Source organism: Stenotrophomonas sp. PD6 (genome assembly GCF_049199305.1).
In the GTDB taxonomy this organism is placed as follows: Bacteria; Pseudomonadota; Gammaproteobacteria; order Xanthomonadales; family Xanthomonadaceae; genus Stenotrophomonas.
The window spans coordinates 328-56,545 of the sequence record NZ_JBLZQD010000019.1 but is presented as its reverse complement, the minus strand read 5'-3'; the positions used below and the strand labels follow the sequence as shown (position 1 = coordinate 56,545).

Sequence of the window (56,218 nt, the reverse complement as noted above, 5' to 3'; positions counted from 1 at the left end):
GGCCTCGAGGCAGAAGCCCAACCGCATCTATCTTTATCGCGCTGCCGAAGACGGCCCCGCGCCGGCGCATTGGCTGGTGCTGTCGCTGGACTCGTCCACCATTTCCGGCGTGGTCAACAGCAAGGGCGTAGGCGATTTCGTGCTGCTGGACGGACAGGGCCGACGCGCGCTCTCGAACCGGGTCGGCGCAGGCGTGCCCGACGCCTGGCTGCGCGAGCGACCGGACGACGTGTTCGCCTTTGTGTGGTCGCACGGCGTGCCCCGGGGCCTGGCGCTGGTCAAGGGCATTGGCCAGGACGGCTGGCGGCTGGTCTACCACCTGCCGCTGGTGCTGCTGCTGGGCGACCTGGCGCTGCACATCGGTGTCACCGTGCTGCTGTGCGTCGGTGCGGTCGCGGCATTGCGGGTGCTGACGCGGCGCATCGACCGACAGCTGATCCAGCCCGCGCGCCACCAGCACCGCCAGATGCTGGAGAGCTTCGACTTTGGCAGCACCGTGATCGAGATGGCGCCGGTAGGCGTGTGCGTGCTGCGCCGTCATGGCGGCCAGGTGATGCTCGAGAATCAGCTGGCACGCGACTGGCTGGGCGCCGACACCACCGCCGGCGACTGGGTCGGCAGCTGGCGCCACGCCGCCGACATGGCCACCCGTCCGGCGCGGCTGCATCGCGGTACCGATTTCACCACGCATGAGGGACGCCAGCTGCATGTGCTGTACACGGCTACCCGTTACCACGACGCGGACGTACTGCTGTGCGTGTTCAGCGACATCAGCCGGCACCGTCAGATCCAGGCGGCGCTGTCGGCAGCCAAGCAGTCGGCCGACGAGGCCAGCCAGGCCAAGAGCGCTTTCGTGGCCACCATGAGCCACGAGATCCGCACGCCGCTGTACGGGGTGCTGGGTACCCTCGAACTGCTGGGCAACACGCCGCTGGATGGCCGCCAGGCGCGCTATCTGAAGACGATCCAGCAGTCCTCGTCGGTGCTGCTGCAACTGATCAGCGACATCCTGGATGTGTCCAAGATCGAATCCGGCCGGCTCAACCTGGCCACCGCACCGTTCTCGCCGCAGGCACTGGCCGAGGACACCCTGCGCACCTACGCCGCGGCGGCAAGCCGCAAGGGTCTGCAGGTGCTGGTCAGCACCGACCCGCGCCTGCCTGCCCAGGTCATCGGCGATGCCGACCGCATCCGCCAGGTGCTGGGCAACCTGCTCAGCAATGCGATCAAGTTCACCGACAGCGGACGCATCTTCCTGCGCGTGCGCCAGGTATCCCGCGAGGGCGGCACCGCCTCGATCAGCTGGCAGGTCACCGATACCGGCATCGGTATCGCGGCCGTGGAGCAGGCACGGTTGTTCGAGCCCTTCCGCCAGGTCACGGGGCAGAACCGCCAGGACGGTACCGGGCTGGGGCTGTCGATCAGCGACCACCTGGTGCGGCTGATGAACGGCGAGCTGCGCCTGGTCAGCGAAAAAGGGCTGGGCAGCAGCTTCACCATGACGCTGCCGTTGAACGTGGCCGGCAATGACGATGCCCTGGTCGGCGAGCCGCGGCTGCTGGCCTACCCCCCGATCCATGTGCGCACGCCGCTGCCCGAACTCACGGACAACGCGTGCAAGTGGCTGCAGCGCTGGGGGGCCACTGCGCAGCGCTACAACCCCGACGATCCGGGCGTGGAGGCCGGGGCGATCCTGGTCGACGGCGACCCGAAGTCCGGCATCGACGTGCACTGGACGGGCCCGCGCGTGGTCACCTGCCCGGACGCCGACGACCACCCCGAAGTCGACCCGCTGCATCCGGACCGGCTGATCGTGTCGTTGTTCAGTATCCGCGCCATTGGCCATGCCGCCGCCCGGCTGCAGCAGGGCAACCCGTCCCCGTTGGCGATGCCCGCCGCCCCGCCGCGCGATGCGCTCGGACTGCATGTACTGGTAGCCGAGGACAACCCGATCAACCGTCTCATCCTGAAGGAACAGCTGGAGGCGTTGGGGTGCACGGTGATCACCGCCAGCGATGGCCATGAAGCGTTGGCCCGCGCCAATGCCGCCGCGTTCGACGTGTTGCTGACCGACATCAACATGCCTGGCATGGGCGGTCATGCGCTGATCCGGCAGTTGCGCCAGCAGGGGAGCAGTCTCACGGTCATCGGCGCCACCGCGAATGCGACCCCGGAGGAGCGCGAGCGCTGCCTGGCCGGCGGCATGGACGGTTACCTGGTCAAACCCATCAACATCAGCACCTTGCGTCATGCGCTTGCCGGACTGACCAGAGGAGTCACACCATGACCATCCACCGCGTGCTGATACTCGAAGACCAGCCGTTCCAACGCGGCTTCCTGGCCAACATGTTCAGCGCGGTGCCGGGCGTTGCAGTGGACACGTCCGGCGACGCCGCGCATGCCGTGGCGATGTGCCAGCTGACGCCCTACGACCTGGTGGTCAGCGACCTGATGATGCCGGGCATCGATGGCATCCAGTTCATCCAGAGCCTGGCCAGCCATGAACACCGCCCGATGCTGGCATTGGTCAGCTCGGCCTCGCAGCGGATGATGGCCTCCGCCCGGCTGATGGCCGAGTCGCTGGGCCTGACCGTGCTTGGCATCCTGGCCAAGCCGATCTCACCGGGCGACGTCACCGGGCTCATCGAACTGCTTCGGCAGGCGCGCCGTGACAGTGCCGCCGGGCCTCGCCGGGTTGAACCGCCGCTTTCGGCAGGACGCGAGCGCCTGCTCCAGGCCATCGACAACGACGAGATCACGGCCTGGTTCCAGCCCAAGAAATCGCTGGATTCGGGTCTGGTGGTGGCCGCCGAAGCACTGGTGCGCTGGCGCCATCCCGAACTGGGCACGCAGGAGGCCGCACGCTTCCTCCCGCTGGTCGAACGGCACGGGCTGGAAGCGGCCCTGCTGCGCCATATCCTGAAAGCCAGTGTGCAGGCGCAGGCCCGATGGCGCGACCTCGGCTTCCGCATTCCGATTTCGATCAACCTGCCACCGCACCTGCTGGAGCAGCGCGACCTGCCGGACGAACTGCTTGAGATCACCCTCGACCAGGGCGGCACCGCGGCGGATCTGTGCTTCGAGCTGATGGAAACCAGCACCACCGATCACGTCAGCGACTACTACGCCGGTGCGTGCCGACTGCGCATGAAGGGCTTCGGCCTGGCCCAGGATGACTTCGGGCAGGGGCTGAGCTCGGTCCACAACCTGGTCAATACGCCTTTTACCGAGGTGAAGATCGACCGCGCCCTGGTGCGCGGATGCGCGCGCGACCCGGCCCTGCGCAACGCGCTGGCGACGGTGGTCGCGCTGGGCAGCAAGCTCGGCCTGAACATCGTGGCCGAAGGGGTGGAGACCGAAGCGGAACTGGCCACCCTGCGCAAACTGGGCTGCAACCAGGTCCAGGGGTTCCTTATTTCGCGCGCGGTACCGGCAGACAGCTTTGCGGCACTGCTGGATCGGGAGAAGGCGGCGCATGATCGCGCAGGCCTGGGCCAGCCGGGCGCCCACGCCCCGCATTGAACTCGCCGCCGCAGCCTCGGTAATTCACGCACTCTTTACGCGCCCGCCCCCAAGGATGATGGTATTCCCGCCACCACCTTCACGGCCGGGCGGTTTGGCTGTCCCCCACTCTCAGAAGGGAATCGCATGCCGGCCGACGCCGACCCCATCCGCCAACTGGCGAGCCGTTCCCTGCGGGTGCATGGCCTGCTGATCGGCGTCGTGGTGCTGGCTACCCTGCAATGTGGCCTGGTGCTGTCGGCCGCGCTGGAGATGCTGGGCCAGGACCAGGACAGGATCGAGTTCCACTTCCGGCGCCTGACCGGCGCGGTGGAGGAACAGCAGCAGTTCATGCGTGGCTGGCGGGCGCAGCAACACACCTTGATGCCGGCCGTGGGCGAGGTGGCCGTGACTCCACGGCCGTTGCCTGGGTTGGCACCCGCGCCGGGCTCCATCGGTGGCAAGACGCCGGGGTACATTCCGTTCGCGCTGTTGCACGATGACGCGGTACCCCCTGCCAGCGCGTGGACGCTCGGCGCGCGGCTCGCCAATTTCTATGGCGCCTTCTGGGCCGACTCCCGCTATCCCTCGCCGCGTTGCATGCTGGTCAATGGGGCGGGAACGATTGGACTGCTGGTGCCCTGGAGCGTGGACGAAGCCGATGCGGCCAACGCCTCGGCCATTCCCCTGCAGCCGGTGGTCGGCTATGTCCACGGCATCGCAACGAGTGCATCGCTGCAACGCGGCGACATCGGCTGGTTCCCGAGAAAGCTGCGCTCAGGAGACCGGCGCATGCTCTCGATCGCGCAGTCGCCGCACGATGCCGTCGCGTGGAAAGACCCGCAGGACGCGGCCGAACCGGCGATCGCCTGCCTGCTGGACGTGGATCGCCTCGATGACCATCGACAAGTCCTCGGCGAGCCGATCTACGACACCTTGTCGATCATCAATCCGCAGGGCCGGCTGATGTACGGCCCTGCGGTGTCCGACACCGAGACCCGGCCACGCCGCTTCGCGCGCGACGGGCTGGTGTACCGCATGCGGACGCCTTCAGGCTGGCAGGCCGAATACCGGGTTGCATGGTCGCGCGTGTTGAGCCAGCCACGTGGCCCCCTGATCAGCAGCGTGATCGCGGCGCTGCTGCTTGCCCTCGGGGGCATCCTGCTGCTGCGCAACTACCGGCGCGCAGTGATGCAGCCGCTGCGTGAGCAGCATGAGCGCCTCCTCGAAAGCGAGGCGTTCAGCCGCACCGTGCTCGACGCAGCACCGATCGGCCTCTGCCTGCTGCGCAGGCGCGATGGCGCCGTGATCCTGGAAAATACATTGGTCCGCAGCTGGTTGGGCGAGCATCCGGACAGTCCGGGCTGGCACGGACCCTGGCGCGACGCGGCGTTGGCCGACGCCGACGGACCGCGTACCGGGGGGCTGTCCTACACCACGCCCGATCGCCGCCATCTGCTGGTCACGGCGACACCGGCGCGGTATCGCAGCGAGTCCGTCATGCTGTGCCTGTTCATCGACCTCACCAAGCAATACGAGGCCGAGCAGGTGCTGCAGCAGGCCCACACCGCCGCCGACCAGGCCAACCGCGCCAAGAGCCTGTTCCTGGCCACCATGAGCCACGAAATCCGCACGCCCCTCTACGGTGTGCTCGGCACGCTGGAGCTGCTCGGGCTCACCCCGCTCGACGGCCGCCAGCAGGAGTACGTGGGCGCCATCCAGCGATCGTCGTCCACCCTCATGCAATTGATCAGCGACATCCTGGACGTCTCCAAGGCGGAGGCGGGGCAGCTGACCCTGGAACCGGTCGCGTTCAATCCCGTCGAGCTCACCGAGGAGGTCATGCGCTCCTACGCAGGCGCGGCGTCGCGCAAGCGGCTGCAGTTATACGCGTGCGTGGAAGACGATGTCCCGACACAGGTGATTGGCGATGCCAGCCGGATCCGCCAGGTGCTCAACAACCTGGTCAGCAACGCCATCAAATTCACCGACGGCGGGCGCATCGTGGTCCGCCTGCGGATGCAGACGCCCGAGGGCGGGCGGCCGCATGTGGCCTGGCAGGTCGCCGACACGGGTATCGGCATCGCCCAGGAGCATCGGGCGCGGCTGTTTGAACCGTTCTACCAGGCCAACCCAGGCGCGGATGCAATGCGGGGCACCGGCCTTGGTCTGGCAATCAGCGCCCACCTCGCGCATCTGATGGGCGGCGCGCTGCAGGTGGTGAGCGAGGCCGGCCTGGGCAGCAGCTTCACGGTCGAGGTACCGCTGGAAACCACACCGCACCCACCAGAGGCGGCGCCGCGCTTCGCCACGGCGCTGTCCCTGTTCGTGCGGTCTCCCTCGCGCGAACTCGCCGACAATCTGTGCGATCGGCTGCGTCTGCGCGGCGCCACCGCCCAGACCTTCACCGATGAACTGGCCAGCCACTATCCGGACGACACGCCGATGCTGGACGTCATGCCGGACGGCCCCACCCGGTCCTGGAAAGGACCCCACGTGGAGGCGCGCACCGACGCGGGCGACCACCCCGAGCAGATCGAAGGCAGATGGGTGGTGTCGATGTACAACCTGGGCGCGATCGTGGAAGCGCTGCTGCTGGCCACCGGGTCTCCGGCGACGGTGCAGGAACGGGCATCGCTCCCCTTCCAGCGCGGCCTCGGCCTGCAGGTCCTGGTGGCCGAGGACAACCCGATCAACCAGATGATCCTGCGCGAACAACTCGAGCAGCTGGGCTGCCAGGCAGTGGTCGCCAGTGATGGCGACGAGGCGCTGGGCTACTGGGCACAGCGGCACTTCGATGTGGTATTGACCGACATCAACATGCCGCATATCGATGGCTACGTGCTGACGCGCCGCCTGCGCGACCAGGGTGTGAAGGCACCCATCATCGGCGCGACCGCCAGTGCGTCTCCCGAGGAACGCGATCGTTGCCTTGCCGCCGGCATGGACAGCTGCCTGGTCAAGCCGATCTCGCTGCAGGCACTCTCCGCAGCGCTCAGCGACGCGACCGGCAACACCGTCGCGGAGCCCGTTCCTGCATCGCACGCTGCCGACGCGTTGGCGGGCACCGACGGCATCACGGTGCCCCCCCATCTACGGTCGCTGTTCCTGGGTACGATGCGAACGGACCTGCTCGGTCTGGTCGCAGCCATCGACGCCGATCAGTCCGACCAGGTCCGGCAGATGCTGCACCGCATTCGCGGCGCCTTGGTGATGGTCTCGGCACAGCGGCTGGTAGACGACGCCCAACGGATCGAGGATAGAATCGCCGCCGGGGCCGCCCTCGATGACTGCAGGGACGCCACCCAGACCTTCATCACCCAACTGGAGCGCGCACTGGTACGGATCGAGCGCGCGCCCGCGGAGACGCCCGATGTCCACTGAACACTGCCACCGGTTTTGGGATACTCCATGAAGACAAGGATCGTCATTGCCGATGACCACCCGATCGTCCTGGCGGGCATACGCGAGGTGATCGACCGCGATTCACGCTTCGAGCTGGTCGGGCAGGCGCAGAGCCCGGAATCGCTGGTCGAGCTCCTGCTCGCACACGCGCCGGACATCGTCATCACCGACTACAACATGCCCGGCGACGACGCATTGGGCGACGGCATCAAGCTGATCTCCTACCTTCAGCGCAATTTCCCCGACAGCAAGGTGCTCATGCTGACCATGGTGTCCAACCCGTCGATCATCGCTGCGATGTATCGGGCGGGCGCCAGCGGCGTGGTGCGCAAAAGCGGCGACCTGAAGGAGCTCAGCGTGGCACTCGGCGCGCTGCTGGCGCAACGCATCTACCGCTCGCCGGAACTGCCGCGCGACGAGGCCCTGCCGGAGGCCGGCGATATCCCGGCCGCAGCGCAGCTCTCTCCACGCGAATTCGAGGTGATCCGCCTGTTCGCCAGTGGCCTGAGCGTGGGCGACATCGCCAAGCGGCTGAACCGCAGCAGCAAGACCGTCAGCACGCAGAAGATCAGCGCGATGCGCAAGCTTGGCACCAAGACCGATCAGGACCTGATCACATTCTGCGTGGAGTCAGAGCTGTTCCAGTAGTGGAACGTGCCCGGCATGCGCATCGAGCAGGCGTGCCGTCGACGGTCCGACGATGACACTGGACACGAGGGAGCGCCAGAAAGGCGCGGGATCATCGTCCCCCTGCTCACCCACAATGATGGGGATCGGCAGCCCTGCGTTCGTCATGGCGTCATGCAAGGCCTCGCGCTCTTGCCGAAGGACACGCCCGAACATGATCAGCTGCGGCTGTATGCTTTGAAGCGCACACGTGGTGGCGTAGTCGGCTGCGAGCCCTGCATGATAGAAGGCTCCGAGCAGTTCGTAGCTGCGCCATTCAAGCAGTCCCAGCGCAGTGTCGAAGCTCGGCGTCAGCTCCACCCTGACCGGCCCGCGCCGCCCTATGGCCCGCGCAATGCGCAGACACCGGTCATCGTCGCAGCCCGCCACAAGCATCCTGATCATCCAGGCTCCCGCATGACGTTCAACATCTGAATTCGTTCGTGCCACGCCGGCTGCTGTGCTCTGCAAGGTCGCGAATGCGATGGCGCACAACGTTGAGAGCTTGAATGGACGGCGTCATACCTTGTTTCTCGAGTCAGCGTTGATGATCGACACCCAGATAAGCGAACGTCCTGCGCCGCATATCCGGCAAATCTATTGGAGACCCACCGGCGCAACAATCAGACGGATCCCAATTTCCCTCCGCCATCACCCGACGCTGCCTACCTCGCCGGGAGCTTCCCACCAAGCAGCTCGACCTCAACCCGCTCCTCCAGTTGGGCAGGTATCCACACTATCGCGGGCTCAACCCCTTCCAGTTCAGATGCCTTCACCACCCGGCTCTTTCCACGTTGCCAGAGCTGCGGAGGATGCCCCTTGTTGTAGGCAATCTTCACGCTGTTGTAGCCCGCATCCTGCTTGCTGAAGTTGTGCTGCCTGAGGACAATCCTCCAGCATGGGTGCGTTCCGAAGAAGATGAATGACGCGAGGACGGGATCGAACAGTCGCCGCTGCCTGATCGCGTTCTGCGCGTCATCCCTGCGTTTGGAAACGTGGTTGAACACTTCCACCAGGAACGCCCCACCCATGCTCGGCTCGCGACTGATGACCCTGCAATAGGCGAATCCCGCAACGCGACGCACCATCACGGGAAGGGCGAGTGTGCACCCCGCGGTCACAGTCAGCGTTCTGGTGAGTTCCACACCGTCTCCTTTGCCGAAACACCTGCGGGGCATCGCCGATCGGATGGCATCGATGGATGCGTCGCAACGAGACGTGCACGGCACGCAGCTGAAACACGTCGCCCCCTGAAACCATGAAGGCAGGCAATCTCGAAAGGAGAACGGCGGGCCCGAAGGCCCGCCGCTTCCTGCCGGCCCGCTCCCCGCGGACGAGCCCCCCTGGTGACCTCGTTACCAGACACGCCTGACGCCGATCTGGGCACCCTGCCCCACCGCCGTTTCCGTCACTGCATCGCGCCGTACCGTCCAGAAAATTCCACCCGCGCGTGGCGGAACAATGCCGACACGACCGGTCGCTCCGTATCAGCCAGGAAACTCGGGATCTGGTCACGCGGCACCAGCAGGCGAAGAACGTTATCTTTCGACTGGGCGCCTGCGCTGCCGGATGGATTCGCCGGGTGCGGCAACGTCATTACGAACGTCACCTGCGTTTGGTCCGGGAGCAGGCTCGACTTCACTGCCCCGGAAAGAATCTCGCGGATGCTCATGGCGTAGGCATGCAGGCGATCCGCCTCATCCCAGCCATCGCGCTCCAGCACGATGACCATGTGCTGCGACGCCGGATGGTCGACGTGGCTGACTGCCTCGATATTAAGCATGATCACGCCAGCGAGCACGAGTATCCCCAAAGCATTCTTTGCCTTCATGGCAACGTGACCTGTGAAGTGGTGCATGGCGCCGCGGTGGATGGCGCCAGGGAAGTGCGCCTTCCAACCAGCAGCCGAGGACGGTTCTTGGGGGGGGGTCGCGAGGCTGCTGGCTGGTCGGCGCTGGAGAGAGGCGTTGAACCGACGGCGATCATGTTCCGCCTGCTGAATCTGCCCGCAATGTTACGAGGCAACCTGCAGGTTGAACATCAGCTGCGTCCGATCTGCATTGCCACTGGAAGCCGGATGCTGAGTCGCGACAGCTGACCGCCCGCTCGCACGTCGGCAATCAGCGAATACGCCAACGCGTCCCACTTGAGCGTGCGTACCGATGTACCCGCGACGCCGGCACGATCGTCATTGCCGCGGGTTGCATTTCGCGGCGCGCCGAACGCTCTTATCAGATCTTCCTGTCTCGATCGCAGCGTGATGTCATCCACAACGCTGCCCGCGTAGGCGGAAACACCAAGATGTCCTGCATCATAGAAGCGAATACCCCAAAGAAGCGGAGCATCAGAGGGACGCTGCTTGCGAAAAACCAGCTCGATGCCCATTGCATGACTGCAGCAACGAACCTCCACTTCCTCATCCATCACGAGGGGTGGATGCTGCAACGAGAGCCTGGAGAAAAGAACGTTGAGCATCGGGTCTGGAGGCGTCCTACCCAGATAGCGGACAAGATCGATGACATTTTCCAAGAGCAGTACCGCATGTGTTGTGGGGAGAAGGTGCGTTGCCCGGACTAAGCGGGAATCTCGCCGTAGTAGACGAAGCAGGTTTTGTTCCCGTCAGGGTCCCGCACATACGCACCCTAAAAGTTCGGGCCGTACTGTGGACGAGGCCCCGGACTACCCTCGTTGATGCCGCCGTTGGCAAGCGCTGTTGCATGGGCCAGTTGCACTTCGGCTTCCCTGCTGCAGAGCAGGCCCACTGTACTTCCGTTGCCTGGCGTCGCGGTCCAGCCGTCGTAGGGCCTCGTGACTCCGATGCGACCGCCGTCGCGCAGGGCATACATGAAACCCTGCGGCATGAAGTCCCTGGCAAGGACAGCTCCCAGAAGTGGCAACACGGCGTGGTAGTAAGCACGTGCCTGGGCGGTGTCATTTGAACCGATGATGACGTATGCAAGAGACATGGGGCACTGGATACCGGGTAGGCAGTAGATCGACAGGCTACGACCCACAGGGCAGCGTTGGAATCAGACGCAACCTACTTGTTAGCCCGCGCCCTTTGCTGCCAGTACGCAGCCCGTCGACCATCTCGCACCGCTGCAAGGGGTTGTACGTTTCGCTCGCATGGAGAAGAGCGAGTCGAACGAACACCATTTCATGAACATGAACCCAAACCATCATGACCGCGGAGCCATTTCTGGTTTTAGGGTGTACCTGATGTTCGCTTGCCGGTGCTGTTTCTAGGATCTTTCCCTTCATCACGCTTCTTCCCCCGCAGCGTCATCTACGCCGCAGAAGCATCCGCGGGGCGGCTACCGACCGCCCTCAATGTTCCAATGAAATGCGCACTCGAGCAGGGTGACAATCATGAAGACCACGATCGCAATTGCCGACGACCATCCCATTGTGTTGGCCGGCATCCGCAAGATGATTGATCGGGACTCCCGCTTCCGCGTGGTGGGACAGGCGCAGAGCCCGGAAGGACTGATCGGATTGGTTCAGGCCCATGCGCCGGACATCGTCGTCACCGACTACAGCATGCCCGGCGACGGCACCGTGGGCGATGGACTGAAGCTGATCTCGTATCTCAGTCAGAATTTTCGAGCCTGCCGGATGCTGGTACTGACGATGGTATCCAACCCGTCCATCATCGCGGCCATGTACCGCAAAGGCGCCAGCGGCGTGGTGCTCAAGAGCGGTGATCCCGGCGAATTCCACGCCGCACTGTCTGCCATGCTTGAACAATGCGTGTACCACTCGCCAGCGCTGTCTGAGGGCCGCGCAACGACGCTCTCGCCGCGCGAGTTTGAAGTGATTCGCCTGTTCGCCGCCGGCCTCAGCGTGAGCAGCATTGCCAGGAGTCTGAGCCGCAGCAGCAAGACGGTGAGCACGCAGAAGGTCAGCGCCATGCGCAAACTTGGCACCGGTTCCGACCAGGAGCTCATCGCGTACTGCCTGCAATCAGAGCTTTTTCTGTAACGCGGATCAGCATCTACACGTAGGACTACCGCAGCTGAATGCGGCACCGAGGGTCGCGGCGCTTTAAGACGCGCCTGATTCTTCGAAGGGGCCCTGCTCCCTAGCCTGTGCGCACTGGCTTCGTCCTGTACGTGGCCGCCCCGTGAGCAGAGCTGAACCGTATGAACAACATCTACCGAGTGGTGCGCGACCCTGTGAATGGCGGTTGCAGAGTGACCTCCGAACTGGCCAAGCGCCGTGGCCGTAGTGGGGGCGCTTCGCGCGCGATACTGCCCGCCTGCATCGGCTTGAGCGTTGCGTTGCTTTCCGCCTCTCCGGCCGGAGCGACCGACTACACCGCGCCCATCCTTGCCGGCGCCGGTCAGTCCGTGCAGCTGGTGAGCGGCGACACCGTACGCCACACCGGGAGCAGCTATGCGCTGACCGCGCAGGGCCAGGATGCGTCGCTGGTTGCCGCTGACCTGGATCTGGTGGTGACCGGCGCCAGCGGCAGCGGCATCGCCGCACAGGCCGGCGGCAGCGTCCAGATCGACGGCGGCCGCCTGAAGCTGGGCGACGGCACCGCCATCGTGGTGTACGCCCTGAACGCCAACGGCGCGGGCAGCGTCATCCGCACCAACAACCTGGTCATCGATGCCTATCGCAATGCGTCCGGCTTCGGCTCGATCAACGCCACCTCCGGTGGCGCGATCTGGATGACCGGCGGCAGCGTCAGCAGTGCCGGCTCGGTGCTCACCGCGTCCGGCGCCGACAGCGCGTTGCACCTCAATGGCACCACCGTCAACGCCGCCGTCAACAGTTCCGTGCAGGTCAGCGCGGGCGCACTGATGTCGCTCGAATCGCTGGCGATGAACTTCGCGCCGAACGGCTCGGGCGTGACCAACGGCCGGCTGTCCGCCAGCGGCGCTGGCACGGTGCTCGCCCTGAAGGACGTGGACGTATCGGGCGCCTACTACGACGTCGGTGCCAGCGCGCTGGTCACGATCGACGGTGGCAGCTCCACCGCCAACGGCGACGCCATACGCCTGCTGGGCAGCACCAATCAGTACGCGGCGGCGGAGATCACCGACACCCGGCTGTCGTCCACCGGTGGGTACGCCGTCAACGTCAACAGTTGGGGCCAGTTCAGAGCCACCAATTCCGACATCACGGTACGCGACGGTCAGTCAGGCGTGTGGCTGAGCAGCGACGCGTCCTCCGCCTACCTGATCGACACCCGCCTCAGCACTTACGGCACCAACGGCTACGGCCATGGCGTGGACGTATGGGGCGGCACGGCACAGATCTCGGGCGGTAGCATCGACACGTATGGCGCGGGCGTCTACGGGCTGCGCGCGACGGGCAGCACGCCGCCGACCCAGTCCTCGCGCATCATGGCCCAGAACGTGGACGTGACCGCGCACGGCGACGGCGGCGGCGGCGTGTTCGTGGGCGGCGGCACCGCCGATGCCTGGCTGTCCCACAGCACCATCACCACGCTGGGCGGGGCGTCGTACGGCATCGTGCAGATGAACACCGCCACGCTCACGGCCGACAACCTGACCGTGAGCGCCGAAGGTGCCAACGCCGGCGCGTACCGGTCCTACATCACCGTGTTCGGCCCCTACTGGGACCGGGTGACCTTCAGCAACAGCCAACTGCAGACGCAGGACGGGCCCGCACTGTGGCTGCAGGGCAGCAACCAGAGCGTCACGCTCACGAATACCGACGTGGTGGCGCGCAAGGCAGGTGCGCTGGAGGGTGGCCGCCTGCTGCGGGTCAGCGACACGGTGTTCACCGATGGCAGCTCGGTCGCCACCTCGGACATTGTGTTCAACGCCGACAACAGCCAGCTGACGGGCGACGTGGTGGTGGACAGTGCCACCGCCAACGTGCAGATGGCACTGACCAACGCGAGCGTGCTGACCGGCGCGCTGCGCGCGGACAGTGGTTACCACGTCGCGTCGCTGGCGATGAATGACGGGACCCAGTGGAATGTGCGCGGCGATTCCACGGTGGGCACGCTGTCGCATGCCGGCAGCATCGCGTTTGTTGCGCCCACCGCCAATGACTTCAAGACGCTGACCATCACCGGTGATTACGCCGGCAACGGCGGCAGCTGGCTGTTCAACCGCCAGCTGGGCGATGACAGTTCGCCGGGCGACCAGCTGGTGATCCACGGCAACAGCACCGGCATGGCGAACGTAAGCGTGAACAACGCTGGCGGCATCGGCGCGCCGACGAGCGAGGGCATCCGTCTGATCCAGGTGGACGGTCAGTCCGATGCGCAGTTCGTGTTGCAGGGCCGCGCCGTGGCCGGCGCGTACGACTACTTCCTGCACAAGGGCGGCGTGACCACGCCCGATGACGGCAACTGGTACCTGCGCTCGGAGTACGTTGCGCCGATCGATCCTGTGGATCCGGTCGATCCTGTGGACCCAGTCGATCCGGTCGATCCGGTCCATCCCGTCGATCCCGTCGATCCCGTCGACCCCGTGGACCCGACCGCGCCTGTCGATCCGACCATTCCGGTGGATCCAACCGACCCACTGGACCCGCCGACCCCGATTACCCCGGTGCCGCCGGCCCCCAAGGTGGAACGTCCCGAACCGGCAGCGTACCTGGCCAACCAATCCACCGCGCTGCGCATGTTCCAGCAAGGCCTGCACGACCGTGCCGGCGATCCCGGCACGCGCCTGCGGTCGCAGGATGCCACCGGTGCGATGGGCTGGGCGATGGTGCGTAGTGGCAACCTGGACAACCACCCCGCGGGTGGCCAGGTGGACGTGGACAGCCGTACCAGCAGCGTATTGATGGGCGCAGGCCGTGATCTCGACACGGGCACGGACGGGCTGCTGCAGCTGGGCGTGATGGGCGGCTATGGCCACGCCAGCAGCGACGCCGTTTCGAAGGTCACCGGCTACCGCGCACGCGGTGAAGTCACCGGCAGCAGCGTGGGCGTGTATGGCACCTGGCTGCAGAACGCGGACATGCAGCGCGGCGCGTATGTGGACAGCTGGCTGCAGTACGCCCGCTTCCGCAACAGCGTGCACGGTGACGGCCTGGCGAAGGAACGCTACCGCTCCGAGAACTGGAGCGGTTCGGTGGAAGCCGGCTACGTGTTGCCGCTGCAGCAGAACGCGGAGCGTGCGCTGTATCTGGAACCGCAGGTGCAGGTGATCCACAACCACTTCGACGCCGATACGGTCGTGGAGGCCAATGGCACCGCGGTGGAGAGCCTGCGCGCCGGCGGCACCACAACGCGGGTGGGTGCGCGCCTCTACTCCCGTGCACTGACCCCCAAGCAGGGCGACGTGCATCCGTTCGTGGCGATCAACTGGTGGTCCGGTGGCGCCGCGTCCGAGATCGCGGTGGACGGTGAAGCGATGCGGCGCGACCTGCCGGGCGACATCTACGAAGCCAAGGCCGGTGTGCAGGTGAACCTGTCCCGCGGTTGGCGGGGGTGGGGCCAGATGGGCTACCAGACCGGCAGTGACGGGTTCCGCGATACCAGCGCGCAGTTGGGGGTTTCCTTCAGCTGGTGATGTACAGACGCCCACCGCAAGGTGGGCGTCTTGTTTATGGGGTGCGCCGGGGAATGCAGCCACGCATAGCGTGGCTGGCGCGGGACATGGCGACGCCAACGTTCTCCACAACACGTGTGGAGAGAAGCGGGAGAATCATGTGGATAAGCCGGGCTGACGCTGGCCCGACAACGCTTTCCAACGCATGGTGAAATAATCACCAGCGCAGGCTGGCGTCTGCATCCCGTTTTCCACAGCGTGCGTGGAAAGCCATGGGGGTTTGCTGTGGACAACTCCGCTGGACGTTGCGCCGCAATGGTTTCGGGGCGTGGTGAATTATTGTCCAAACAAAAACGCCCCGCACGGGGCGGGGCGTTGGGTCAGACGTTGAAGCGGAAGTGCAGGATGTCGCCTTCCTGGACGCGGTACTCCTTGCCTTCCAGGCGCAGGCGACCGGCTTCCTTGGCACCCGCTTCGCCCTTGTACTTGATGAAGTCGTCATACGCGATGGTTTCGGCGCGGATGAAGCCCTTCTCGAAGTCGGTATGGATCACGGCGGCGGCCTGCGGCGCGGTGGCGCCCTTGCGCACGGTCCACGCACGGACTTCCTTCACACCGGCGGTGAAGTAGGTCTGCAGGCCCAGCAGGCTGTACGCCGCGTTGATCACGCGGTTGAGGCCCGGCTCGCTCAGGCCGAGGTCGGCCAGGAAGGTATCGCGGTCTGCGTCGTCCAGCTGCGACAGCTCTTCTTCGATCGCGGCCGACACCGGCACGACCTGCGCGCCTTCCTCGGCGGCACGGGCGCGCACGGCGTCCAGGTGCGGGTTGTTCTCGAAGCCGTCTTCCAGCACGTTGGCGATGTACATCACCGGCTTGAGGGTGAGCAGGAACAGGTCGCGGACCAGCGCCTTCTCTTCCTCGTCCAGCCCGGCGCTACGCCCGGCCTTGCCGTCGGCCAGCGCGGCCTGCAGCTTGGCCAGCACCGGCTTGCGTGCGGCCGCTTCCTTGTCGCCGCCCTTGGCGGCACGCTCGGCGCGGTTCAGCGCCTTCTCGACGCTGTCCAGGTCGGCCAGGGCGAGCTCGGTGTCGATGGTGTCGATGTCCGACAGCGGGTCGACCTTGTTGTTGACGTGGATGACGTCGGCGTTCTCGAAGCAGCGCACCACGTGGGTGATCGCATCCACTTCGCGGATGTGGGCCAGGAACTTGTTCCCCAGGCCTTCGCCGCTGGCGGCACCGGCGACCAGGCCGGCGATGTCGACGAACTCCACGGCGGTCGGAATGACCTTCTGCGGGTTGATGATCGCCGCCAGCTCATTCAGGCGCGGATCCGGCACCGGCACGATGCCGACGTTCGGCTCGATGGTGCAGAACGGGAAGTTGGCCGCGGCGATGCCCGCCTTGGTCAGCGCGTTGAACAGGGTCGACTTGCCGACGTTGGGCAGGCCGACGATGCCGCATTTGATACCCATCTTTGACAACCTCTGGGGTGAAAGTGATTGGTAAACCGACGCGGTGTGTTCGCCGTTTTACCAATCAGTTCCGATCAATCCGTACCCACCCACGGTGGGCACCTACCGGGTGGGTACCGACCGTTGGTCGGTACGCAATTGCTACTTCGGGGTGTGCAGGCGCTTCATCGCCTCGCTGAAATCGCCTTTCACTGCCAGCGGCAACACATCGATCGCATCGTCCACCGCATGGCCGATCAGCACATCATCGTCCTTGCTGGCACGACCGAGCACCCACGGCACCACGCGGTCCTTGTGACCGGGATGGCCGATGCCAATGCGCAGGCGATGGAACTTGCCGTGGCCGAGCAGGCGGATGGTGTCGCGCAGGCCGTTCTGGCCGCCATGGCCGCCATCGAACTTGAGCCGTGCCACGCCAGGCGGCAGATCCAGCTCATCGTGCGCGAGCAGGGTCTCTTCCGGCTCGATCTTCCAGAAACGCTGTGCGGCGGTGACCGACTTGCCACTGAGATTCATGAAGGTGGCGGGCTTGAGCAGCCACACCGGTTGACCGGCGATGTCGACCTTGGCGGTCTCGCCGAACAGCTTGCTGTCCACGCTCCAGCGCGCGCCAGCCTGGTCGGCCAGGGCGTCAATGAAACGAAACCCGGCATTGTGCCGGGTCTGGGCGTGCTCGGATCCGGGGTTGCCCAGACCAACGATCAATCGCAATCCTGTCATCACTCTTCTTCGTCGGTACCGGCCCTGTGCCGGCACATACAGAAACGGCGCCCGCCCCGAAGGACAGGCGCCGCACTACTTACTCTGCAGCCGGTGCTTCTTCGTCGGCGGCGTCGACCTTGCCGTGCTTGGCAGTGACGATCGCATCGTCGTGGTCCTTGCCCTGGGCCAGGGCCGGGATCTCGACGCCCTTCGGCAGCTTGATGTCCGACAGGTAGACCACATCGCCTGCCTTCAGCTCAGCCAGGTCGACGTCGATCGATTCCGGCAGGTCCTTCGGCAGGCAGCTGACGGTCACTTCCTTCAGTTCGTGGGTGACCACGATGTCGGCAGCCTTGCCGGCCGGCGAGCTGTCTTCATTGATGAAGTGCAGCGGCACGTTGGCGGTCAGCACGGCATTGGCGTCCACGCGCAGGAAATCCAGGTGCATGATCAGCTGCTTGTGCGGGTGGCGCTGCATGTCACGCAGCAGGACCTGGGTGATCTTGCCGTCCAGGTTCAGGCTCAGGATCGACGAGTAGAACCACTCGTTCTGCTGGGCGAGCCAGATGGCGTTGTGGTCCAGGCTGATGGCGACCGGTTCGGCGTTGCCACCGTACACGATGGCCGGGATCACACCGGCGTGACGCAGGCGGCGGCTCGCACCCTTACGCTGCAGTTCACGCTTGGTGACCTTGATTTCATGGGTCTTCGACATTTTACTTCTACCAGTAGTTGCCTTGCCGGAGTGGCTTGGCGATGAAGGGAACATCCGCGACCAGATGTCCCCGGGGCCCTGGCTGCCGTTGCCGGCCGCCAGGAAAAGCGAATCAATCCACGTACAGCGAGCTGACCGACTCACCGAAGGCGATGCGGCGCATCGTTTCGGCCAGCATTTCCGCCACGCTGAGCTGGCGGATCTTGCTGCACACCCGCGCCTCTTCACGCAGCGGGATGGTGTCGGTCACCACCAGCTCATCGAGCTGGGAGTTGTTGATGTTGTCCACGGCCGGACCCGAGAGCACGGCGTGGGTGCAGTACGCGGCGACCTTGAGGGCGCCACGCGCCTTCAGCGCCGCGGCGGCCGCACACAGGGTGCCGGCGGTGTCGACGATGTCATCGACCATCACGCAGGTCTTGCCTTCGACGTCACCGATGATGTTCATCACGGTGGAGACGTTGGCGCGCGGACGGCGCTTGTCGATGATCGCCAGGTCGGCGTCATCCAGGCGCTTGGCGACGGCGCGCGCGCGCACCACACCACCCACGTCCGGGGACACCACGATCAGGTTTTCGGTGCCGTACGCGCGCCAGATATCGGCGAGCAGCAGCGGCGACGCGTACACGTTGTCCACCGGCATGTCGAAGAAACCCTGGATCTGGTCGGCATGCAGGTCCACCGTCAGGACGCGGTCGGCGCCCACGGCGCTGAACATCTTGGCGGCGACCTTGGCGGTGATCGGCACGCGCGAGGAACGCATGCGGCGATCCTGGCGCGAGTAGCCGAAATACGGCACCACGGCGGTGACACTGTTGACCGAGGCGCGCTTGAGCGCATCGATCAGCACCAGCAGTTCCATCAGGTTCTCGGCGCTGGGCGCGCAGGTCGGCTGGATGACGAAGACGTCCTGCTTGCGGACGTTTTCCTCGATCTCGACCTGTACTTCACCATCGGAGAAGCGCGACACCAACGCCTTGCCCGGTCGCACCCCCAGTTCCTTGCAGATGCTCTGTGCAAGGCGCTTGTTGGCGTTGCCGGAAAAAACCAGCAGGTTGGGGTGTTCTTGCATCATGACGGTCTCGGGCGGGAGCGATTGGCGAGGAACTCTGCCGCCGGCGCCCGAGGACGTCTGCGGTGACAACACCGCGGCCGGTCAACCGTGTCCGCGCAGCATGCGCATGGAACGCGGTCGACGTCCGCAAGTGGCAGGGGCGGGAGGATTCGAACCTCCGAATGCCAGGATCAAAACCTGGTGCCTTGGGCCTCTTGGCGACGCCCCTGCATCAAAATCAATAACGCTCGAGTACATCAAGCAGTGGCGAGCGCTCCACGCCCGCAGCCACCCATGCCCGCAGTTCCTTCGGCAACCGCGCCAGGCCCTGCTCTGCAGCAGCGCGCGTGGCGAACTCGACGAAACAACCGCTTCCCGACCCGGTGAGTCGTGCCCGGCCAATCCTGTCCAACGCGATGAGCACTGCCTCAACGGCAGGTTCGCGACGGCGCAGTACCGGCTCGAACGCATTCCCGAGCAAAGACCCGGAAGCGAAGTCCGCTATTTTCGCTTCTGGGGCGTCGCGCGTCAAATCGGGACTACCGAAAAGGGCTGCGGTGGGCACGTGAACGCCGGGGTCGGCGATGACATACCAGGCCGGCGCCAGCGCGATCGGCGCGAGCTGTTCGCCGATGCCCTGCGCCCACGCACTGCGGCCGCGCACGAACACGGGCACGTCGGCGCCCAGCTGCAGGCCCAGCGCCGCCAGCGCGTCCTGGTCCAGGCCCGCGCCCCAGAGGCGATTGAGCGCGACCAGCACGGTGGCCGCATCGGACGAGCCGCCGCCGAAGCCACCGCCGGCCGGAATATGCTTTTCGATGCCGATGTCGACACCTTGCGCGATCTTGACTGTTTTTTGCAGCAGAACGGCCGCACGCACCGCCAGATCGTCCTGCTCGGCCACCCCCGCGATGGAGGGGCCATCACGGCGAATCTGGCCGTCGTCACGCACCCGCAAGCGAATCCGGTCGCCCCAGTCCAGCAGCCGGAACACCGTCTGCAGCTGGTGGTAGCCGTCGGCCCGGCGGCCGGTGATGTTCAGGAACAGATTCAGCTTGGCCGGGGCCGGCCACCACGACCAGCCCGCGTTCAGGTCCACGCCGCTCATGGGCTGCCCAGCGCCCAGCTGTCCACGACCAGGCGCACCTTTGCGTCGCCATTGACCGCTTCGATCCGCCGCGGCAGGACCGGGCGGTCGCCCTCGGGCGGGTACCAGTCCAGGTACTGGATCTCCCAACCGCTCTGGCGCACCCGGCGCGGGCGCCCCTCGGCGTCCCGCTCGACCTGCTCGGCCGCTGTGCTATCGGCGGCGACCAGGCCACGTACCCAGTCCGGCAGCTGGTTCACCGGAATATCCCAGCCGGTGGCCTCCAGCAATACCTGCTGGGCGTCGTCGCCCTGGCGCGGGCCGCCGTCCAGACCTTCCAGCCGGCCGCCCCCGTGCTGGCTGTCGCCGCTCAGCGTCCAGCTCTGCCGGGTCACCGGTGCACTGAGCTGGATGACGTACTGGCGCGACTGCTGCTGCCAGTCGATACGGCCATTGCCACCGTTGCGCCCCTTGTTGACCGCCACCCGGCCCTGGAACGACCAGTCCGGCTGTGCGCGCACGGCGTCCACGCGCGCGGCTTCGGCCTGCTGCGCCGCGCTCGACACCGTGGTGACCACGCCCGGCGCGGCCGGGGCCTTGCGTTCGTCCAGCGACACGCAGGCCGACAGCGACAACGCGACGCCCGCCGCGAGGGCGAGCTTCAGGGAAAACAGATTCATACGCCGTATTTCTCGATCACGCGCTGCAGTGCGCGGTTCTCAGGGTCCAGCTTGCGTGCCTCGTCGAAGAAGCGCCGCGCCTCGTCCTTGCGGCCGAGCACCCACAGCAGTTCGCCCACGTGGGCGGCGATTTCCGGGTCCTTGGCAAGCGTCCAGGCGCGGCGCAGCTGCACCAGGGCCTCTTCGTTGCGGCCCAGGCGATACAGCACCCAGCCGTAGCTGTCGACGATGGCCGCATTGTCCGGCTCGGCCACGCGTGCGCGGTCGATCAGCTCCAGGGCCTCCTGGTAGCGCGTGGTGCGGTCGGCCAGGGTGTAGCCCAACGCGTTGAGCGCGGCCACGTTTTCCGGCTCGGTGACCAGGATCTTGCGCAGATCGGCCTCGGCACGCGGCACATCGTCGCGGCGCTCCCAGGCCAGCGCGCGGGCATACAACAGCCCGTTCTCGTCCGGATAGGCGGCCAGGCCACGCGCCAGCGCATCCAGCTCACCCGGCAGGTCGTTGCCGCGCTGGCGCAGCTCCGCCTCTAGCAGGTAGGCATCGCGACGGGCCTCGTCATCGACGCTGGCATCGGACTGGATCGCATGCACCTCGGCGAAGGCCTGGTCGGTGCGCCCCAGCAGGTACTGCGCGTTGGCCGCGCGCAATCGCGCCTCGGCCCGCTCTTGGCCGCCGGGTACGCTGTGGTACCAGTCCACCGCCTCGGCGTTGCGCTTGAGGTACTCGGCGATCTTGCCCAGCAGCAGGCGCTGCGCCGGGTCGGGCTTGGTGGCCTGTTTGGACAGGTCGGCATACAGCGCGGACAGCGCGGCATCGTCCTGCTGCTTGGCCAGCAGCGAGGCACGCATGCCCCAGGTCTGCACGTTCTGCGGGCCCACCGCGAGCACACGCGCAGCCGAACGGGCATCGCCCATGGCGTCGTAGGCAATCGCCACCGCATTGCGCAGTTCGGGGTCCTGCTCGAGCCGCGGTTCGACCGTGCGCAGCGCGGCCAAGGCCTCGTCGGCCTTGCCGGACTGGAACAGCATGCTGGCATTCAACAGTGCCACCCGCGGTTCGTTCGGGAAGCGCCGCACCACCTCATCAACCATGCGCCGGGCCAGTTCCGGCCGCTCCATGCGCATCGACAGCCGGCCGAACTCCTGCCATGGCTCCAGCTGGTTCGGGATGGCGTTGTCGTCGACCAGCAGGGCCAGCACGTCGGCCGCGGCAGCCGGATCGCGGCCACCGCCGATCAGGGCGGCCAGGGCGAACTTCCAGCCACGCGGGTCTGGATCGCGCAGCAGGGCGGCCAGCTCGGTGCGGGCGGCCTTCACATCGCCCTTGCGCAGGTCCAGCGAGGCGGCGCTGCTGCGCATGGACAGCGTCCGCGGCGCGCGCTGCTCCCACAGGGCAAGGGCGCGCGCGGCGCGGGTGTCATCGTCGGCCAGCATGGCGATACGGGTGGCCCGTTCGGCCAGGCCCGCGTCGTCGCGACCGGCCTCGGCGGCCTCCAGGTACCAGCGCGCGGCCTCGGGCAGCTTGCCGGCCTGCAGCGCGAACTCGCCGGCCATGACCGGGGTGAGCGAGGCCGGTTCGGCCGTCGCGGTCTTGCCCGCAGGGGCCCGAGGCGCCGCCGCGACGGCGTTGGCGGCAACCAGGGACAGCAGCAGAACGCTGGAGATGCGAATCAATGCGGGCATCGGGGGCTTCTGGCCTTAAAATGACGACTTGAATGGCCAGCAGCTTATCGCAAGCAACTGAACAATGACCCTGTGGGTGCTCGGACTGAATCACCAGACCGCGCCAGTGGAACTGCGCGAACGCGTGTCCTTTGGCGGCGACGCCCTGCCCCAGGCATTGGCGTCGCTGCGTGATACCCCGCAGGTGGCCGAGGCGGTGCTGCTGTCCACCTGCAACCGCACCGAGCTCTATGCGGTGGCCGAATCGGGCGAGGCCCTGGCGCAGTGGCTGGAGTCGCACGCCGGGCAGCTGCAGGGCTACCTGTACCAGCACGCCGATGCCGATGCGGTACGCCACCTTTTCCGGGTCGCCACCGGGCTGGACTCGATGGTGCTGGGCGAGCCGCAGATCCTGGGCCAGGTGAAGGATGCCTGGGCCACGGCGCGCGACCATGGGCTGCTCGGGCAGCGGCTGGACCGGCTGTTCCAGCAGACCTTCTCGGTGGCCAAGCGCGCGCGCACCGATACGCGCGTGGGCGCCAACCCGGTCTCGGTGGCCTCCACCGCCGTCCGCCTGGCGCAGAACTCGTTCGCGCGGCTGGAAGACTCCACCGTGCTGCTGGTGGGCGCCGGCGAAACCATCGAACTGGCCGCCCGGCACCTCAGCGAGGGGCGCGTGCGCCGCCTGCTGATCGCCAACCGCACCCTCGCCCATGCCCAGGACCTGGCCACCCGCCATGGCGGCGTGGCCTTGCCGCTGACCGAACTGGAGCGCCACCTGGGCGAAGCCGACGTGGTGTTCTCGGCCACCGCCGCGCGCGAGCCGGTCATCACCCGCGCGCAGGTCGCCGCTGCACTGCGTTCGCGCAAGCACAAGCCGATGCTGCTGTTCGACCTGGCGGTGCCGCGCGACATCGAGAGCAGCGTAGGCGAGCTGCAGGATGCGTTCCTGTACACCGTGGACGACCTGGAGCGGGCGGTGGAAGACAACCGCCGCAGCCGCCGCGAGGCCGCCGCCGAGGCCGAGGCGATCATCGACCTGCAGGTGGCGCGCTTCGTCGAGACCCTGCAGGCCAGCGCCCACCAGGCGCCGCTGCTGCAGCTGCGCGCCTACGGCGAGGCCACCCGGGTGGAAATGCTGGAGAAGGCCCGCCAGCAGCTGGCCCACGGCAAATCGCCCGACGAGGTGCTGGAGTTGCTCGCGCACGGCCTGACCAATCGCCTGCTGCACCCGCCGACGGCCGCGCTGCGTGCGGCGGCCCTGACCGGCGATACCGAATTGACCCGCGCCGCCGAGCGCCTGTTCCCGGCCAAGCCGGGTTACCAACACCCTCCTGTTTCTGTGAGCAACGATGACGCCGACCCTGCGCCGTAAGCTGGAAGCGCTGGCCGAGCGCCGCGAAGAACTTGAACGCCTGCTGGCGGACCCGGACGTGGTGAGCGACAACGAGCGCTTCCGCAACTTCTCGCGCGAGTTCGCGCAGCTGCAGCCGATCGCCACCGCGCTGGCCGATGAATCGCGCGCGCTGGCCGACCTGGCCGCCGCCGAAGCGATGCGCGCCGACCCGGACCTGCGCGAGCTGGCCGAAGAAGAGATCACCGCCGCGCAGGAGCGCCTGCAGCAGCTGGACCAGGAATTGGCGCTGCTGCTGGTGCCGCGCGATCCACGCGACGACGGCAACCTGTTCCTGGAAGTGCGCGCCGGCACCGGTGGCGACGAGGCGGCGATCTTCGCCGGCGACCTGTTCCGCATGTACGCCCGCTACGCCGAGCGCCAGGGCTGGAAGGTCGAGATCGAATCGGACAGCCCCGGCGAGCATGGTGGCTACAAGGAAATCGTGGCCCGCGTGGTCGGCCGCGGCGCGTATTCGAAGCTGAAGTTCGAGTCCGGCACCCACCGCGTGCAGCGCGTGCCGGCGACCGAGTCGCAGGGCCGCATCCACACCTCGGCCGCCACCGTGGCGATCATTCCCGAGGCCGACGAGGTCGATGAGATCGTCATCAACCCCGCCGACCTGCGGGTCGACACGTTCCGGTCCTCTGGCGCCGGCGGCCAGCACGTGAACAAGACCGAGTCGGCCATCCGCATCACCCACGTGCCCAGCGGCGTGGTGGTGGAATGCCAGACCGAACGCAGCCAGCATGCCAACCGCGACAAGGCGATGAAGCGCCTGAAGGCGCAGCTGCTGGACAGCGAGCGCAGCAAGCAGGCCGCAGCAACCGCGGAAAGCCGCCGGCTGCAGGTGGGCAGTGGCGACCGCAGCCAGCGCATCCGCACCTACAGCTTCCCGCAGGGCCGAATCACCGACCACCGCGTGGAAGGCCTGACCCTGTACGACCTTCCCAACATCATTGCCGGTGAACTGGATACGCTGGTCGAACGCCTGATCCACGAACACCAGGCCGACGAACTGGCCCAGCTGTCCGCAGGCGCCTGAGCATGGATCCGCAGCGCGTCCAGCTGCGCGGCGCGGTGCAGCGCAACCCGCACGACTTCATCGCCTGGGTGATGCTGGCCGATGCCGAGCTGGAGGCCGGCGACACCGCGGCCGGCGAGCACGCCGCCGCGCGCGCCCTGCAGTTGCGCCCCGGCCACCCCGAGGCGCTGGCCCGGCTCGGCCGCACGCGCTGGATGCAGGGCCGTCACGACGAGGCGGCCGCGCTGCTGCGCCAAGCTGCGGCGCTGGTACCCGAACACCCGGGCATCGCCCTGTGGCTGGGTCATGCGCTGGAAGACGCCGGCCAACCCGAGGCCGCCGCCGATGCCTACCGGCATGCGCATCGTCTGCTGCCGGGCGAGCCCTACATCACCGCGCAGTTGCTCAACTGGCAGCGCCGGCTGTGCGACTGGCGCGGCATCGACGCGCTGTCGAACCAGGTACGGCAGGCGGTGGCACACGGCCAGGCCGTCGTCGAGCCGTTCGCCTTCCTCAGCGAAGACAGCAGCGCCGCCGAGCAGCTGGCCTGCGCACGCCAACGCGCGGCCGCCATTGCCGACGGACTGCGCGCATTGCCGGCCACGCAGGTCCGCCGCCAGGGGCGGCTGCGCGTGGGCTTCCTGTCCAATGGCTTCGGCGCGCACCCGACCGGGCTGCTGACCGTGGCCCTGTTCGAGCAGTTGCGTGCACGCGGCCCGCTGGAACTGCACCTGTTCGCGCTCAATGGCGATGACGGCAGCGCCATCCGCGCGCGCCTGCAGGCGGCCGCCGACGTGCTGCACGACGTCGCGTCGCTGCCACACCCGTCCATCGCGGCCTGCATCCGCGACGCGGGCATCGACGTGCTGTTCGACCTGCGTGGCTGGGGCGGTGGCGGCACGCCGGCGGTGCTGGCGCTGCGGCCGGCGCCGGTGCAGGTGAACTGGTTGGCGTATCCCGGCACCTCCGGTGCGGCGTGGATGGACTACGTGCTGGCGGATGGCTACGTGCTGCCGGACGCAATGGCGTCGGCCTTCAGCGAGCAGGTGCGTCGCCTGCCCCGCGCCTTCCAGCCGTCGGACAACACCCGCATGGTGGAAGCCGCACCCACGCGCGAGGCCTGCGGGCTGCCTGCGCAGGGCGTGGTGTTCTGCTGCTTCAACAACAGCTACAAGCTCAACCCGCGCAGCATGCAGCGCGCCTTCGCGGTGCTGCAGGGCGTACCGGGCAGCGTGCTGTGGCTGCTGTCCGGGCCCGGCGATGCCGATGCACGCCTGCGCGCGGCCGCGCACGGGGCCGGGTTGGATCCGGCGCGGCTGGTGTTCATGCCCAAGCTGCCGCATCCAACTTACCTGGCGCGCTACCGGCACGCCGACCTGTTCCTGGACACGCATCCGTACAACGCGCACACCACCGCCTCCGATGCGCTGTGGGCCGGCTGCCCGGTCCTCACCTGCCCCGGCGGGACGTTTGCCTCGCGCGTGGCTGGCAGCCTCAACCACCATCTGCGGATGGACGAGATGAATGTCGCGGATGATCGCGCGTTCGTGGCGACCGCCGTCGCGCTCGGCAACGACCCGGCAGCGCTGGCGGCACTGCGCGCGAGGTTGGCGACCGCGCGGGAAACCAGCGGCGTGTTCGACATGGCGGGGTTTGCGGAGGATTTCCGTGTGCAGGTCGAGGGGATGGCGCGGGAACACGGGTGGAAGGGCGTCTGACCGGACGTTGGGTAGCCACGCACCGTTACGGGGCCATCAGACGCTCCCGTGTAATCTGGGGGCTCTTGTTGATCGCGAGGCACGCATGGGCAAGCTGAAGAACAAGGCGTACAAGGCGCTGCTCGAACCGATGCAGCTGGAACTCACCACCATGGCGCGGTGGGTGCAGCACACCGGGCAGCGGGTGCTGGTGCTGTTCGAAGGCCGCGACACCGCCGGCAAGGGCGGTGCGATCCAGGCCATCGCCGAGCACCTCAACCCGCGCCAGTGCAAGGTGGTGGCGCTGCCCAAGCCGACCGACCGCGAAAGCACACAGTGGTATTTCCAGCGCTATGTATCGCACCTGCCTGCCGCCGGTGAAATCGTGCTGATGGACCGCAGCTGGTACAACCGCGCCGGGGTCGAACACGTGATGGGCTACTGCACCGAAGCGCAGTACCGTGCGTTCCTGGCGCAGACGCCGGTGTTCGAGAAGCTGCTGGCCGACGACGGCATCCTGCTGTTCAAGTACTGGCTGACCGTGGACCAGGCACAGCAGGAGAAGCGCTTCGCTGACCGGCATGTGGACCCGCTGAAGGGCTGGAAGCTGTCGCCGGTGGACCTGAAGTCACGCAGCAAGTACAGCGCCTATACCGAGGCGCGCGAGGCGATGCTGCGCGCCACCCATCGCGAGGAGTCGCCGTGGACGCTGGTGGACTTCAACGACCAGAAACGCGGCCGGCTGGGCCTGATCCGCAACCTGCTCGACCGCTTGCCGGATACGAGCGTGGATGACCCGATCCCCGAGCTGCCGCCGTTGAAGGGGAAGCTGCACGATGAGGAGTACGGGGTGTTGAAGCCGATCAAGCCGTTTGGCGTTGGCGACGACGATTGATACGCGCACCGACGGGTTTAGCCCGTCGGGTTTTACCGCGTCATTTACCCTGCGCGATCCGCGCTTCGATGTCGTGCGCCGTGACCGGGCCCAGGAATTCCTTGGCGACCTTGCCATCGGGCGCGATCAGGTAGGTCATCGGCAGGCCACGCGGAATGGCGAAGTCTTCCGGCGGGTTGTAGGTGTCCACGATCACGATGGGATAGGTGACCGGACGCTTCTGCAGGAACGCCTTCATCTCGACGGGCTCGATGTCCTCGAAGGCCAGGCCCACCACTTCGATCTCCTCGCGCATGGCATGCAGGGCCGACAGCTCCGGCATCTCCTTGCGGCACGGTGCGCACCAGGTGGCCCAGAAGTTCACCACCACCCACTTGCCACGGTGCGCGGCCAGGTCATAGGTGCTGCCGTCGAGCGCCGGCGCGACCAGCCGGGGCTGATCGGCCGTCTTGCGGTCGCTGACCGCGTCGGCAGGTGTGGCCGGGTCGACCGCCGCCGGTGCATCGGCCACCGGTGCGGGCGCCGGTGCCGGCGCGGCGGCGTCGGGCTGCGCGGCGGGCTTGTTGCAGCCGGCCAGGGCGAGCAGGCTCACGGCCAGCAGCAGGGGCTTGAGGGTCATCATTTTTCTCCGGGGGTGGAATAGATATCGCTGACGCGGCGCTTGAGCAGCTCGCGCAGGGGCAGGCGCAGCGCGTCCAGGGCGGCCACCGAGGCGATGCCGAGACTGTCCTCGCGGTACGGCAGGTAGGCTTCCTTCACCGGAATGCGCATCTGCGTGGTTTCGTACAGATCGGCCAGCGTGAGTTTCTCCAGGTCGCGCGCGAGCAGCCACTCGCCCTGCTCGTCGCGGCGTACCACCCGGATCGCCTCCAGGTCGCAGAGCATGGTCTGCAGCAGCGAGTCGGTCAGCATCGGCTCCAGCCGCAGGATCTCGTCGTCATCCAGACCGCGCCCGTCGACCCGCGCCTGCTGGAAGCGCCCGATCAGCCGCAGCAGGCCGTAGATCTCATAGCCGGTGGGCAGGCGCAGGTCGGCCGGCTGGTAGCGGAACGCGGCAATCGACGAGGCCAGTGATGCACCGAGCAGCACCGAGACCCAGCACAGGTAGATCCACAGCAGCAGGATCGGCACGAACGCCACCGTGCCGTAGAGCTTCTGATAGGACTGGAAACTGCCCAGGTAGGCGCCCATGCCCCACTTCACCAGCTCCAGCATCACCGCCGCCAGGATCGCGCCGGGAATGGCATGCCGCCACTTCACCAGGTGATGCGGGACCACGCGGTAGACCAGCATGATGCAGACGAATTCGATCAGGATCGGCGCCAGCGTCAGCGAGGCGTTGGCCAGCAGCCGCCCCTCGCTGGTACCGAACAGCGGCAGCGCGAACACCCGCGCCGACACCGCCAGCGAGGCGGCGGCGAGCATCGCGCCCAGCGTCAGCACCGTCCAGTACACCAGGAAGCGGGTGAGTTTGGGGCGCGCCGAGCTGACCCGCCAGATCTGGTTGAAGGTCTGCTCCACGCTGTTGAGGGTGATCAGCAGCGATACCACCAGGGCGATGAAGCCGGCCGCGGTGAGCTGGCCTGCACTGGCCGAGAACTGGCGCAGGTAGCCTTCGGCGGCACGCGCCGCACTGGGCACGAAGTTGGAGAATACATAGTCGCTGAGCGTGTCGCTCCAGCGGTCGAACACCGGAAACGCCGACAGCACGCCGAACACCACGATGGCCAGCGGCACCAGCGCGAACACGGTGGTGTAGGCCAGCGAGGCGGCGGCCTGGAACAGGCGGTCGTCCAGGAAGCGGCGCCACAGGAAGCGGCCGAAGCTGGCCGAGCGCGCGCGGTCACGCACGCGTTCCATCCAGAGGTTGAGGGTATCCAGGGGTTCCATCGAGGCAAGGGTACCTGAAGCCGGGTGGAGGCAATGCCATACTGCGGCTCGACTGGACACAACGGAAGCGAGATGGCGGAGATCCTGGTGCTGTACTACAGCCGCGGCGGTTCGGTGGCGCGGCTTGCGCGCCAGATCGCGCGCGGCATCGGCGAAGTGCCCGGCATGGGCGCGCGCCTGCGCACAGTGCCGCCGGTGGCGGCAGTGACGCAGACCGCCCGCCCGCCGGTGCCCGACGAAGGCGCGCCGTATGTCAGCGTGGAGGACCTGGCCGAATGCAGTGGGCTGGTGCTGGGCAGCCCTACCCGCTTCGGCAACATGGCCGCACCGGTCAAGCACTTCCTGGACGGACTCGGCGCCGAATGGGTCAACGGGACCCTGGCCGGCAAACCCGCCGGGGTGTTCACCTCGACCGCCTCGCTGCACGGCGGCCAGGAGTCCACGCTGCTGTCGATGCAGGTGCCGCTGCTGCACCACGGCTGCCTGATCGTCGGCATTCCGTTCACCGAGCCGGCGCTCAGCCACACCACCACCGGCGGTACGCCCTACGGCGCCAGCCACGTGGCCGGTGCGGACGACAACCCGGTACCGAGCGAGGACGAGGCCATCCTGGCGCGCGCACTGGGTCGCCGGGTGGCCGACATCGCACGGCGGCTGGGATGAACGCGCGCGCGCAGAAGGGGATCCTGGCCACACTGCTGCTGGCGTTGGCGGCGGTATTCGCCGTCTGGTTCGCGCATGACAAGCACTGGCTGGCCAGCCAGCTGGTCTTCACCGCCCCGCCCGTGCTGCTGGCCGTTGGCGTGCTGACGGGGCGTGGCAACGCGATGTTCTGGGCCGGCGTGCTGGCGCTGTTCTGGTTCAGCCATGGCGTGATGAGCGCCTGGAGCCACCCGGAAACGGCGCTGTGGGCCTGGCTGGAGCTGCTGCTGGCGCTGGCGGTGATCGGCGTGTCCTGCGCCCCCGGGCTGCGCAGGCGGTTTGCGAAGAAGCGTTGAGGCCGCCGGGCAGCGCCCGGCGCCACGGGATCGCGCGGTATCATGGCGTCCGGGCGCGGGTCGTTGCCGCGCAGCTCACCGTCAACCAGGATTGCTGCAATGGAAGAACTACTGATCATCACCACCGGTGGCACGATCGACAAGATCTACTTCGACGACAAGTCGGACTACCAGATCGGCGATCCGCAGATCGGGATGATCCTGCGCGAGCTGGGCGTTACCTTCCGTTTCAACGTGATTCCGATCCTGCGCAAGGACTCGCTGCACATCACCGATGAGGACCGCGAACTGATCCGCGCCACCATCGCCGCGCAGCCTACCCGCCACGTGCTGGTCACCCACGGCACCGACTCGATGGTGCAGACCGGCCAGGTGCTCAAGAGCATTGCCGACAAGACCATCGTGATGACCGGCGCATTGAGCCCGGCGCGCTTCCGGGGTTCGGATGCCGAATTCAACATCGGCTGCGCGATCGGCGCGGTGCAGTCGCTGCAGCCGGGCGTGTACATCGCCATGAACGGCCGCATCTGGAATCCCGAACACGTGCGCAAGAACGTCGCCGCGAATCGATTCGAGGAGGCTTGAGGCGGGCACCGCTTCAAGCCTCGGATGAACAAAAACGCCCCGGCCGAGGCCGGGGCGCTGCCCACTGGAGAGGGGCTGGGCTCAGTACTGCGCGGTCAGCGTCAGACCCGAGAAGGTCGAGTAGGCCTTCACCCGGACATGCCAGGTGCCAGCCGCCGGTGCGCTGATGGTGCAGGTCTCGTTGTTGCCGCTCAGGTACGGGCGGCAGTTGTACACGGTGTCGGTCGGCGCGCTGCCCGAGCGCACGTACAGGTCGGCATCCCCGCTACCGCCGGCAATGGTGACCTTCAGCTGCGTGCTGCCCGACGGCACGGTGACGGTGTAGGCCAGCGAGGCCCCCGCGGCCGCACCCAGGCCGGTGACCGGCACGTTGTTCTGCAGCACGGTGCCGGTGCCCGGGTTCGGGTTGGTCCCGCCCAGTGCCGCCGTCACCGCCGCATCGGCATCGACGATGCCCGCGCCGCAGCCGCCGCTGCAGGCACCCGGCAGGGCCCGGGCGGTGTTCTTGAGCAGGGTCTCGACGGCCGCCGGCGACAGCGCGGTCGGCGCGACCGACTGCACCAGCGCGACCACGCCGGCCACATGCGGCGCCGCCATCGAGGTGCCGTTGTAGGACGCATACGAAGCAGCGCCCGGCACGGTGGTGCCGCTGTTGAGCGTGGACAGGATCGCCTGGCCCGGCGCGGACACGTCGATGCCGGCACCGTAGTTGGAGAAGCTGGCGCGCGCACCGGCGGACGTGGTGGCGGCCACCGCGATCACGTTGGCGCAGTTGGCCGGCACCGACGTGGACACGTTGGCATTGCTGTTGCCCGCTGCCACCACCACGGTGGTACCACGCGAGACCGCGCCGTTGATCGCATTCTGGTAGGTGGTCGAGCAGCTGCCACCGCCACCCAGCGACATGTTGATCACTTCGGCCGGGTTGGCGTTGGCCGGCACGCCGCTGACGGTGCCGCCGGAGGCCCACACGATCGCGTCGGCGATGTCGGAGGTGTAGCCGCCGCACTTGCCGAGCACGCGCACCGGCACCACCTTGGCGTTGTACGCGGTACCGGCCACGCCGGTGCTGTTGTTGGTCACCGCGGCGATGGTGCCGGCCACGTGGGTGCCATGCCAGCTGGAATTGGAGGCCGGAATGCCCGATCCGCATTCGTTGGCGGCGTACCAGTCGCCTTCGTCATTCGGGTTGTTGTCGCGGCCACCGCCATCGCGCGCCATGGCGGCATCGCTGATGAAGTCGTAGCCGGGCAGGATGTTGGCATTCAGATCGGGATGGTTGGTGATGCCGGTGTCGATCACCGCCACGACCACGCCGGTGCCGGTGGCCTTGTCCCACGCCGGGCGCACGTTGATCGAAGCATTGCTGGTGCCGAAGCCCCATTGCTCGGACAGGCGCGCATCGTTGGGCACCAGGGTGGCGTGCATGAGCTGGTCGACCTCAACGTATTCCACGTTGGGGTCGGCCGCCAGGCGGCGCATCAGCAGTTCGGACTCGGCCGCATCCAGCGGACGGTCGGCCTTGACCACGGTCGGCCCGATGGCCAGCTGGCGCAGCTTCTGCAGGCCCAGCGCGCGACCCTGCGCGGCCGGCACCGCCGACGCCGCCGCCTTGAGCGAGCTGGCCAGCGCGGTCGGGGTGGCCACGTCCGTGCTGCCGTCCTTGTACTTGACGATGAAGCGCTGGTGGGTCGGCGCGGAGGACAACCCGCTCAGCTGCACATCGCCGGCAAAGGCCGGGGCGGCAAGCAGCAGGGTCGAGAGAACCGAACCACCCAGTACAACCAATGCACGCTGACGCACGCGGTGCTGCGAATCATGAGACATCGGATTTCCCTTTAAGACTGAAAGATGCCGTCGATGCGGCGGAGGTCGGCGCGATCCGGTCGCTTTGGAGAGATGGCGCGGATCGAACCTGAAAGATGGATCGGTTTCCCCTTACGAACCGCCCGACCCCGGACGCTAGTGGTTTCGACCGACCCCAACAACGTTTCAGCCCGCTTTCAGGCTTGTGAAAGTTTCGATCTGAGACATTCAGGGTCAAGGGTTTGTGAATGTGAAGAAACTTTTTGATAGGCCACGTGTCTGCATCGCGGCATTCCGTGTCCTACGTCACTGTCTTATGCGTCAATGGCAAGACAAGGCTTGCGCATCAACGGGTTAGCGTGATTTGGATCGTTTTGGAGCAGCCACCCATGGGGTGGCTCTACCTGCCGTCAACAGTAGAGCCACCCCATGGGTGGCTGCGCGACACGGCCCGAACGTAGAGCCACCCCATGGGTGGCTGCGCGACACGGCCCGAACGTAGAGCCACCCCATGGGTGGCTGCGCGACACGGCCCGAACGTAGAGCCACCCCATGGGTGGCTGCCTTCGGACGCCCACAAAAAAAGGCCCGCCTGTTGCCAGGCGGGCCTTGGATGTTCAACGGCGGCGCGTCAGATCACGCGTCCAGGCGCACCAGCCAGCCGTGGCGGTCCGGCAGGCGGCCGTACTGGATGTCGGTCAACTCCTTGCGCAGCGACATCGTCACTTCGCCGGCCGGCGCGTTGATGTCGCCCACCTCGAAGCCCTCGCCCTTGAGCTGGCCGATCGGGGTGACCACCGCGGCGGTGCCGCAGGCGAACACTTCGGCGATCTCGCCCGAGGTCACGCCCTGCTTCCACTCGTCGATGGTGACCTTGCGCTCCTCGACCTTCATGCCGCGGTCGCGGGCCAGCTGCAGGATGCTCTCGCGGGTGATGCCTTCCAGGATACTGCCCGACAGTTCCGGGGTCACCAGGGTGCCGTCCTTGTAGACCAGGAAGACGTTCATGCCGCCCAGCTCTTCCAGGTATTTGCCTTCGACCGGATCCAGGAACAGCACCTGCGAGCAGCCCTGCGCCTGCGCCTTCTGCTGCGGCAGCAGCGAGGCGGCGTAGTTGCCACCGCACTTGGCCGCGCCGGTGCCGCCCTTGGCCGCACGCGCGTATTCGGTGGACAGCCAGATCGACACCGGGGCCACGCCCTTGGCGAAGTACGGGCCGGCCGGGCTGGCGATCACGTAGTAACCGGCCTTCTGCGCGCCACGCACGCCGAGGAAGGCCTCATCGCCGATCATGAACGGGCGGAAATACAAGCTGGATTCGTCGGCCGACGGCACCCAGTCGGCGTCCACGGCGATCATCTGCTTGAGCGATTCGACGAAGATGTCGACCGGCAGTTCCGGCAGCGCCAGGCGCTGCGCCGAACGCTGCAGGCGGCGGCCGTTGGCGTCCGGGCGGAAAGTCCAGATCGAGCCGTCGGCATGGCGGTAGGCCTTGATGCCTTCGAAGATTTCCTGGCCGTAATGCAGCACGGCGGCGGCCGGGTCCAGCTGCAGCGGGCCGTACGGGCGCACGCTGGCATTGTGCCAGCCGGTGTCCTTGTCCCAGCGCACTTCCACCATGTGGTCGGTGAAGTGCAGACCAAAACCGGGGGCGGCCAGGATGCGCTCACGCGCCTCGCTGCTGCGCGGCTGGGCGGAACGGGTGGTGGTGAAGCTCACGGAAGACTGGGACACCGGATATTTCCTGTTCTGGTTACGGGGAACACACGCCGCCAAGACGCCTGCGGCGGATCAATTACAGCATGCCGGTTTCGAGGCGGGCCGCCTCGGACATCATGTGCTGGTTCCACGGCGGGTCGAAGACCAGCTCGACATCGGCCTCGGCCACCGTCGGGATCATCTCCAGCTTGCTGCGCACGTCGTCCACCAGGATATCGCCCATGCCGCAGCCCGGCGCGGTGAGGGTCATCTTGACGTCCACCTCGCGCTGACCGTTGTCCAGGTGCTTGAGCTCCACTTCATAGACCAGGCCCAGGTCGACGATGTTGAACGGAATTTCCGGGTCGAAGCAGGTCCGCAGCTGCTGCCACACCAGCTTTTCGACCTCCTCGTCGGAGGCGTCGGCGGGCAGTTCCAACTCGGGGACCGGGTCCTTGCCGATGGCGTCACCGTTCTTGCCGGCAATGCGGAACAGATTGCCTTCGACAAACACGGTATAGCTGCCACCCAGGGCCTGGGTGATATAGCCATAGCTGCCGGCCGGCAGGGTGACGGTTTCGCCCTGCGGGACCATGACGGCCTCGCAGTCGCGTTCGAAGTGGACGGGTTCGCTGCTACGGGAGTACATGTGGATCGATATGGGGGTCGCGGCCAATTCCCGCAAGGCGGCCATTTTAGCCCAGCGGCCGCCCACGCGCCGGTCACCCCGCAAGCCGGTATCCTGTGGCGACTCAAAGGAAGAATGCATGTCGCCCACGTCTGCGCCCGCCAGGTCGGTCCACTGGCTCTGGCCCCCGCTGTTGTTGATCGGAGTCGTCACGGCCACGCTGGCCTGGTTGTTCATCGCGCTGCTGAGCGGCCGCCAGTCAGGCTGGATGGCCGTCCTGGTGGCCTTGGAACTGGGGTTCATGCTGCGCCTGGGCAGCCTGCGCGCCGGCCCGCTGCGGGTCGGGATCACCCTGGCCGGCACCCTGCTGGTGGCGCTGGCGGCCAACTGGGGCATCGCCTCGGCCTACCTGGGCGGCTCGCTGGGGCTGGATCCGTGGAATTCTGCGTTGCGGATGGGCCCGTTCATGGCCTTCACGCTGCTGCAGCTGGCCAACGGGGCTGCGGAGCTGCTGTGGTTGGGTGTGGCGCTCGTCGTCGGCTGGTGGGTCGCGCGATAACGCCAACGCATTCTGCGCTGGCGCTCCCACGGTTCGCTGCGCAAACCGCGGGCCCCGCGCATCACCATTCCCCCAAACCCCCGCCGCTTCGCGGCCGCCCCCTGACTCAGGGGGCTACTCCCGCACACATGCCGTCAATGTCCGCCGTCGAGGGCCTTCAGCTCGCTGACCAGCGCACTGGCCGCTCCCGCCCCATCGCCGTAGAGCATGCGCGCGTTGTCGGCGTAGAACAGGGCATTCTCGATGCCCGCAAAGCCGGTGCCCTTGCCGCGCTTGATCACCACCACATTGCGCGCATTGACCACGTCCAGGATCGGCATGCCGTAGATCGGGCTGGCCGGGTCGGTGCGCGCCACGGGATTGACCACGTCGTTGGCGCCGATCACCAGCACCACGTCGGTGGTGGGGAATTCCGGGTTGATGTCGTCCATGTCGGCGATGAGGTCATACGGCACCCCCGCCTCGGCCAGCAGTACGTTCATGTGCCCGGGCATGCGCCCGGCGACCGGGTGGATGGCGAACTTGAGCTTGATCCCGCGCTCGATCAGCCGCTGCGCCAGTTCCCACACCTTGTGCTGGGCCTGGGCCACCGCCATGCCGTAGCCGGGCACGATGACCACGCGTTCGGCGAACGCCAGCATGGCGGCCACGTCGCTGGCCTCGATCGGCTTCTGCGCGCCGGTGATTTCCTGCGCCGTGCCGCCCCCGCCGAAGTTGGAGAACAGCACGCCGCTGATCGGCCGGTTCATCGCCTTGGCCATCAGGCGGGTCAGCAGGATGCCGGCGGCACCCACCATCATGCCGGCGATGATCAGCGCCTCGTTGCCCAGCACATAGCCCTCGAAGGCGACGGCCAGGCCGGTGAAGGCGTTGTACAGCGAGATGACCACCGGCATGTCCGCGCCGCCGATCGGCAGCGTCATGAGCACGCCCAGCGCCAGCGCGACCACGAAGAAGCTGACGATCGCCACCGGGCTCAGGCTTACCCCGGCCCAGATCCCCAGGCCGACCATGGCCACCGCCACCAGCAGGTTGAACGCCTGCTGGCCGGGGAAGGTCACCCGCCGGTCCAGCCGCCCGTCCAGTTTCGCCCAGGCAATGATCGAACCGGACAGCGACACCGCGCCGATCGCCGAGCCCACGATGGCCAGCACCAGCACCGTGGCCGACGGCTGGCGCGCGGCCAGCTCGGCAATGGCCTGTTCACTCCAGTGGGTGGTATCGCGGTTGGCCAGGAACGAGAACCGCAGCAGTTCCACCGCGCCGATCGCCGCCGCCGAACCACCGCCCATGCCGTTGTACAGCGCCACCATCTGCGGCATGTCGGTGATCGCCACGCGCTTGGCCGACCACCACGCCACGCCGGTGCCAATGGCCACCGCCGCCAGGATCAGCGGCACGTTGTGCAGCTCGGGCAGGAAGAAGGTCGCCACGGTGGCGATCAGCATGCCCAGCCCGGCCCAGCGGATACCGCTGCGCGCGGTCATCGGCGAGGCCATGCGCTGCAGGCCCAGCAGGAACAGGGTGGCCGCGACCAGGTAGCTCACCTGCACCAGCCACTGCAGCAGTTGCGCGGTGGTGACGTTCAAGGCGCCTTCTCCCCGTCACCGCGCTTCTGGCTGGGCTTGAACATGTCGAGCATGCGCTCGGTCACCACGTAGCCGCCGGCCGCATTGCCCGCGCCGAGCACCACGGCGATGAAGCCGATGATCTTCTCCAGCGGCGTCTGCGCGTGGCCCAGCACCACCATGGCACCGATCAGCACGATGCCGTGGATGAAGTTGGACCCCGACATCAGGGGGGTATGCAGGATCACCGGCACCCGCGAAATGATCACGTGGCCCGCGATCGCGGCCAGCATGAAGATGTACAACGCCACGAACCCGTCGCTCATTGCAGTCCCTCTTCCAGGCGGTCATCCCGTCCCCTGCATCATAACCATGCGCTGAACCGTTCTGCAGGCCGGTCAACCGATGCCGCGCTGGCGCGTTGTCACCGTATCCCCCCTGCGCGAGCGCTACCCTGTGCTGGTGAGCTCCTCCCTGCCGACGATGCCTGCCGACACCGACGCCACGCTGCCGGTCTCGCTGGACGTGTTCCTGGCCGGCATCGGCCCGCGCGCGTTCCGCTTCGCCGAGGCCGGCCTGCGCCAGCGCGACGATGCGCTGGACGCGGTGCAGGACGCGATGCTGCGCATGCTGGCCTACCGCGACAAGCCCGCCGCCGAGTGGTCGCCGCTGTTCTGGAGCATCCTGCGCCGCCGGGTGGTGGACCTGCAGCGTCGCCGCGGCTTCCGCCTGCGCTTCTGGCGCAGCAGCGACGATGCGGGCGGCGAGCACGACATCGACTGGGCCGACCCCGGCCCGGACCCGGCCCAGGCGCACGAGCAGCGCGACCAGTACGCGCAGCTGGTGAAGGCGCTGCGCGAGTTGCCCGCGCGCCAGCGCGAGGCCTTCACCCTGCGCGTGCTGCAGCAGCTGGATGGCGCCACCACCGCCGCCGCGATGGGCTGCAGCGAAGGCGCCGTCAAAACCCATCTTTCGCGCGCCCGGCAGGCGCTGCAGCAGCACCTGGAGATCGAACTGTGAGCCGCCCGCTTCCCCCGTTGACGAACGATGCCGCCCTGCAGCAGCTGCACGCGCAGGCGGTGTCCCAGCTATCTCCTGCCACGCTGGCGCGGCTGCGCGCTGCGCGCCATGCCGCCCCGCAGCGTAGCCGTGTGCACGGCTGGTGGCTGGCCACAGCCTGTTCGGCGGTGGTCGCGCTGGGGCTGGGCTACAGCTTCACCGTCCATCCGCCCGTGACACCGCCGGTGCAGGTCGCGGCCAGCGCGGGCGATGACAACAGCGATATGCTCGACGAGAATCCCGATATGTACGTGTGGCTGGGCACGACCGACCTGGCAATGGAGTGATCATGAAACCGCGACTGACCCTGGCATTGCTGCTGATGACGCTGAGCGTGACGAGCTGGGCGCAGAGCTCGGCGCTGCCGGAGTGGGACAAGCTCACGCCGCAGCAGCGCGAGGTGCTGATCGCGCCGGTGCGCGACCGCTGGAACGACGCGCCGCCGCCGCAGCGCGAGCGCATGCTGCAGCACGGCCAACGCTGGCAGAGCATGACACCGGAGCAGCGCGAGCTGGCCCGGCGCGGCCGCCACCGTTTCGAGAACATGAGCCCGGAGCAGCGCGAGCAGGCCCGCGCGCTGTTCGCGCAGATGCGCAGCATGAGCCCGGCGCAACGCGATGAACTGCGCGAGCGATGGGCGAAGATGAGCCCCGAGCAGCGGCAGGAGTGGTTGAAGGCCAACCCGGCGAAGGATCTGCCACCCAAGCGGTAGAGCCACGCCGCGCCCCATGACAGGCGGGCGCCGGTTCGATGAACGCATCGCCATGCGCGCGGAACTTACCGCCAACACGGGATGTGATTCACGCGTGGCTTCGCGATATCAGTTCGCAATCCATCGGGTTTTGGCCAGCAACTCATCCTCCCAATCGAACGCCACCGCGCCCTCTTTCAGGAACAGCGCGACGAAGTTGTACAGGTTGCGCGCATACATCTCGCTGGCATGCACCGCGCCCTGGCTGGCCAGGTTGAGCGGACCGTCGACGGTCACGCCGCCGACGTCGACGGTCTCACCCGGCCGCGTGGCCTCGCAGTTGCCGCCGGTTTCGGCAGCCAGGTCGACGATGACGCTGCCCGGGCGCATGCCCTGCACCATCGCGCTGCTGACGATCTTGGGCGCCGGACGGCCGGGAACCGCAGCAGTACAGATCACCACATCCACCAACCGCAGATGCTCGCCCAAGCGGCGCTGCTGCTCGGCGCGCTCTTCGTCGGTCAACGGCCGCGCATAGCCGCCCTCGCCCACAGCGCTCACGCCCAGATCCAGGAATTTGCCGCCCAGCGATTCGATCTGCTCGCGCGTTTCGGGGCGCACATCAAACCCTTCCACCTGCGCCCCCAAACGGCGCGCTGTGGCGATGGCCTGCAACCCGGCGACACCAGCGCCGACTACCAGTACCCGCGACGGGCGGATGGTACCGGCGGCGGTAGTCAACATCGGGAAGAAGCGCGGCGCCAGCTGCGCGGCGATCAAGGTGGCCTTATAGCCGGCCATGCCGGCCTGCGAACTGAGCACGTCCATCGACTGCGCGCGCGTGGTACGCGGCAGCCGCTCCAGCGGAAATGCCTGCAGCCCGCGCGACTGGATCATCCCCGCGCGTTCGGCATCGGCCTGCGGATGCAGCATGCCCACCAGGGCGGCGCCGGATTTGAGCTGGCCCAGCCGCGCGGTTTCCGGCGACTGCACGCACAGCACGATATCGGCCTGGCCAAGCCGGGTCTCATCGGCCAGCTGCGCACCGACATCCAGGTAGGCCTGGTCGACGAAGCCCGCGCCGGTACCCGCGCCGGGTTCGATCCACACCGTGGCCCCCAACCCGATGAATTTGCGCGCCGTCTCCGGCGTCAGCGCCACGCGCCGTTCGCCCTGCGCGTGTTCCTTGACCCCCAACACCTCGACAGCCATGCATGTCCCCGAGCAGCGGTAAGTGGGGTGATCGTAACCCGATTGATCGGCTGCGGAGCCCTTCCTCAAGAAGCACTGCGTGAAATCCGGCATGGCGAGAGTGCCGGGCTCTGCCCGGCAGCCTCATGCATTTGGGCGAACAGCCTGTAGCTCAGTGTCACCTGGGATTGGCGGGACGGTGCGGGTTTGCGGGGGACGCTGCAAGTACGTCCATGTAAGCTCAGTCGCCGCTTGCACGTGTGCGCTGTCCTGCGCACACGGCAAGACCGGGGTTGGGCTCCTGCCCAACCCGTCGGGCGCATGCGCCCGACCCATGCGGCTCATGGCCCTGCAAACCCACCCCGACCCGCCTTTGACAGAGGGTCGGTGGCCAACGAAGATCAAAAGCCGGGGCCGATCATTTTCATGCGCAACCGGCGCGGAAGGTGCAACGGCAGTCGTTTGGGAACCGCCCCTACCGCGCCGACGACGCCAGTTGATCCGCGTAGGGACACGCCATGCGTGTCTGCTCTTTCTTACCGCACGCGACCTTCTGTCGGGGGCGGCCGACGGGTAGCCCCCGGAGGGACGCTAGAAAACATGGATGTTTTCTAGCAGCCCCCATGGGTGAAGGCGCACTGCTTGCGAGGCATGCCTCGCGTGCGACTGAACGCACAACCGCTTGCGGTTGGGCCGGGGCCCGGAGGGCGGTTCACGGCGTGTCCCGGAGCGGGGCTGCCCGACGGCCGCCCCAGCACGTAACACCTGAAACGCTGCCGTTGACGTTGACGTTGAACGCAACCTCAGTGAACCGTAGCGCCCTTGGTGTCCAGCCGGTCGATCACGCCCTGCATGGCGCTGTCGAACGCGCCGTCGTCGATGTGCGCGCGCAGGCGGCCCAGGCGGACCATGACCGCCAGTTCTTCCGGCGATGCCACGCAGAAGCGCACGCCGCGGCGGTTCACGAACAGCAGGCGCTGGGAAATCGGGCTTACCCAGGACAGCTTGCCGGCCTGGACCTTGCCGTCCTTGTCGACGAAATCGAGCCAGCTGCCGATCTCCAGGCCGCGGAAGCGGTCGGCGTCGGCATTGTCGAAGTCGCTGACGTCGACCTTACCGCCCAGCTCCACCCCGCCGCTTTCCGGCGCCGGCGGCGCAGGCAGCACCACCTGCGGCAGCTCGGGCAGCGCGCGTTCCAGTTCCGGGCGCGATTCGGCGATCGACTGCAGTGTGTCGTGCAGCGTGTCGATGGCGGCAGTCGCCGCGTCGGCGTGGACGCCGACACTGGCAAACACCTTGCGCAGCGCCGGCTGCCAGGCCTGCAGCCACGGCTTGCCGACGATCTGCCGGCGCGCCTCGGAAATTTCTTCCAGCACCCCGTCGGCGAGCGCGAGCGCCTCGCTGACCGATGGACCGTCGTCGCCTTCGCGCAGCACGGCCAAGGTGAGGTGGTGCTGCCACGGCTGGCGCAGGAACTCGCCCAGGGCCTGCGGCAGCGTGGTGTCGGCAATGCGCCAGTCGAGCTCGGTGGCAGCGCGGGTGCGCGCCATCTCCAGCTTTTCCTGGCCACGCTGGGTTTCGGCCGCGCGCCGCTCGGCAATCTCGATGCGGCGGCGGTGCTGGGTGAGGAAATCGCGGAATTCTTCTTCCAGGGTCAGGAAGATCGCCAGGTTCTCGTTGAACTCGGCCACCAGGCGTTCGATGATTTCTTCGACCTTGCCCATCAGCACGCGCTCGGCCTGGCTCTCGCCCATGTTGCCTTCGCAGGCCTCGGCCAGCGAATTGAGCAGCTTGCGTGCCGGGTGGGTCTTCTGCACGAACATGCGGCGGTCGAGCATGGCGACCTTCACGAACGGCACCACCAGCCGGCCGATCAGCTCACGCGAGCGGCCCTCCAGGTCGCGCTCGTCGAGCATCACATCGAACAGCATGCCGACCAGGTCGATCGCATCCTCGTCCTGCGGGTCCAGGCGCGCCTGCGCCGGATCCACGCCGAGCCGGGTCGCACCCGACAGCACTTCACTCTTCAGGCGCTGGGCCAGCGATTCGCCGTCCTCACCGATCGCCGCGCGCAGGGTCGCGCTTGGCGTGGCCTGCAGCAGCGACAGCACCGACATCATCTCGCGCTGGCTGAGCGGGCGCTGCTGCCCCACCGCCACGCTGGCGGCGGAGGTGGCGTCTTCGCGGACATGCCGGGTCTGCTGCAGCAACTCGTGCAGCGCCTCCAGCAGCATGCCCTGGTTGCCGCTGAGGCCGTCGCCGCCCTCGCTGGCACTGTCGTGCGCGGCCTGCGCGGACTGCATGCGGCCACGGCTGGCGGCCCAGCGGTCGGCGAAGCGACGCGCCCAGGCGGGGGCCGCCGCGTCGTCGGCGTTCTGCGCCTCGGGATCGAGCGCATCGACCAGTTCGTCCAGCTCCTGGCGCGCCGACGGCGGCCGCGGCGCGGGACGGCGCGGTGCCGACATCTGCGGCATCACGCCGGCCGCTGCCAACTGCTCGTCCAGCTTCTCGTAACGCTTGCCGATCGGTGCGTGCAGGTCGCGCTCGCACAGCTTGATCAGCACCAGGCGCACTTCCGGCGCCAGTTCACAGTCTGCGAAGGCCTCATGGATCGCCACGCCGATGTGTTCGGGGCTGATCGGATTGAGGTCGGCATCCAGTTCCACGCCGCCGGCGATCCAACCCAGGCGACGGTCCAGCCGACCCAGCACCGGCTTCCAGTCGCGCAGCAGCACGGTGGCGAAATTGCGTACTGCCAGGCGCGATTCGAGCACGTGCTCGGGCACCAGGCTCAGGCCGCCTTCGACCTGGCCGGCCAGCGTGGCTTCGGCCGACAACGGCTCGCCGCGCTCCAGCGCGTCCCAGGCCCGACCCAGATGGCCGCGGAAGCCACCCACGATGTCGTCGCGACGACGGCGCAGCTCGCGCATGCCGTCCAGGAACAGCAGCTGCGACGCGCCGGCGGTGCCGGCACGGTCGAACAGCACATCATCAAAGCGTGCCAGCACGGTCGCGAACGACTCGACCAGTCCGGGAAGGGCGGCCTCGCGCGCAAGCTTCAACAGCGCCGGGTCGCGACCCGGCTGCCCCGGTACGTTGGGCGTGGCGTTCATGCGGGAAGGCTCCCCACCTTCGCAGGTACAGAATGCAGCATGGATACAACGGGCGCGGGCGTCCCCAAGACACCGGCACTCGGATGGTAGGTCGGCCCGCCGGTCAGGGACAGTGAAACAGTCCGCACTTTGAACCTCACGACCCGGGCACCGGCAGGCCTTGTATCGTAAGGCCAGCGCTTCCGGGAAGCGAGTACAGCGACGTGAAGGATTGCCATTAATTAAGTGAGGTTCATCACGTTTTGTCGCAAATGGGCCAGAGATTGCCCAAGTTCGTGTCACAAACTGCCGCGACTATAATCGAGGGCACTGCGACACCCACTGAGATCCCATGCTCGACTCCCCTGCACTGCACGCTCTGGACGCCCGCCGTTCGGTTCCCGCCCTGCAACTGGGCGCCCCCGGACCCGACCCGGAAACGCTGCTGCGCATGCTGGCCTCGGCGGTGCGCGTGCCCGACCACGGCAAGAAGGTGCCGTTCCGGTTCCTGCGTATCGCCGGCGACGCCCGCCACCGCCTCGGCGCGTTCCTGGCACAGCGCAGCCGCGAGCGCGACCCCACCGCGTCGGACGCGCAGGTGGAGAAGGACCGGCAGCGCTTCTCGCACGCTCCGTTGATCATCACCGTCATCGCCCGGCCCACGCCGAGCCCGAAGGTGCCCGAGCAGGAGCAGCTGATGACCGCCGGCTGCGTCTGCTTTGCCCTGCTGCAGGCCGCCCAGGCGCTGGGCTTCGGGGCACAGTGGCTGACCGCGTGGATGGCGTTCGACCCGGCCGTGCACGCCCACCTGGGCCTGGACGGCGAGGAGCGGATTGCCGGCTTCATCCATATCGGCACGCCGAAGACCGACGTCCCCGAGCGCGAGCGCCCGGATCCGGCGGCGCTGCTGCAGGACTGGGAGGGCTGAGATGCGCCAGCCGCTGTACCTGGTCGATGCCAGCCTGTACGTGTTCCGCGCCTGGCATTCGATGCCGGACGAATTCCAGGACCAGCAGGGCTGGCCGACCAATGCGGTGCACGGGTTCGTCCGCTTCCTGCTCGACCTGCTGGAGCGCGAGCGCCCGCGGCACATCGCGATCGCGTTCGACGAGGCGCTGGACAGCTGCTTCCGGCACACGATCTACGCCGCCTACAAGGCCAACCGCGATCCTGCGCCCGACGCGCTGCGCCGCCAGTTCGCGCATTGCAAGGCGCTGTGCGTGGCGCTGGGCCTGACCGTGCTGGCCCACCACGAATACGAGGCCGACGACCTGATCGGCAGCGCCCTGCACGCGCGCCGCGACGCCGGCATGCGCGGGGTGATCATCTCCGCCGACAAGGATCTTTCCCAGCTGCTGTACGAACACGACGAGCAGTGGGACTACGCGCGCAACCAGCGCTGGGGCATGGCAGGGGTCAAGGCCCGCCACGGCGTGCATGCGCACCAGATCGCCGATTACCTGGCGCTGTGTGGCGATGCGGTCGACAACATTCCCGGCGTGACCGGCGTGGGCGCCAAGTCGGCCGCGGTGCTGCTGGCCCACTTCGGCAGCCTGGACACCTTGTATGAACGCCTGGACGAAGTACCGTTCCTGCGCCTGCGCGGTGCCGCGCAGATGGCCGTGCGCCTGCGCGAACAGCGCGAGCATGCGCTGCTCTGGCGCCAGCTGACCACCATTGCCCTGGATGCGCCGCTGGATGCGGCCCAGGCCGATTTCAGCCGTTCCAGCGCCGATGCACAGATGCTGCAGGGTCTGTGCGATGCGCTGCGCTTCGGCCCGTTGACCCGGCGCCGGTTGTTCACCGCCGCCGGCCTGTCCGACTCCTCTTCCACTGCCAGCGAGTTCGCATGAGTCACAACACGCAGGACCCCAAGGTCGTCTACGAAGGCAAGTACCAGCGCATGGTCGTGCGCGGTACCTGGGAATACAGCGAGCGCACCCATGCCGGTGGCCTGGCGGCGATCATCATCGCCGTGACCCCCGACGACAGCGTGCTGTTCGTCGAGCAGTTCCGCGTGCCGCTGCAGGCCAGCACCATCGAGATGCCGGCCGGACTGGTGGGCGACATCGATGCGGGCGAGTCGATCGAAGACTCGGCAGTGCGTGAGCTGGAAGAGGAAACCGGCTGGACCGCCGCGCACGCCGAGGTGCTGATGATCGGCCCCACCTCGTCCGGCGCCAGCAGCGAGAAGATCGCGTTCGTGCGCGCCACCGGGCTGCGCAAGGTCGGCAATGGCGGCGGCGACGCCAGCGAAGACATCACCGTGCACGAGATTCCCCGTGCCCGCGCGGCGGCGTGGCTGGTCGAGAAGATGGGCCAGGGCTACCAGCTCGACGCCAAGCTGTGGGCGGGGCTGTGGATGATCGAACATCATCTGGACGGCACCCCGCGTGGCTGATTCGCACGCACTTGCGCCCGCCACGGGCACGCTGCTGGGCGGTTCCGATCCTGCTCCGTTCACCGTGCTGCACCCGGGCGGGCGCTCGCCTTACGTACTGATCGCCGATCACGCCGGCCAGCAGGTGCCGGCGGCGTTGGCCGAGCTGGGCCTGCCGCAGGCCGAGCTGGACCGGCATATCGGCTGGGATATCGGGATTGCGGGCGTCACGCGCGCGCTCGCCGGCCTGCTCGATGCATGGGCGATCACCCAGACCTATTCGCGCCTGGTGATCGACTGCAACCGCCCGTTGGCGTCACCGACCCTGATGCCCGAGCGCAGCGACCACACGCTCGTGCCGGGCAATGTTGGGCTGTCGCCCACGCAACGCCAGCAGCGCATCGACGAGATCCATGCGCCGTATCACGCACGCATCGCTGCCGAACTGGATGCCCGCGCGGCGCAGATGCGCCCGACGCTGCTGGTGATGATGCACAGCTTCACCCCGCAGATGAACGGCGCGGCGCGCCCGTGGCATGCGGGCGTGCTGTACCACCAGGACACGCGGCTGGCGCATGCCCTGCTGCAGGCGCTGCGCGATGAAGGAGACCTGGTGGTGGGCGACAACGAACCGTATTCGGTCAGCAGCACCAGCGATTACGCGGTACCGGTGCACGGCGAAGGCCGCGGCCTGCTGCATGTGGAGCTGGAGATCCGCCAGGATCTGATCGCGGACGCGGCGGGGCAGCAGGCGTGGGCGGAACGGTTGGCGCGGGTGTTTGCGCGGTTGGAATCGGTGCCGGCGGGCTAACGACGGGGTAGAGCCGGCGCCAATACAACCCCGCTTTTTTCCGGCCGCAACCACAGGGCCACTCCCACCCCCAGCACCGCGAACAGCACCGCGCCGTATTGTGCGTTCACCAGCCCCTGCAGCGCTTCCGGGCTGGTCCCTGCGGCCCCTGCACCGCGCCCCGCATTGGCCAGCATCACCAGCACCGCCAAGCCCAGCGCGCCGCCGATCTGCTGCGCGGTCGCGGCCATGCCCGAGGCCACGCCCTGCTGGGCGGCAGGCACGCCCTGCCCGGCCACGATCCACATCGCCGTCCACGTCATGCCCTGGCCGATGCTGAGCACCACGATCCCCGGCAGCAGCGCCCAGTAAGTGGCGCCAACGGGCAGCGCCACGGCAACCGCGCCGATGCCGACCGCGCCGGCGCCCATGCCCAGCGCCAGCACCTGCCGCGGCGAACGCCGGCGCAGCATGTGCTCGCTGATGCGGATGCCGAAGGTGCACACCAGCGTCGGCGGCAGGAACGCCAGCCCCGCCTGCAGCGCGCTCCAGCCGTAGCCATCCTGGAAATACAGCGCCAGGAAGTAGTACTGCACGCCGAAGCTGCTCATGAACACCATCGTCAACAGCATCGCCGCCCGCAGGCTGCGCAGGCGCAGCAGCGCGAACTGCATCAACGGGTCGCGGCTGCGCTGTTCAATGGCCACGAACGCGGCCAGCATCACCACGGCGGCCAGCAGGCAGCCCACGGTGCGCGGCGCCCACCAGCCCCACTCGGGCGCCTGCACCAGCGTGGTGACCAGCAGGCTGCCGCCCAACGTCACGGTGAGGCAGCCGGCCAGGTCGAACGAGCGCCCGCGTGGCATCGCCGCATCGCGCGGCAGCCACCAGCCGCCCAACACGGCGCAGGCGCCGGCGAACGGCACGATCACCAGCAGCACCGACGACCAGCCGAAGCTCTGGGTGAGCACGCCGCCCAGCAGCGTGCCCAATGCCAGGCCGCCGGCGCTGGCCATCGACCAGATCGCCAGCGCGCGGTTGCGCGGCGCGCCTTCGGCGTAGAGCGTGTTGATCAGCGACAGGGTGGCCGGAAACAGCAGTGCCGCACCGATGCCCTGCACCGCGCGTGCGGCGATGAGCAGCCAGGCGCTGTTGCTGAAGCCGCCGACCAGCGAGGCCAGCGCGAACAGCGCCATGCCGGTGCGATAGACCCGGCGCCGGCCGAGCAGGTCCGCCGCGCGCCCGCCGAGCAGCAGGCAGCCACCGAAGGCCACGGTATAGGCGCTGACGATCCACTGCAGCTGCTGCGCGTTGATCTGCAGCTGCACGCCCATCTCGTGCAGGGCGACGAAAATGATGGTGGCGTCCAGCGCGATGATCAGCTGGGCCATCGCCAGCAGGGTCAGCGCCAGGCGGGGCGGGAAGGAAGACGGGGAGTGGGTCATGCCGGTCATTGCAGGGGGGAGGCGCGCAGTCTCATTGATGACGCGCAACAAAGAAACCCGGATACTTCGATTTCTGTCATGCATTTTCGCATCAATCGGACACCGCCATGGATCTCAATGCCGTGCGCATGCTGGTGCAGGTCGCCGAGGCACGCAGCTTCACCGCCGCCGCAGGCCAGCTCGGCGTCAGCCAGTCGGGCCTGTCGCGCGCGATCGGTCGGCTGGAGAGCGAGCTGGGCGTGCGCCTGCTCCACCGCACCACGCGCAACGTCAGCCTGACCCCGGACGGCCGCCAGTTCGTCGAGCACTGCACGCCGTTGCTGTGCGGCCTGGAGGACGCCGAGCGCAAGCTGGGCGACCGCCCGTGCACGCCATCAGGGGTGCTGAAACTCACCGCGCCGTCGATGTTCGGGCGCAAGGTGCTGGTGCCACTGGCCGGACAGCTCACGGCCGCGTACCCGCAACTGCAGTTCGAACTGGTGCTCAACGACCGGCTGGTGGACCTGGTGGAGGAAGGTTTCGATGCCGCGCTGCGCACCGGTCCGATCGGTGATGTGCGCATGGTGGCACGGCCGCTGCGGCCACTGCGCTGGGTGACGGTGGCCTCGCCGGCCTACCTCGCCCGGCACGGCGCGCCAGCGACCGTCGATGCCCTGCACGATCACACCTGCCTGGCCGTGCGCAACCTGCGCAGTGGCCGGCTGGTGGATTGGCAGTTCCGCGACGGTGACGGCCTGCGCGACTTCACCGCGCCGGCGCGGATGGTGTTCGACAGTGGCGACCCGCTGGTGGAGGGCGCCCTGGCCGGCATCGGCATCGTGCAGGTGATGGATTTCGCCGTGGCCGACGCGTTGGCCGACGGGCGCCTGCAGCGGGTGCTGGAACCGTTTGAAGGACGCACCCGCGCGTTGTCGCTGGTGTATCCGCCCTCGCGGCAGGCGTCGCCGAAACTGACGGTGCTGGCGGAGGCATTGTCCGCCGGCACCTGGTGACCGCGCGCCCCTTAGCCCGCGAAACGATCCGTCGCGCGTACCAGCGCGTCGATGTTCTCCGCTTCGAACGCGGAATGGCCCGAGGCCGGGCTGATCTCCAGCGTCGATTTCGGCCATGCCTTGTGCAGTTCCCACGCACTCTGCAGCGGGCACACCACGTCGTAGCGGCCGTGCACGATCACACCGGGGATGTCGGCGATACGGTGCGCGTCGCGCAGCAGCTGCTCTTCCACCTCGAAGAAGCCGCCGTTGACGAAGTAGTGGTTCTCGATGCGGGCGAATGCCAGCGCGAACTGCGGGTCCTGGTGGCTGTTGACGAAGTCGTCGTCCACATGCAGGAAGCTGGTTGCGCCTTCCCATACGCTCCACGCCTTGGCCGCCGCCAGCCGGGTCGCTTCGTCGTCGCTGGTGAGGCGGCGATGGAAGGCGGAAATCAGGTCATGCCGCTCCACCGCCGGGATCGGCTTGAGGTAGTGCTCCCACGCATCCGGGAACAGGCGGTTGGCGCCTTCCTGGTAGAACCATTCCAGTTCCCAGCGGCGCAGCATGAAGATGCCGCGCAGCACCAGCTCGGTCACGCGGGTGGGATGGGTCTGCGCGTACGCCAGCGCCAGGGTCGAGCCCCAGCTGCCGCCGAACACCTGCCAGCGCTCCACCTTGAGATGCTCGCGCAGCCGCTCGATGTCGGCCACCAGGTCCCAGGTGGTGTTGTCCACCAGGTCGGCATGCGGCGTGGAACGACCGGCACCGCGCTGGTCGAACAGGATGATGCGGTACTTGGCCGGGTCGTGGAACTGGCGCATCTTGTCGCTGCAGCCGCCGCCCGGCCCGCCATGCAGCATCACCACCGGCTTGCCGTCCGGGTTGCCACACTGTTCGAAGTACAGCGTGTGGCGGTCGTCGACCTTCAGGCTGCCGACGTCGTAGGGGGTGATGGCGGGATACAGCGTGCGCATGTGCGGAACTCCAGAGGGAATGACGGCCGTGGCCGGCGCTCAGCCGGCGTGGACCCTCATTCTAGCGTTGCCGGCCACCGGCCCAGGCTTACCCGGTCGCGCTGTTCCAGATCCACCTCAGTGGCCACTTCCACGAAGCCGCGCTTGTCGAGCAGCGCACGTATCGCCTCGCCCTGGTCCCAGCCATGTTCCAGCAGGAGCCAGCCGCCGGGGAGCAGGTGCACGGGCGCGCCCTCGATGATCTGGCGGATGTCCTCCAGGCCGTCGTGGCCGGAGGCCAGCGCGCTGGCCGGTTCGAAGCGCAGGTCGCCGCGCGCCAGGTGCGGATCGTCGCTGGCGATGTAGGGCGGATTGCTGGCGATCAGGTCGAAGCGCTCGCCGGCCAGCGGCGCGTACCACGAGCCCTGGCGGAAGCCGACGTTGGGCAGTGCGTGGTGGCGGGCATTGGCGCCGGCCACGGCCAGCGCCGCCGCACTCATGTCGGTGGCCAACACCTGCGCCTGCGGACGCTCACTGGCCAGCGCCAGTGCGATGGCGCCGCTGCCGGTGCCCAGGTCGGCCACCCACAGCGGCCGGTCGCCGGGCAGGCGTTCCAGCGCCAGCTCGACCAGCCGCTCGGTCTCGGGCCGGGGGATCAGGGTGGCGGGGCTGACGGCCAGGTCCAGGGTCCAGAACCCCCGTCGACCCAGCAGGTAGGCCACCGGCTCACCGGCGATGCGACGCTGCAGCAGCGCCGCGAAGGCGGCGGCGTCGGCCGGGTCGAGTAGATCGGTGGCGTGGGCGAACAGCCAACTGCGCTCCCGCCCCAGCACGTGCAGCAACAGCAGCTCGGCCTCGTGCCGGCCTTCCGCACCGGGCAGGGCGCGGGCGGCATCGGCAAGCAGCTGGCGGATCTCCTGCGGGGCGGCGGTCATGGCGGGTCTGGGCGGTGGTGGGGGCGCAGTGTAGGCCAATGACGGCATCGGCCGACCGCCGCGACCCGATGTCGCACCCGCCGCCGGGCCTGAAAAGGCTGTTCAGCTTCGCGACCACGCGGATAAGCAACGGCTATCAGGCCCTTCATCGGCGAATTTGGTGAATCCCTTGCGCAGCAAGGGATCTGTCATGAATGACGATCAATGTTCATTCGAGGATCAGCCCATATCGATAGACTGCGCCTATTGTATAGATGCAATCAATGGATTGTCCTTATGGGAAGCGAGCCGCTAACCTGTGTTGGTCGCTTCACCCATCCCCTTCACCACGAGGAATACCGATGTCGCTCATCAACACCCAGATCAAGCCGTTTGAAGCCAACGCGTACCAGAATGGCGAGTTCATCAAGGTCTCCGACAGCACCCTGAAGGGTCAGTGGTCGGTCCTGATCTTCATGCCGGCCGCCTTCACCTTCAACTGCCCGACCGAAATTGAAGATGCTGCCGACCATTACGCCGAGTTCCAGAAGGCCGGTGCCGAGGTGTACATCGTCACCACCGACACCCACTTCTCGCACAAGGTGTGGCACGAAACCTCGCCGGCTGTCGGCAAGGCCCAGTTCCCGCTGGTCGGCGACCCGACCCACCAGCTGACCAACGCCTTCGGCGTGCACATTGCCGAAGAAGGCCTGGCCCTGCGCGGCACCTTCATCATCAACCCGGAAGGCGTGATCAAGACCCTGGAGATCCACTCCAACGAGATCGCCCGTGACGTCTCCGAGACCCTGCGCAAGCTGAAGGCTGCCCAGTTCACCGCCGCCAACCCGAACCAGGTGTGCCCGGCCAAGTGGAAGGAAGGCGAGAAGACCCTGACCCCGTCGCTGGACCTGGTCGGCAAGATCTAAGTCGCACCTCACTCCCCCTCCCGTCCCGACGGGGGTGGGGGTGAACCGAAGCCGGTGCCCCGGCGCCCGCTTCGGTTCACCCCTACGCCGCCCAGATGTACCGTAGTGGTACGTCGACGCCGTTCCTTTGCCTGAATCAAGGAGTTTTTCGATGTTGGATGCCACCCTCCAGTCCCAGCTGAAGACCTACCTGGAACGCGTCACCCGTCCGATCCAGATCACCGCCCATGCGGACGACGGGGCCAAGTCGCAGGAGATGCTGGAACTGCTCGAAACCCTGGTCAGCCTGTCGAACCAGATCACGCTGGACGTGCGCCGCGACGGCGCCGAGCGTACCCCCTCGTTCGCGCTGACCACCCCGGGACAGGACATCCACCTGGCGTTCGCCGGGCTGCCGATGGGCCATGAGTTCACCTCGCTGGTGCTGGCCCTGCTGCAGGTCGGCGGCCACCCGTCCAAGGCCACAGCCGAGGTCATCGAGCAGGTGCAGGCGCTGGAGGGCGACTACACGTTCGAAACCTACTTCTCGCTGTCCTGCCAGAACTGCCCGGACGTGGTCCAGGCGCTGAACCTCGCCGCAGTGCTCAACCCGCGCATCCGCCACGTCGCCATCGACGGCGGCCTGTTCCCGGCCGAGGTCGAGGCGCGCCAGATCATGTCGGTGCCCACCGTGTACCTCAACGGCGAGATCTTCGACCAGGGCCGCATGAGCCTGGAACAGATCGTGGCCAAGCTGGACACGGGTTCGGCCAAGCGCGACGCCGCCAGGATCGCCGCCAAGGCGCCCTATGACGTGCTGGTCATCGGCGGTGGCCCGGCCGGCGCCGCCGCCGCGATCTACGCCGCGCGCAAGGGCATCCGCACCGGTGTGGCCGCAGAGCGTTTCGGTGGCCAGGTGCTGGACACCATGGCGATCGAGAACTTCATTTCGGTCAAGGAAACCGAAGGCCCCAAGCTGGCCACGGCGCTGGAACAGCATGTGCGCGAATACGACGTGGACATCATGAACCTGCAGCGCGCCAGCGCGCTGGTGCCGGCCGGTGACGACGGGCTGGTGGAGATCAAGCTGGAAAACGGCGCGTCGCTGAAGTCGCGTTCGGTGATCCTGTCCACCGGCGCGCGCTGGCGGCAGATGAACGTGCCGGGCGAGGACCAGTACCGCAACAAGGGCGTGGCCTATTGCCCGCACTGCGACGGTCCGTTGTTCAAGGGCAAGCGCGTGGCGGTGATCGGCGGCGGCAACTCCGGGGTCGAAGCCGCCATCGATCTGGCCGGCCTGGTGACGCATGTGACCCTTCTGGAATTTGATGAGAAACTCCGCGCCGATGAAGTGCTGCAGAAGAAGCTGCGCAGCCTCGGTAACGTCACCATCATTACCAGCGCGTTGACCCAGGAAGTGCTGGGCGATGGCCAGAAGGTGACGGGCCTGGTCTACAAGGACCGCGTCGGCGGCGATGCGCACCGCATCGAGCTCGAAGGCATCTTCGTGCAGATCGGCCTGCTGCCCAATACCGAATGGTTGAAGGACTCTGTCGCACTGTCGCCGCGCGGCGAAGTGGTCATTGACGACCGCGGCCAGACCAATGTTCCGGGGGTATTCGCGGCAGGCGATTGCACTACGGTGCCCTACAAGCAGATCATCATCGCGATGGGCGCCGGTTCCACTGCGGCACTGAGCGCTTTTGATCACCTGATACGTACATCCGTTCCCAAGAGCAGTGGCGCTGTCGCCGAAGCTGCCTGAAACGTCGGGTTCCCGGTTCGCCGGGAACCTTTTTGCCTGCTGGGTAAACCACGCCATCACCCGGTCCATTACCGTCTAGAGGTACAAGGAAATGAACCTACGTGATCTGAAATATCTGGTGGCGCTGGCCGACCATCGACACTTTGGTCGGGCGGCTGCCTCCTGTTTCGTCAGCCAACCCACGCTGTCGACCCAGATCCGCAAGCTCGAGGATGAGCTGGGCCTGCCGTTGGTCGAGCGCGCACCGCGCAAGGTCATGCTCACCCCGGCCGGCGTGGAAGCCGCTGCGCGTGCCCGCACCATCGTGGCCGAAGTGGAACAGATGAAAGAGGCGGCGCGGCGCAGCATCGACCCCGAGGCCGGCACCGTGCGGCTGGGTATTTTCCCGACCCTGGGGCCGTACCTGCTCCCGCACGTCATCCCCAACATCCGCGAACGCTTTCCGCAGCTGGAACTGCTGCTGGTCGAGGAGAAAAGCGACGAACTGTTGAACCGGCTGCGCGAAGGCCGGCTCGACGCGGCGCTGCTCGCGCTGCCGCTGGACGATGACCAGCTGCACGCCGAATTCCTGTTCGAGGAGCCCTTCCTGCTCGCCGTTTCCGGCCAGCACCCGCTGGCGCGGCGCCACCATCTGGACGTACAGGAGCTGTCGTCGCAGAAGCTGCTGCTGCTTGAAGACGGGCACTGCCTGCGCGACCAGGCGCTGGCGGTCTGCCGCCTGTTCGGCGCGAACGAGAAGTCCGAGTTCCGCGCCACCAGCCTGGAGACGCTGCGGCAGATGGTCGCAGCCGACGTGGGCATCACCCTGCTGCCGACGCTGTCGGTCAAACCGCCGGTGCCGCGTTCGGAGAACATCCGCCTGCTGGACTTCAGCGGCGACGACCGCCCCAGCCGCCGCATCGCCATGGCATGGCGGCGCAGTTCGGCCATGACCGGCTTCCTGGAACAGCTGGCCCAGCAGTTCAAGCGGCTGCCGCAGGGGCTGTTTACCCTCGATCCGGCCGACCACGCCATGGGCGCCGCCAGCCGGCGCCTTTCGCGGGTCTGAGGCGGTCGCTGAACCGGCTGCAGCGCCCCGCCCTGCGGACGGGTCGCATCCGCCTTCGATAGGCAGCACAATAGAACCAGGCGGCGCCAGAAGGCGCCGCCTTTTGCATGGGTCTTCCATAAACGTAAGGAGCTTTACATGTCCACTTCCAGCGGACTGCCGCCATCCATCGCCCCCATCACGGTGTCCAGCCTCGACATGGATCGCCTTGACGCGATGCTCGAGTCGCCGGCCATCCAGCAGACGCCTGCCGCACAGGCGCTGATCCAGGAACTGAACCGGGCGACCGTGGTGGCGCCGGAAGACATGCCCGAAGGCATCGTCATGATGCATTCGCGCGTGGAGTGCGAAGATGAAGTGCACGGCGACAAGCATGAGCTCACGCTGGTGTTCCCGCGCGAAGCCGACGTCGACCAGGGCAGAGTTTCGATCCTGGCGCCGGTGGGTACCGCGCTGCTGGGCCTGGCCGTTGGCCAGACCATGGACTGGGATGCACCGGGTGGCCGCAAGCTGCGCCTCCGCGTGACCGCTGTCCACAACCCGTCCCCGAATTGATCGACCCTGGCGCGTATCGCGCGGGGTTTCCGTTCTGCTCCAGGAGTCGCAATGAGCACTGCAACGCCGTCCAAACTCACCCAGCTGCGTGACCTCTCCGTGGTCGTTGCCGACACCGGCGACTATGAGGCGATCAAGCGCCTCAAGCCGGTCGACTGCACGACCAATCCGACCCTGGTGAAGAAGGCGTTGGACCTGCCCGTCTACGCGGACCTCATCGAACGCGAGCTTGCCTGGGGCCGTGGCCAGCAGGGCGAGCGCGAGACCATCGTGCACGCGGTGGCCGACCGGCTGACGGTGGGCGTAGGCACGCTGCTGAGCACGCTGGTGCCGGGCCGCGTTTCCACCGAGGTGGATGCCGACCAGGCCCACGACACGGCCGCGACGGTAGCCAAGGCGCGCCAGTTCATTGCCATGTACGAGGCGGCCGGCGTGCCGCGCAGCAAGGTGCTGATCAAGATCGCCGCCACCTGGGAAGGCGTGGAAGCGGCGCGCCAGCTGCAGGCCGAAGGCATCGACTGCAACCTCACCCTGATCTTCAACCCGACCCAGGCGCTGGCCTGCAGCGAGGCGGGCGCCTTCCTGATCTCGCCGTTCGTCGGCCGCATCCTGGACTGGTACGTGGCCAACGGTCAGACGCCGGCCAACATCGATGCCGACCCGGGCGTGGTGTTCGTGCGCGGCGTGTACGCGGAATTCAAGCGCCGCGGTTCGCCTACCGTGGTGATGGGCGCCTCGTTCCGCTCCACCGCACAGATCGAAGCGCTGGCCGGCTGCGACCGCCTCACGATCTCCCCGGACCTGCTCGAAAAGCTGGACGCCGACCACGGCGACCTGCCGCGCAAGCTGGTGGCCGGCGCCGCCGAATCGGTCGCCGTGACCCCCATCGATGCCGCACAGTTCGCCACCGACCTGGCCGCCGACCCGATGGCCGCCGAGAAGCTGGCCGCCGGCATCGACGCCTTTGCGAAAGACCTCGAAGCCCTGCGCCATACGATTCGCGAACGGCTGTAAGCCGCGATCGCTTTAGGATTCAAAAGCGGGACGGATGCAGAGATTGCATCCGCCCCGTTTTTTTTTGATTTCGCGAACAGCTCGCGGGTTGATGCCTGCGCGTGGCTGGGCCGGCGGCGGTGGGGTTCCGGGGCACGCTGCAAGTACGTCCATGTAAGCTCGTTCACGCCATCCATGGCGCTCTACGGCCCCGCAACCCCCCCCCCCCCCCCCCCCCCCGGGGGGGGGGGGGGGGGCGGACCAAGAACAAGGGGGCGGAGCAGAAGGGGGCGCG

50 protein-coding genes and 1 tRNA gene (1 of these 51 cut by a window edge) are annotated in these 56,218 nt (G+C 67.4%); 27 read left to right on the top strand and 24 right to left on the bottom strand.

The window, feature by feature from the left end:
* From ACOZHM_RS19080 to ACOZHM_RS19065, 4 genes are all read left to right on the top strand, one after another.
* Positions 1-2,287, top strand: partial view of a response regulator gene (locus ACOZHM_RS19080; protein ID WP_421570879.1) — the 3' portion only. It extends 548 nt beyond the left edge of the window; 2,287 of the gene's 2,835 nt are visible here — the last part of the coding sequence; the start codon falls outside the window, past its left edge; it ends in the stop codon at positions 2,285-2,287.
* Positions 2,284-3,522: an EAL domain-containing response regulator gene (locus ACOZHM_RS19075; protein WP_421570878.1), complete on the top strand. Its 1,239-nt coding sequence runs from the start codon at positions 2,284-2,286 to the stop codon at positions 3,520-3,522. The genes ACOZHM_RS19080 and ACOZHM_RS19075 overlap by 4 nt, the downstream gene beginning before the upstream one ends.
* A gap of 126 nt (positions 3,523-3,648) precedes the next feature.
* The gene (locus ACOZHM_RS19070) at positions 3,649-6,885 is read left to right on the top strand and encodes a response regulator (RefSeq protein WP_421570877.1); all 3,237 of its coding nucleotides are present in this window, start codon (positions 3,649-3,651) and stop codon (positions 6,883-6,885) included.
* Positions 6,886-6,912: 27 nt separating this feature from the next.
* Positions 6,913-7,554 carry a response regulator gene (locus tag ACOZHM_RS19065; protein ID WP_421570876.1) on the top strand — a complete coding sequence of 214 codons (642 nt, stop codon included), beginning with the start codon at positions 6,913-6,915 and terminating at the stop codon, positions 7,552-7,554.
* Here the strand turns inward: ACOZHM_RS19065 and ACOZHM_RS19060 are convergent.
* From ACOZHM_RS19060 to ACOZHM_RS19045, 4 genes are all read right to left on the bottom strand, one after another.
* The gene (locus tag ACOZHM_RS19060; protein ID WP_421570875.1) at positions 7,537-7,977 is read right to left on the bottom strand and encodes a hypothetical protein; all 441 of its coding nucleotides are present in this window, start codon (positions 7,975-7,977) and stop codon (positions 7,537-7,539) included. The genes ACOZHM_RS19065 and ACOZHM_RS19060 overlap by 18 nt on opposite strands.
* 260 nt (positions 7,978-8,237) lie before the next feature.
* A complete protein-coding gene (locus ACOZHM_RS19055) occupies positions 8,238-8,717 on the bottom strand; it encodes an Imm26 family immunity protein (RefSeq protein ID WP_421570874.1) in 480 nt (159 codons plus the stop codon).
* Positions 8,718-8,980: 263 nt separating this feature from the next.
* Positions 8,981-9,403, bottom strand: coding sequence for a hypothetical protein (locus ACOZHM_RS19050; RefSeq protein ID WP_421570873.1), 423 nt, complete (start codon positions 9,401-9,403; stop codon positions 8,981-8,983).
* A gap of 209 nt (positions 9,404-9,612) precedes the next feature.
* Positions 9,613-10,101 carry a hypothetical protein gene (locus ACOZHM_RS19045; RefSeq protein WP_421570872.1) on the bottom strand — a complete coding sequence of 163 codons (489 nt, stop codon included), beginning with the start codon at positions 10,099-10,101 and terminating at the stop codon, positions 9,613-9,615.
* 840 nt (positions 10,102-10,941) lie between these two features.
* Between ACOZHM_RS19045 and ACOZHM_RS19040 the strand changes: the two genes are divergently transcribed.
* Positions 10,942-11,553, top strand: a complete 612-nt coding sequence (locus tag ACOZHM_RS19040) for a response regulator (protein ID WP_421570871.1) — start codon at positions 10,942-10,944, stop codon at positions 11,551-11,553.
* A 161-nt stretch (positions 11,554-11,714) separates the two neighbouring features.
* Positions 11,715-15,077, top strand: coding sequence for an autotransporter outer membrane beta-barrel domain-containing protein (locus ACOZHM_RS19035; protein ID WP_421570870.1), 3,363 nt, complete (start codon positions 11,715-11,717; stop codon positions 15,075-15,077).
* A 359-nt stretch (positions 15,078-15,436) separates the two neighbouring features.
* Here ACOZHM_RS19035 and ychF read toward each other — a convergent pair whose 3' ends face one another.
* The 8 genes from ychF to ACOZHM_RS18995 all read right to left on the bottom strand — a co-directional run bounded on the left by ychF (position 15,437) and on the right by ACOZHM_RS18995 (position 22,448).
* On the bottom strand, positions 15,437-16,528 hold the full coding sequence (gene ychF / locus ACOZHM_RS19030) for a redox-regulated ATPase YchF (RefSeq protein WP_421570869.1): 1,092 nt from the start codon (positions 16,526-16,528) through the stop codon (positions 15,437-15,439).
* 141 nt (positions 16,529-16,669) lie between these two features.
* Positions 16,670-17,248 carry an aminoacyl-tRNA hydrolase gene (pth, locus tag ACOZHM_RS19025; RefSeq protein ID WP_421570868.1) on the bottom strand — a complete coding sequence of 193 codons (579 nt, stop codon included), beginning with the start codon at positions 17,246-17,248 and terminating at the stop codon, positions 16,670-16,672.
* Between the two features lie 79 nt (positions 17,249-17,327).
* Complete coding sequence (locus ACOZHM_RS19020; protein ID WP_421570867.1) at positions 17,328-17,945, bottom strand: 50S ribosomal protein L25/general stress protein Ctc; 618 nt, start codon at positions 17,943-17,945, stop codon at positions 17,328-17,330.
* 112 nt (positions 17,946-18,057) lie between these two features.
* Complete coding sequence (locus ACOZHM_RS19015; protein ID WP_026070235.1) at positions 18,058-19,017, bottom strand: ribose-phosphate diphosphokinase; 960 nt, start codon at positions 19,015-19,017, stop codon at positions 18,058-18,060.
* Positions 19,018-19,151: 134 nt separating this feature from the next.
* Positions 19,152-19,228, bottom strand: a tRNA-Gln gene (locus tag ACOZHM_RS19010).
* Positions 19,229-19,237: 9 nt separating this feature from the next.
* Positions 19,238-20,107: a 4-(cytidine 5'-diphospho)-2-C-methyl-D-erythritol kinase gene (gene ispE, locus ACOZHM_RS19005; protein WP_421570866.1), complete on the bottom strand. Its 870-nt coding sequence runs from the start codon at positions 20,105-20,107 to the stop codon at positions 19,238-19,240.
* Positions 20,104-20,766 carry a lipoprotein insertase outer membrane protein LolB gene (gene lolB, locus ACOZHM_RS19000; RefSeq protein ID WP_421570865.1) on the bottom strand — a complete coding sequence of 221 codons (663 nt, stop codon included), beginning with the start codon at positions 20,764-20,766 and terminating at the stop codon, positions 20,104-20,106. Before lolB ends, ispE begins: the two co-directional genes overlap by 4 nt.
* On the bottom strand, positions 20,763-22,448 hold the full coding sequence (locus ACOZHM_RS18995; RefSeq protein ID WP_421570864.1) for a tetratricopeptide repeat protein: 1,686 nt from the start codon (positions 22,446-22,448) through the stop codon (positions 20,763-20,765). The genes lolB and ACOZHM_RS18995 overlap by 4 nt, the downstream gene beginning before the upstream one ends.
* Positions 22,449-22,512: 64 nt before the next feature.
* Here ACOZHM_RS18995 and hemA point away from each other — a divergent pair, with 64 nt between their 5' ends.
* The 4 genes from hemA (at position 22,513) to ppk2 (ending at position 27,436) form a co-directional block, all read left to right on the top strand.
* Positions 22,513-23,802: a glutamyl-tRNA reductase gene (hemA, locus tag ACOZHM_RS18990; protein WP_421570863.1), complete on the top strand. Its 1,290-nt coding sequence runs from the start codon at positions 22,513-22,515 to the stop codon at positions 23,800-23,802.
* Positions 23,780-24,865, top strand: coding sequence for a peptide chain release factor 1 (prfA, locus tag ACOZHM_RS18985; protein ID WP_421570862.1), 1,086 nt, complete (start codon positions 23,780-23,782; stop codon positions 24,863-24,865). The genes hemA and prfA overlap by 23 nt, the downstream gene beginning before the upstream one ends.
* A gap of 2 nt (positions 24,866-24,867) precedes the next feature.
* Positions 24,868-26,562, top strand: coding sequence for a tetratricopeptide repeat protein (locus tag ACOZHM_RS18980; protein ID WP_421570861.1), 1,695 nt, complete (start codon positions 24,868-24,870; stop codon positions 26,560-26,562).
* Between the two features lie 85 nt (positions 26,563-26,647).
* Entirely contained in the window at positions 26,648-27,436 is a 789-nt protein-coding gene (ppk2, locus tag ACOZHM_RS18975) for a polyphosphate kinase 2 (protein ID WP_421570860.1), read from the top strand.
* A gap of 40 nt (positions 27,437-27,476) precedes the next feature.
* On the opposite strand, the gene ACOZHM_RS18970 is transcribed toward ppk2, so the two are convergent.
* Both ACOZHM_RS18970 and ACOZHM_RS18965 read right to left on the bottom strand, forming a co-directional pair.
* Positions 27,477-28,055, bottom strand: a complete 579-nt coding sequence (locus tag ACOZHM_RS18970) for a TlpA family protein disulfide reductase (protein WP_421570858.1) — start codon at positions 28,053-28,055, stop codon at positions 27,477-27,479.
* On the bottom strand, positions 28,055-29,326 hold the full coding sequence (locus tag ACOZHM_RS18965) for a YihY family inner membrane protein (protein ID WP_421570857.1): 1,272 nt from the start codon (positions 29,324-29,326) through the stop codon (positions 28,055-28,057). The genes ACOZHM_RS18970 and ACOZHM_RS18965 overlap by 1 nt, the downstream gene beginning before the upstream one ends.
* Positions 29,327-29,398: 72 nt before the next feature.
* Between ACOZHM_RS18965 and wrbA the strand changes: the two genes are divergently transcribed.
* The 3 genes from wrbA to ACOZHM_RS18950 all read left to right on the top strand — a co-directional run bounded on the left by wrbA (position 29,399) and on the right by ACOZHM_RS18950 (position 30,909).
* Positions 29,399-29,989, top strand: coding sequence for an NAD(P)H:quinone oxidoreductase (wrbA, locus tag ACOZHM_RS18960; protein ID WP_421570856.1), 591 nt, complete (start codon positions 29,399-29,401; stop codon positions 29,987-29,989).
* Positions 29,986-30,324, top strand: a complete 339-nt coding sequence (locus tag ACOZHM_RS18955; protein ID WP_421570855.1) for a DUF2069 domain-containing protein — start codon at positions 29,986-29,988, stop codon at positions 30,322-30,324. Before wrbA ends, ACOZHM_RS18955 begins: the two co-directional genes overlap by 4 nt.
* 99 nt (positions 30,325-30,423) lie before the next feature.
* Complete coding sequence (locus tag ACOZHM_RS18950; RefSeq protein ID WP_421570854.1) at positions 30,424-30,909, top strand: asparaginase domain-containing protein; 486 nt, start codon at positions 30,424-30,426, stop codon at positions 30,907-30,909.
* Between the two features lie 81 nt (positions 30,910-30,990).
* Here the strand turns inward: ACOZHM_RS18950 and ACOZHM_RS18945 are convergent, their stop codons facing one another.
* From ACOZHM_RS18945 to sufT, 3 genes are all read right to left on the bottom strand, one after another.
* Positions 30,991-32,736, bottom strand: coding sequence for a S8 family peptidase (locus tag ACOZHM_RS18945; RefSeq protein ID WP_421570853.1), 1,746 nt, complete (start codon positions 32,734-32,736; stop codon positions 30,991-30,993).
* Positions 32,737-33,351: 615 nt separating this feature from the next.
* Positions 33,352-34,449 (bottom strand): branched-chain amino acid aminotransferase, encoded by a 1,098-nt coding sequence (locus ACOZHM_RS18940; protein ID WP_421570852.1) that lies wholly within the window; start codon positions 34,447-34,449, stop codon positions 33,352-33,354.
* Between the two features lie 61 nt (positions 34,450-34,510).
* Positions 34,511-35,062 (bottom strand): putative Fe-S cluster assembly protein SufT, encoded by a 552-nt coding sequence (gene sufT, locus ACOZHM_RS18935; protein WP_421570851.1) that lies wholly within the window; start codon positions 35,060-35,062, stop codon positions 34,511-34,513.
* 118 nt (positions 35,063-35,180) lie between these two features.
* Between sufT and ACOZHM_RS18930 the strand changes: the two genes are divergently transcribed.
* Positions 35,181-35,600, top strand: coding sequence for a hypothetical protein (locus tag ACOZHM_RS18930; protein WP_421570850.1), 420 nt, complete (start codon positions 35,181-35,183; stop codon positions 35,598-35,600).
* A gap of 134 nt (positions 35,601-35,734) precedes the next feature.
* On the opposite strand, the gene ACOZHM_RS18925 is transcribed toward ACOZHM_RS18930, so the two are convergent.
* Both ACOZHM_RS18925 and ACOZHM_RS18920 read right to left on the bottom strand, forming a co-directional pair.
* Positions 35,735-37,189 carry an NAD(P)(+) transhydrogenase (Re/Si-specific) subunit beta gene (locus ACOZHM_RS18925; RefSeq protein WP_421570849.1) on the bottom strand — a complete coding sequence of 485 codons (1,455 nt, stop codon included), beginning with the start codon at positions 37,187-37,189 and terminating at the stop codon, positions 35,735-35,737.
* Positions 37,186-37,494, bottom strand: a complete 309-nt coding sequence (locus tag ACOZHM_RS18920) for an NAD(P) transhydrogenase subunit alpha (RefSeq protein ID WP_421570848.1) — start codon at positions 37,492-37,494, stop codon at positions 37,186-37,188. Before ACOZHM_RS18920 ends, ACOZHM_RS18925 begins: the two co-directional genes overlap by 4 nt.
* 79 nt (positions 37,495-37,573) lie before the next feature.
* Between ACOZHM_RS18920 and ACOZHM_RS18915 the strand changes: the two genes are divergently transcribed.
* From ACOZHM_RS18915 to ACOZHM_RS18905, 3 genes are read left to right on the top strand one after another with little or no spacing between them, the layout of a single operon-like run.
* Positions 37,574-38,188: an RNA polymerase sigma factor gene (locus tag ACOZHM_RS18915; protein WP_421570847.1), complete on the top strand. Its 615-nt coding sequence runs from the start codon at positions 37,574-37,576 to the stop codon at positions 38,186-38,188.
* Positions 38,185-38,514 carry a hypothetical protein gene (locus tag ACOZHM_RS18910; protein ID WP_421570846.1) on the top strand — a complete coding sequence of 110 codons (330 nt, stop codon included), beginning with the start codon at positions 38,185-38,187 and terminating at the stop codon, positions 38,512-38,514. The genes ACOZHM_RS18915 and ACOZHM_RS18910 overlap by 4 nt, the downstream gene beginning before the upstream one ends.
* Positions 38,515-38,516: 2 nt before the next feature.
* A complete protein-coding gene (locus ACOZHM_RS18905; RefSeq protein WP_421570845.1) occupies positions 38,517-38,939 on the top strand; it encodes a DUF3106 domain-containing protein in 423 nt (140 codons plus the stop codon).
* 108 nt (positions 38,940-39,047) lie between these two features.
* Here ACOZHM_RS18905 and ACOZHM_RS18900 read toward each other — a convergent pair whose 3' ends face one another.
* On the bottom strand, positions 39,048-40,130 hold the full coding sequence (locus ACOZHM_RS18900) for an NAD(P) transhydrogenase subunit alpha (protein WP_421570844.1): 1,083 nt from the start codon (positions 40,128-40,130) through the stop codon (positions 39,048-39,050).
* A gap of 782 nt (positions 40,131-40,912) precedes the next feature.
* Positions 40,913-43,222: a DUF1631 domain-containing protein gene (locus tag ACOZHM_RS18895; RefSeq protein WP_421570843.1), complete on the bottom strand. Its 2,310-nt coding sequence runs from the start codon at positions 43,220-43,222 to the stop codon at positions 40,913-40,915.
* Between the two features lie 331 nt (positions 43,223-43,553).
* Here ACOZHM_RS18895 and ACOZHM_RS18890 point away from each other — a divergent pair, with 331 nt between their 5' ends.
* Genes ACOZHM_RS18890 through ACOZHM_RS18875 form a run of 4 tightly spaced genes read left to right on the top strand, consistent with a single transcriptional unit; the run spans position 43,554 to position 46,392 of the window.
* Complete coding sequence (locus ACOZHM_RS18890; RefSeq protein WP_421570841.1) at positions 43,554-44,129, top strand: nitroreductase family protein; 576 nt, start codon at positions 43,554-43,556, stop codon at positions 44,127-44,129.
* Position 44,130: 1 nt separating this feature from the next.
* Positions 44,131-45,054, top strand: a complete 924-nt coding sequence (locus ACOZHM_RS18885) for a 5'-3' exonuclease (protein WP_421570840.1) — start codon at positions 44,131-44,133, stop codon at positions 45,052-45,054.
* On the top strand, positions 45,051-45,602 hold the full coding sequence (locus ACOZHM_RS18880; RefSeq protein WP_421570839.1) for an NUDIX hydrolase: 552 nt from the start codon (positions 45,051-45,053) through the stop codon (positions 45,600-45,602). The genes ACOZHM_RS18885 and ACOZHM_RS18880 overlap by 4 nt, the downstream gene beginning before the upstream one ends.
* Positions 45,595-46,392: an N-formylglutamate amidohydrolase gene (locus ACOZHM_RS18875; protein ID WP_421570838.1), complete on the top strand. Its 798-nt coding sequence runs from the start codon at positions 45,595-45,597 to the stop codon at positions 46,390-46,392. Before ACOZHM_RS18880 ends, ACOZHM_RS18875 begins: the two co-directional genes overlap by 8 nt.
* Here the strand turns inward: ACOZHM_RS18875 and ACOZHM_RS18870 are convergent.
* Positions 46,389-47,816, bottom strand: coding sequence for an MFS transporter (locus ACOZHM_RS18870; protein ID WP_421570837.1), 1,428 nt, complete (start codon positions 47,814-47,816; stop codon positions 46,389-46,391). The two genes, ACOZHM_RS18875 and ACOZHM_RS18870, sit on opposite strands and share 4 nt — an antisense overlap.
* 107 nt (positions 47,817-47,923) lie before the next feature.
* Between ACOZHM_RS18870 and ACOZHM_RS18865 the strand changes: the two genes are divergently transcribed.
* Positions 47,924-48,808 carry a LysR family transcriptional regulator gene (locus ACOZHM_RS18865; protein ID WP_421570836.1) on the top strand — a complete coding sequence of 295 codons (885 nt, stop codon included), beginning with the start codon at positions 47,924-47,926 and terminating at the stop codon, positions 48,806-48,808.
* Between the two features lie 11 nt (positions 48,809-48,819).
* On the opposite strand, the gene pip is transcribed toward ACOZHM_RS18865, so the two are convergent.
* Positions 48,820-49,764: a prolyl aminopeptidase gene (gene pip, locus ACOZHM_RS18860; RefSeq protein ID WP_421570834.1), complete on the bottom strand. Its 945-nt coding sequence runs from the start codon at positions 49,762-49,764 to the stop codon at positions 48,820-48,822.
* A 56-nt stretch (positions 49,765-49,820) separates the two neighbouring features.
* Positions 49,821-50,678 (bottom strand): peptide chain release factor N(5)-glutamine methyltransferase, encoded by an 858-nt coding sequence (gene prmC, locus ACOZHM_RS18855; protein WP_421570833.1) that lies wholly within the window; start codon positions 50,676-50,678, stop codon positions 49,821-49,823.
* A gap of 341 nt (positions 50,679-51,019) precedes the next feature.
* Here prmC and ahpC point away from each other — a divergent pair, with 341 nt between their 5' ends.
* From ahpC to ACOZHM_RS18830, 5 genes are all read left to right on the top strand, one after another.
* Entirely contained in the window at positions 51,020-51,583 is a 564-nt protein-coding gene (ahpC, locus tag ACOZHM_RS18850) for an alkyl hydroperoxide reductase subunit C (RefSeq protein ID WP_068849365.1), read from the top strand.
* A gap of 151 nt (positions 51,584-51,734) precedes the next feature.
* Positions 51,735-53,327, top strand: coding sequence for an alkyl hydroperoxide reductase subunit F (gene ahpF / locus ACOZHM_RS18845; RefSeq protein WP_421570831.1), 1,593 nt, complete (start codon positions 51,735-51,737; stop codon positions 53,325-53,327).
* Positions 53,328-53,418: 91 nt separating this feature from the next.
* Positions 53,419-54,375, top strand: a complete 957-nt coding sequence (oxyR, locus tag ACOZHM_RS18840; RefSeq protein WP_421570830.1) for a DNA-binding transcriptional regulator OxyR — start codon at positions 53,419-53,421, stop codon at positions 54,373-54,375.
* Between the two features lie 138 nt (positions 54,376-54,513).
* Entirely contained in the window at positions 54,514-54,930 is a 417-nt protein-coding gene (gene rnk / locus ACOZHM_RS18835; protein WP_421570829.1) for a nucleoside diphosphate kinase regulator, read from the top strand.
* Between the two features lie 51 nt (positions 54,931-54,981).
* Positions 54,982-55,944, top strand: coding sequence for a transaldolase (locus tag ACOZHM_RS18830; protein WP_421570828.1), 963 nt, complete (start codon positions 54,982-54,984; stop codon positions 55,942-55,944).
* Positions 55,945-56,218 lie beyond the last annotated feature (274 nt).

What these genes read in the sequence shown, in the direction of transcription:
- ACOZHM_RS19050 (WP_421570873.1), bottom strand. Translation starts at nt 9,403, where the DNA reads ATGAAGGCAAAGAATGCTTTGGGGATACTCGTGCTCGCTGGCGTGATC.
- sufT (WP_421570851.1), bottom strand. Translation starts at nt 35,062, where the DNA reads ATGTACTCCCGTAGCAGCGAACCCGTCCACTTCGAACGCGACTGCGAG.
- pth (WP_421570868.1), bottom strand. Translation starts at nt 17,248, where the DNA reads ATGACAGGATTGCGATTGATCGTTGGTCTGGGCAACCCCGGATCCGAG.
- oxyR (WP_421570830.1), top strand. Translation starts at nt 53,419, where the DNA reads ATGAACCTACGTGATCTGAAATATCTGGTGGCGCTGGCCGACCATCGA.
- ahpF (WP_421570831.1), top strand. Translation starts at nt 51,735, where the DNA reads ATGTTGGATGCCACCCTCCAGTCCCAGCTGAAGACCTACCTGGAACGC.
- ACOZHM_RS18895 (WP_421570843.1), bottom strand. Translation starts at nt 43,222, where the DNA reads ATGAACGCCACGCCCAACGTACCGGGGCAGCCGGGTCGCGACCCGGCG.
- ispE (WP_421570866.1), bottom strand. Translation starts at nt 20,107, where the DNA reads ATGAGCGGCGTGGACCTGAACGCGGGCTGGTCGTGGTGGCCGGCCCCG.
- ACOZHM_RS19070 (WP_421570877.1), top strand. Translation starts at nt 3,649, where the DNA reads ATGCCGGCCGACGCCGACCCCATCCGCCAACTGGCGAGCCGTTCCCTG.
- ACOZHM_RS18945 (WP_421570853.1), bottom strand. Translation starts at nt 32,736, where the DNA reads ATGTCTCATGATTCGCAGCACCGCGTGCGTCAGCGTGCATTGGTTGTA.
- ACOZHM_RS19040 (WP_421570871.1), top strand. Translation starts at nt 10,942, where the DNA reads ATGAAGACCACGATCGCAATTGCCGACGACCATCCCATTGTGTTGGCC.
- ACOZHM_RS18915 (WP_421570847.1), top strand. Translation starts at nt 37,574, where the DNA reads ATGCCGCGCTGGCGCGTTGTCACCGTATCCCCCCTGCGCGAGCGCTAC.
- ACOZHM_RS18920 (WP_421570848.1), bottom strand. Translation starts at nt 37,494, where the DNA reads ATGAGCGACGGGTTCGTGGCGTTGTACATCTTCATGCTGGCCGCGATC.
- ACOZHM_RS18865 (WP_421570836.1), top strand. Translation starts at nt 47,924, where the DNA reads ATGGATCTCAATGCCGTGCGCATGCTGGTGCAGGTCGCCGAGGCACGC.
- ACOZHM_RS18965 (WP_421570857.1), bottom strand. Translation starts at nt 29,326, where the DNA reads ATGGAACCCCTGGATACCCTCAACCTCTGGATGGAACGCGTGCGTGAC.
- lolB (WP_421570865.1), bottom strand. Translation starts at nt 20,766, where the DNA reads ATGAATCTGTTTTCCCTGAAGCTCGCCCTCGCGGCGGGCGTCGCGTTG.
- ACOZHM_RS18950 (WP_421570854.1), top strand. Translation starts at nt 30,424, where the DNA reads ATGGAAGAACTACTGATCATCACCACCGGTGGCACGATCGACAAGATC.
- ACOZHM_RS18885 (WP_421570840.1), top strand. Translation starts at nt 44,131, where the DNA reads ATGCGCCAGCCGCTGTACCTGGTCGATGCCAGCCTGTACGTGTTCCGC.
- ACOZHM_RS18980 (WP_421570861.1), top strand. Translation starts at nt 24,868, where the DNA reads ATGGATCCGCAGCGCGTCCAGCTGCGCGGCGCGGTGCAGCGCAACCCG.
- ACOZHM_RS18890 (WP_421570841.1), top strand. Translation starts at nt 43,554, where the DNA reads ATGCTCGACTCCCCTGCACTGCACGCTCTGGACGCCCGCCGTTCGGTT.
- ACOZHM_RS19015 (WP_026070235.1), bottom strand. Translation starts at nt 19,017, where the DNA reads ATGCAAGAACACCCCAACCTGCTGGTTTTTTCCGGCAACGCCAACAAG.
- ychF (WP_421570869.1), bottom strand. Translation starts at nt 16,528, where the DNA reads ATGGGTATCAAATGCGGCATCGTCGGCCTGCCCAACGTCGGCAAGTCG.
- hemA (WP_421570863.1), top strand. Translation starts at nt 22,513, where the DNA reads ATGACCCTGTGGGTGCTCGGACTGAATCACCAGACCGCGCCAGTGGAA.
- ACOZHM_RS18830 (WP_421570828.1), top strand. Translation starts at nt 54,982, where the DNA reads ATGAGCACTGCAACGCCGTCCAAACTCACCCAGCTGCGTGACCTCTCC.
- ACOZHM_RS18970 (WP_421570858.1), bottom strand. Translation starts at nt 28,055, where the DNA reads ATGACCCTCAAGCCCCTGCTGCTGGCCGTGAGCCTGCTCGCCCTGGCC.
- ACOZHM_RS19060 (WP_421570875.1), bottom strand. Translation starts at nt 7,977, where the DNA reads ATGATCAGGATGCTTGTGGCGGGCTGCGACGATGACCGGTGTCTGCGC.
- ACOZHM_RS19020 (WP_421570867.1), bottom strand. Translation starts at nt 17,945, where the DNA reads ATGTCGAAGACCCATGAAATCAAGGTCACCAAGCGTGAACTGCAGCGT.
- ACOZHM_RS18905 (WP_421570845.1), top strand. Translation starts at nt 38,517, where the DNA reads ATGAAACCGCGACTGACCCTGGCATTGCTGCTGATGACGCTGAGCGTG.
- ACOZHM_RS18880 (WP_421570839.1), top strand. Translation starts at nt 45,051, where the DNA reads ATGAGTCACAACACGCAGGACCCCAAGGTCGTCTACGAAGGCAAGTAC.
- ACOZHM_RS18955 (WP_421570855.1), top strand. Translation starts at nt 29,986, where the DNA reads ATGAACGCGCGCGCGCAGAAGGGGATCCTGGCCACACTGCTGCTGGCG.
- ahpC (WP_068849365.1), top strand. Translation starts at nt 51,020, where the DNA reads ATGTCGCTCATCAACACCCAGATCAAGCCGTTTGAAGCCAACGCGTAC.
- ACOZHM_RS19075 (WP_421570878.1), top strand. Translation starts at nt 2,284, where the DNA reads ATGACCATCCACCGCGTGCTGATACTCGAAGACCAGCCGTTCCAACGC.
- prfA (WP_421570862.1), top strand. Translation starts at nt 23,780, where the DNA reads ATGACGCCGACCCTGCGCCGTAAGCTGGAAGCGCTGGCCGAGCGCCGC.
- rnk (WP_421570829.1), top strand. Translation starts at nt 54,514, where the DNA reads ATGTCCACTTCCAGCGGACTGCCGCCATCCATCGCCCCCATCACGGTG.
- prmC (WP_421570833.1), bottom strand. Translation starts at nt 50,678, where the DNA reads ATGACCGCCGCCCCGCAGGAGATCCGCCAGCTGCTTGCCGATGCCGCC.
- ACOZHM_RS19065 (WP_421570876.1), top strand. Translation starts at nt 6,913, where the DNA reads ATGAAGACAAGGATCGTCATTGCCGATGACCACCCGATCGTCCTGGCG.
- ACOZHM_RS18870 (WP_421570837.1), bottom strand. Translation starts at nt 47,816, where the DNA reads ATGACCCACTCCCCGTCTTCCTTCCCGCCCCGCCTGGCGCTGACCCTG.
- pip (WP_421570834.1), bottom strand. Translation starts at nt 49,764, where the DNA reads ATGCGCACGCTGTATCCCGCCATCACCCCCTACGACGTCGGCAGCCTG.
- wrbA (WP_421570856.1), top strand. Translation starts at nt 29,399, where the DNA reads ATGGCGGAGATCCTGGTGCTGTACTACAGCCGCGGCGGTTCGGTGGCG.
- ACOZHM_RS19035 (WP_421570870.1), top strand. Translation starts at nt 11,715, where the DNA reads ATGAACAACATCTACCGAGTGGTGCGCGACCCTGTGAATGGCGGTTGC.
- ppk2 (WP_421570860.1), top strand. Translation starts at nt 26,648, where the DNA reads ATGGGCAAGCTGAAGAACAAGGCGTACAAGGCGCTGCTCGAACCGATG.
- ACOZHM_RS18995 (WP_421570864.1), bottom strand. Translation starts at nt 22,448, where the DNA reads ATGCCCGCATTGATTCGCATCTCCAGCGTTCTGCTGCTGTCCCTGGTT.
- ACOZHM_RS18930 (WP_421570850.1), top strand. Translation starts at nt 35,181, where the DNA reads ATGTCGCCCACGTCTGCGCCCGCCAGGTCGGTCCACTGGCTCTGGCCC.
- ACOZHM_RS18900 (WP_421570844.1), bottom strand. Translation starts at nt 40,130, where the DNA reads ATGGCTGTCGAGGTGTTGGGGGTCAAGGAACACGCGCAGGGCGAACGG.